This window comes from Desulfohalovibrio reitneri (genome assembly GCF_000711295.1).
GTDB classification, from domain to species: domain Bacteria; phylum Desulfobacterota; class Desulfovibrionia; order Desulfovibrionales; family Desulfovibrionaceae; genus Desulfohalovibrio; species Desulfohalovibrio reitneri.
Window position 1 is genome coordinate 394556 of record NZ_JOMJ01000004.1, and the last position, 56115, is coordinate 450670.

53 protein-coding genes and 1 tRNA gene (2 of these 54 only partly in view) are annotated in these 56115 nt (G+C 66.7%); 31 read left to right on the top strand and 23 right to left on the bottom strand.

Going from position 1 to position 56115, the window contains the following annotated elements:
- On the bottom strand, nucleotides 1-648 hold the 5' end (the start) of the coding sequence (locus tag N911_RS0114415) for a thioredoxin domain-containing protein (RefSeq protein ID WP_029898357.1). It extends 1443 nt beyond the left edge of the window; only the first 648 of its 2091 coding nucleotides appear in the window; the start codon lies at nucleotides 646-648; its stop codon lies beyond the left edge, outside the window.
- Between the two features lie 95 nt (nucleotides 649-743).
- The gene (gene tgt, locus N911_RS0114420; protein ID WP_029898359.1) at nucleotides 744-1859 is read right to left on the bottom strand and encodes a tRNA guanosine(34) transglycosylase Tgt; all 1116 of its coding nucleotides are present in this window, start codon (nucleotides 1857-1859) and stop codon (nucleotides 744-746) included.
- 97 nt (nucleotides 1860-1956) lie between these two features.
- Here tgt and N911_RS0114425 point away from each other — a divergent pair, with 97 nt between their 5' ends.
- Nucleotides 1957-3030, top strand: coding sequence for an EAL domain-containing protein (locus N911_RS0114425; protein WP_029898361.1), 1074 nt, complete (start codon nucleotides 1957-1959; stop codon nucleotides 3028-3030).
- Between the two features lie 81 nt (nucleotides 3031-3111).
- Here the strand turns inward: N911_RS0114425 and N911_RS0114430 are convergent, their stop codons facing one another.
- The 4 genes from N911_RS0114430 to gcvH are packed head-to-tail and all read right to left on the bottom strand — an operon-like array spanning nucleotide 3112 to nucleotide 7729.
- Nucleotides 3112-4494 (bottom strand): dihydrolipoyl dehydrogenase family protein, encoded by a 1383-nt coding sequence (locus tag N911_RS0114430; protein WP_029898363.1) that lies wholly within the window; start codon nucleotides 4492-4494, stop codon nucleotides 3112-3114.
- 1 nt (nucleotide 4495) lies between these two features.
- On the bottom strand, nucleotides 4496-5983 hold the full coding sequence (gcvPB, locus tag N911_RS0114435; RefSeq protein WP_029898365.1) for an aminomethyl-transferring glycine dehydrogenase subunit GcvPB: 1488 nt from the start codon (nucleotides 5981-5983) through the stop codon (nucleotides 4496-4498).
- A complete protein-coding gene (gcvPA, locus tag N911_RS0114440; protein WP_029898367.1) occupies nucleotides 5980-7314 on the bottom strand; it encodes an aminomethyl-transferring glycine dehydrogenase subunit GcvPA in 1335 nt (444 codons plus the stop codon). The genes gcvPB and gcvPA overlap by 4 nt, the downstream gene beginning before the upstream one ends.
- Nucleotides 7315-7348: 34 nt before the next feature.
- Nucleotides 7349-7729: a glycine cleavage system protein GcvH gene (gene gcvH / locus N911_RS0114445; RefSeq protein WP_029898368.1), complete on the bottom strand. Its 381-nt coding sequence runs from the start codon at nucleotides 7727-7729 to the stop codon at nucleotides 7349-7351.
- 150 nt (nucleotides 7730-7879) lie between these two features.
- On the opposite strand from gcvH, the gene N911_RS0114450 reads away from it, so the two are divergent.
- From N911_RS0114450 to N911_RS0114470, 5 genes are all read left to right on the top strand, one after another.
- Nucleotides 7880-8578, top strand: coding sequence for a class I SAM-dependent methyltransferase (locus N911_RS0114450; protein ID WP_029898370.1), 699 nt, complete (start codon nucleotides 7880-7882; stop codon nucleotides 8576-8578).
- A gap of 10 nt (nucleotides 8579-8588) precedes the next feature.
- Nucleotides 8589-9008: a nickel-responsive transcriptional regulator NikR gene (gene nikR / locus N911_RS0114455; protein WP_029898372.1), complete on the top strand. Its 420-nt coding sequence runs from the start codon at nucleotides 8589-8591 to the stop codon at nucleotides 9006-9008.
- A 4-nt stretch (nucleotides 9009-9012) separates the two neighbouring features.
- A complete protein-coding gene (folE2, locus tag N911_RS0114460; RefSeq protein ID WP_029898374.1) occupies nucleotides 9013-9810 on the top strand; it encodes a GTP cyclohydrolase FolE2 in 798 nt (265 codons plus the stop codon).
- Between the two features lie 56 nt (nucleotides 9811-9866).
- Nucleotides 9867-10223, top strand: coding sequence for a flagellar basal body rod C-terminal domain-containing protein (locus N911_RS0114465; protein WP_029898375.1), 357 nt, complete (start codon nucleotides 9867-9869; stop codon nucleotides 10221-10223).
- Nucleotides 10224-10343: 120 nt separating this feature from the next.
- The gene (locus N911_RS0114470) at nucleotides 10344-11273 is read left to right on the top strand and encodes a nodulation protein NodZ (RefSeq protein WP_029898376.1); all 930 of its coding nucleotides are present in this window, start codon (nucleotides 10344-10346) and stop codon (nucleotides 11271-11273) included.
- A 75-nt stretch (nucleotides 11274-11348) separates the two neighbouring features.
- On the opposite strand, the gene N911_RS0114475 is transcribed toward N911_RS0114470, so the two are convergent.
- Nucleotides 11349-12395 carry an OmpA family protein gene (locus N911_RS0114475; protein WP_029898378.1) on the bottom strand — a complete coding sequence of 349 codons (1047 nt, stop codon included), beginning with the start codon at nucleotides 12393-12395 and terminating at the stop codon, nucleotides 11349-11351.
- Between the two features lie 224 nt (nucleotides 12396-12619).
- Between N911_RS0114475 and N911_RS0114480 the strand changes: the two genes are divergently transcribed.
- Together N911_RS0114480 and N911_RS0114485 are read left to right on the top strand one after the other, a co-directional pair.
- Nucleotides 12620-13636 carry a sigma-54 interaction domain-containing protein gene (locus N911_RS0114480; RefSeq protein ID WP_029898380.1) on the top strand — a complete coding sequence of 339 codons (1017 nt, stop codon included), beginning with the start codon at nucleotides 12620-12622 and terminating at the stop codon, nucleotides 13634-13636.
- Nucleotides 13637-13706: 70 nt separating this feature from the next.
- Nucleotides 13707-16871 carry a tetratricopeptide repeat protein gene (locus N911_RS0114485; RefSeq protein ID WP_029898382.1) on the top strand — a complete coding sequence of 1055 codons (3165 nt, stop codon included), beginning with the start codon at nucleotides 13707-13709 and terminating at the stop codon, nucleotides 16869-16871.
- Nucleotides 16872-16917: 46 nt separating this feature from the next.
- Here the strand turns inward: N911_RS0114485 and rocF are convergent, their stop codons facing one another.
- Nucleotides 16918-17901 (bottom strand): arginase, encoded by a 984-nt coding sequence (gene rocF / locus N911_RS0114490; RefSeq protein ID WP_029898384.1) that lies wholly within the window; start codon nucleotides 17899-17901, stop codon nucleotides 16918-16920.
- A gap of 112 nt (nucleotides 17902-18013) precedes the next feature.
- Between rocF and amrB the strand changes: the two genes are divergently transcribed.
- The 6 genes from amrB to N911_RS0114525 all read left to right on the top strand — a co-directional run bounded on the left by amrB (nucleotide 18014) and on the right by N911_RS0114525 (nucleotide 24879).
- The gene (gene amrB, locus N911_RS0114495) at nucleotides 18014-18823 is read left to right on the top strand and encodes an AmmeMemoRadiSam system protein B (protein ID WP_029898386.1); all 810 of its coding nucleotides are present in this window, start codon (nucleotides 18014-18016) and stop codon (nucleotides 18821-18823) included.
- A 16-nt stretch (nucleotides 18824-18839) separates the two neighbouring features.
- Nucleotides 18840-19607 (top strand): LptM family lipoprotein, encoded by a 768-nt coding sequence (locus N911_RS0114500; protein WP_029898389.1) that lies wholly within the window; start codon nucleotides 18840-18842, stop codon nucleotides 19605-19607.
- A 126-nt stretch (nucleotides 19608-19733) separates the two neighbouring features.
- Entirely contained in the window at nucleotides 19734-20849 is a 1116-nt protein-coding gene (locus N911_RS0114505) for a PP2C family protein-serine/threonine phosphatase (protein WP_029898390.1), read from the top strand.
- 44 nt (nucleotides 20850-20893) lie between these two features.
- Nucleotides 20894-21595, top strand: coding sequence for an ATP-binding protein (locus N911_RS17730; RefSeq protein ID WP_237559985.1), 702 nt, complete (start codon nucleotides 20894-20896; stop codon nucleotides 21593-21595).
- A gap of 3 nt (nucleotides 21596-21598) precedes the next feature.
- A complete protein-coding gene (locus N911_RS0114520) occupies nucleotides 21599-22717 on the top strand; it encodes an STAS domain-containing protein (protein ID WP_051694456.1) in 1119 nt (372 codons plus the stop codon).
- On the top strand, nucleotides 22714-24879 hold the full coding sequence (locus N911_RS0114525; RefSeq protein WP_029898394.1) for a chemotaxis protein CheA: 2166 nt from the start codon (nucleotides 22714-22716) through the stop codon (nucleotides 24877-24879). The genes N911_RS0114520 and N911_RS0114525 overlap by 4 nt, the downstream gene beginning before the upstream one ends.
- A gap of 109 nt (nucleotides 24880-24988) precedes the next feature.
- Here N911_RS0114525 and pnp read toward each other — a convergent pair whose 3' ends face one another.
- The 11 genes from pnp to N911_RS0114575 all read right to left on the bottom strand — a co-directional run bounded on the left by pnp (nucleotide 24989) and on the right by N911_RS0114575 (nucleotide 35457).
- Entirely contained in the window at nucleotides 24989-27208 is a 2220-nt protein-coding gene (gene pnp / locus N911_RS0114530) for a polyribonucleotide nucleotidyltransferase (RefSeq protein WP_029898396.1), read from the bottom strand.
- 162 nt (nucleotides 27209-27370) lie between these two features.
- Nucleotides 27371-27640, bottom strand: coding sequence for a 30S ribosomal protein S15 (gene rpsO / locus N911_RS0114535; RefSeq protein ID WP_029898399.1), 270 nt, complete (start codon nucleotides 27638-27640; stop codon nucleotides 27371-27373).
- 55 nt (nucleotides 27641-27695) lie between these two features.
- Nucleotides 27696-28595: a tRNA pseudouridine(55) synthase TruB gene (truB, locus tag N911_RS0114540; RefSeq protein ID WP_029898401.1), complete on the bottom strand. Its 900-nt coding sequence runs from the start codon at nucleotides 28593-28595 to the stop codon at nucleotides 27696-27698.
- Entirely contained in the window at nucleotides 28592-29554 is a 963-nt protein-coding gene (locus tag N911_RS0114545; protein WP_029898402.1) for a DHH family phosphoesterase, read from the bottom strand. The genes truB and N911_RS0114545 overlap by 4 nt, the downstream gene beginning before the upstream one ends.
- On the bottom strand, nucleotides 29538-29870 hold the full coding sequence (gene rbfA / locus N911_RS0114550) for a 30S ribosome-binding factor RbfA (RefSeq protein WP_029898404.1): 333 nt from the start codon (nucleotides 29868-29870) through the stop codon (nucleotides 29538-29540). Before rbfA ends, N911_RS0114545 begins: the two co-directional genes overlap by 17 nt.
- Complete coding sequence (locus N911_RS0114555) at nucleotides 29870-30160, bottom strand: DUF503 domain-containing protein (RefSeq protein WP_029898406.1); 291 nt, start codon at nucleotides 30158-30160, stop codon at nucleotides 29870-29872. Before N911_RS0114555 ends, rbfA begins: the two co-directional genes overlap by 1 nt.
- A gap of 3 nt (nucleotides 30161-30163) precedes the next feature.
- Nucleotides 30164-33067 (bottom strand): translation initiation factor IF-2, encoded by a 2904-nt coding sequence (gene infB, locus N911_RS0114560; RefSeq protein WP_029898408.1) that lies wholly within the window; start codon nucleotides 33065-33067, stop codon nucleotides 30164-30166.
- Between the two features lie 3 nt (nucleotides 33068-33070).
- Nucleotides 33071-33331 (bottom strand): DUF448 domain-containing protein, encoded by a 261-nt coding sequence (locus N911_RS18135; RefSeq protein WP_081859269.1) that lies wholly within the window; start codon nucleotides 33329-33331, stop codon nucleotides 33071-33073.
- Nucleotides 33289-34713 carry a transcription termination factor NusA gene (gene nusA, locus N911_RS0114565; RefSeq protein ID WP_035105583.1) on the bottom strand — a complete coding sequence of 475 codons (1425 nt, stop codon included), beginning with the start codon at nucleotides 34711-34713 and terminating at the stop codon, nucleotides 33289-33291. Before nusA ends, N911_RS18135 begins: the two co-directional genes overlap by 43 nt.
- 40 nt (nucleotides 34714-34753) lie before the next feature.
- Nucleotides 34754-35260, bottom strand: a complete 507-nt coding sequence (locus tag N911_RS0114570) for a ribosome maturation factor RimP (protein WP_029898412.1) — start codon at nucleotides 35258-35260, stop codon at nucleotides 34754-34756.
- Nucleotides 35261-35381: 121 nt separating this feature from the next.
- A tRNA-Gly gene (locus N911_RS0114575) sits at nucleotides 35382-35457 on the bottom strand.
- 262 nt (nucleotides 35458-35719) lie between these two features.
- Here N911_RS0114575 and flgF point away from each other — a divergent pair.
- The 11 genes from flgF (at nucleotide 35720) to fliW (ending at nucleotide 45909) form a co-directional block, all read left to right on the top strand.
- Nucleotides 35720-36538 (top strand): flagellar basal-body rod protein FlgF, encoded by an 819-nt coding sequence (gene flgF, locus N911_RS0114580; RefSeq protein WP_029898414.1) that lies wholly within the window; start codon nucleotides 35720-35722, stop codon nucleotides 36536-36538.
- Between the two features lie 14 nt (nucleotides 36539-36552).
- Entirely contained in the window at nucleotides 36553-37335 is a 783-nt protein-coding gene (flgG, locus tag N911_RS0114585; protein ID WP_029898416.1) for a flagellar basal-body rod protein FlgG, read from the top strand.
- Nucleotides 37336-37345: 10 nt separating this feature from the next.
- The gene (gene flgA, locus N911_RS0114590) at nucleotides 37346-38332 is read left to right on the top strand and encodes a flagellar basal body P-ring formation chaperone FlgA (protein ID WP_035105585.1); all 987 of its coding nucleotides are present in this window, start codon (nucleotides 37346-37348) and stop codon (nucleotides 38330-38332) included.
- A gap of 11 nt (nucleotides 38333-38343) precedes the next feature.
- Complete coding sequence (locus N911_RS0114595; RefSeq protein WP_029898420.1) at nucleotides 38344-39081, top strand: flagellar basal body L-ring protein FlgH; 738 nt, start codon at nucleotides 38344-38346, stop codon at nucleotides 39079-39081.
- A gap of 19 nt (nucleotides 39082-39100) precedes the next feature.
- Complete coding sequence (locus N911_RS0114600; protein WP_029898422.1) at nucleotides 39101-40225, top strand: flagellar basal body P-ring protein FlgI; 1125 nt, start codon at nucleotides 39101-39103, stop codon at nucleotides 40223-40225.
- Nucleotides 40226-40945: a rod-binding protein gene (locus tag N911_RS18660; RefSeq protein WP_051694458.1), complete on the top strand. Its 720-nt coding sequence runs from the start codon at nucleotides 40226-40228 to the stop codon at nucleotides 40943-40945.
- A complete protein-coding gene (flgN, locus tag N911_RS0114610; RefSeq protein WP_029898426.1) occupies nucleotides 40942-41415 on the top strand; it encodes a flagellar export chaperone FlgN in 474 nt (157 codons plus the stop codon). Before N911_RS18660 ends, flgN begins: the two co-directional genes overlap by 4 nt.
- A complete protein-coding gene (gene flgK, locus N911_RS0114615) occupies nucleotides 41416-43527 on the top strand; it encodes a flagellar hook-associated protein FlgK (RefSeq protein WP_029898427.1) in 2112 nt (703 codons plus the stop codon). It begins immediately after the preceding gene.
- Between the two features lie 16 nt (nucleotides 43528-43543).
- The gene (gene flgL / locus N911_RS0114620; RefSeq protein ID WP_341860311.1) at nucleotides 43544-45112 is read left to right on the top strand and encodes a flagellar hook-associated protein FlgL; all 1569 of its coding nucleotides are present in this window, start codon (nucleotides 43544-43546) and stop codon (nucleotides 45110-45112) included.
- Nucleotides 45113-45211: 99 nt separating this feature from the next.
- Nucleotides 45212-45448: a carbon storage regulator CsrA gene (gene csrA / locus N911_RS0114625; protein ID WP_029898431.1), complete on the top strand. Its 237-nt coding sequence runs from the start codon at nucleotides 45212-45214 to the stop codon at nucleotides 45446-45448.
- Nucleotides 45427-45909 (top strand): flagellar assembly protein FliW, encoded by a 483-nt coding sequence (gene fliW, locus N911_RS0114630; protein ID WP_051694460.1) that lies wholly within the window; start codon nucleotides 45427-45429, stop codon nucleotides 45907-45909. The genes csrA and fliW overlap by 22 nt, the downstream gene beginning before the upstream one ends.
- Before the next feature lie 42 nt (nucleotides 45910-45951).
- Here fliW and N911_RS0114635 read toward each other — a convergent pair whose 3' ends face one another.
- From N911_RS0114635 to N911_RS0114650, 4 genes are all read right to left on the bottom strand, one after another.
- A complete protein-coding gene (locus tag N911_RS0114635; protein ID WP_029898434.1) occupies nucleotides 45952-46899 on the bottom strand; it encodes a GDP-L-fucose synthase family protein in 948 nt (315 codons plus the stop codon).
- Nucleotides 46900-46901: 2 nt separating this feature from the next.
- Nucleotides 46902-47987, bottom strand: coding sequence for a GDP-mannose 4,6-dehydratase (gene gmd / locus N911_RS0114640; RefSeq protein ID WP_029898437.1), 1086 nt, complete (start codon nucleotides 47985-47987; stop codon nucleotides 46902-46904).
- A gap of 169 nt (nucleotides 47988-48156) precedes the next feature.
- Complete coding sequence (flgM, locus tag N911_RS0114645) at nucleotides 48157-48462, bottom strand: flagellar biosynthesis anti-sigma factor FlgM (protein WP_029898439.1); 306 nt, start codon at nucleotides 48460-48462, stop codon at nucleotides 48157-48159.
- A gap of 107 nt (nucleotides 48463-48569) precedes the next feature.
- Nucleotides 48570-48986: a DVU0524 family FlgM-associated protein gene (locus tag N911_RS0114650; protein ID WP_029898441.1), complete on the bottom strand. Its 417-nt coding sequence runs from the start codon at nucleotides 48984-48986 to the stop codon at nucleotides 48570-48572.
- A gap of 144 nt (nucleotides 48987-49130) precedes the next feature.
- On the opposite strand from N911_RS0114650, the gene N911_RS0114655 reads away from it, so the two are divergent.
- The 6 genes in view from N911_RS0114655 to mtnA are tightly spaced (at most 54 nt apart) and all read left to right on the top strand, a layout consistent with a single transcriptional unit that may run on beyond the window.
- Nucleotides 49131-49982 carry an NAD(+)/NADH kinase gene (locus N911_RS0114655; protein WP_029898443.1) on the top strand — a complete coding sequence of 284 codons (852 nt, stop codon included), beginning with the start codon at nucleotides 49131-49133 and terminating at the stop codon, nucleotides 49980-49982.
- Nucleotides 49983-51731, top strand: a complete 1749-nt coding sequence (locus N911_RS0114660) for an ARMT1-like domain-containing protein (RefSeq protein WP_029898446.1) — start codon at nucleotides 49983-49985, stop codon at nucleotides 51729-51731.
- Nucleotides 51732-51733: 2 nt separating this feature from the next.
- Entirely contained in the window at nucleotides 51734-52957 is a 1224-nt protein-coding gene (locus N911_RS0114665; RefSeq protein WP_035105773.1) for an MltA domain-containing protein, read from the top strand.
- On the top strand, nucleotides 52954-53583 hold the full coding sequence (locus N911_RS0114670) for a DUF4254 domain-containing protein (RefSeq protein ID WP_029898450.1): 630 nt from the start codon (nucleotides 52954-52956) through the stop codon (nucleotides 53581-53583). The genes N911_RS0114665 and N911_RS0114670 overlap by 4 nt, the downstream gene beginning before the upstream one ends.
- A gap of 54 nt (nucleotides 53584-53637) precedes the next feature.
- Nucleotides 53638-55068, top strand: a complete 1431-nt coding sequence (gatB, locus tag N911_RS0114675; RefSeq protein ID WP_029898451.1) for an Asp-tRNA(Asn)/Glu-tRNA(Gln) amidotransferase subunit GatB — start codon at nucleotides 53638-53640, stop codon at nucleotides 55066-55068.
- A gap of 2 nt (nucleotides 55069-55070) precedes the next feature.
- Nucleotides 55071-56115, top strand: the 5' portion of a protein-coding gene (mtnA, locus tag N911_RS0114680; protein WP_029898453.1) for an S-methyl-5-thioribose-1-phosphate isomerase. The gene runs 17 nt beyond the window's last position; 1045 of the gene's 1062 nt are visible here — the first part of the coding sequence; the start codon lies at nucleotides 55071-55073; the stop codon falls past the right edge of the window.

The window sequence follows — 56115 nt, forward strand, 5'->3', positions numbered from 1 at the left end:
GTGGCGCAGCAGGAAGAGCAAGTTGTGCGGGGAGGGGAACTTGGGCGCGTGCCCGAAGCCGCCGCGCTCGGCGTCGAAGGCCTTTTCCAGCTCGGCGAAACAGGACCGCATTTCGGATTCGCCCAGGCCGTCCCCGGCGTTGCCGGACTCGATCTTGCGCAGGTGCTCGGTGATCTGGGAGGCCGAGGTCACTGCCCGCTCGCGTTCCTCGTGCCACAGCTGGCCCAGTCTGGGCACCAGCTCCAGCATGCCGATGCGGCCTTGCACGGACGCCTTGGGAAAGTAGGTTCCGGCGAAGAAGGCCTGCCCGTCCGGGGTCAGGACCACGTTCAGCGGCCAGCCGCCCGAGCCGGTGAGCATCTGGCAGACGGTCATGTACACCGAGTCCACGTCCGGCCGCTCCTCGCGGTCCACCTTGACGTTGACGAAGTGCTGGTTCATCAGCCCAGCCACCTCCTCGTCCTCGAAGCATTCGCGCTCCATGACGTGGCACCAGTGGCAGGTGGAGTAGCCGATGGAGACGAAGAGCGGCTTGTCCCGCCGCTTGGCCTCGGCGAAGGCCTCCTCGCCCCAGGGCATCCAGTCCACGGGGTTGTCCTTGTGCTGCAAAAGGTACGGGCTCTTTTCGTTCGCCAGCCGGTTGGCCATGGGTCCTCCAGGGATCGTGCGGGAAAACTGGTCACAGTACAGGGTACGTGCCCCGGGCGAACGAGTCCAGTGGGGAGAGCGGAAAAGGGCGGAGGTCAGCCGGAGTAGGGGGCCAGGGCGTCGCGGCGGTAGTCCGCGAAGCGGCCCTCTTCGATGGCGGCCCGCGCCCCGGCGGTGAGGTCCAGGAAGTAGCGCAGGTTGTGGATGGTGTTCAGCCGGTAGGAGAGCAGCTCCCCGGCCTTGTAGAGGTGGCGCAGGTAGGCCTTGGTGAAGGTGCGGCAGGTGTAGCAGGGGCAGGCCGGGTCCAGGGGGGAGTCGTCCTCGGCGAAGTCCGCCCGCTTGATGTTGACCTTGCCGCGCGAGGTGTAGAGCGTGCCGTTGCGCGCGTTGCGGGTGGGCAGCACGCAGTCGAAGAGGTCCACCCCGTTCGCGACGCCCTCCAAAATGTCCTCGGGCGTGCCCACGCCCATCAGGTAGCGGGGCTTCTCCTCGGGCAGCACGGGGGTGGAGGCGCGCAGAATGCGGTACATGTCCTCCTTGGCCTCGCCCACGGACAGCCCGCCCAGGGCGTAGCCCTCGAAGCCGATGTCCATGAGCTGCTCCGCGCTCTCCCGGCGCAAATCCTCGAACACGCCGCCCTGGACGATGCCGAAGAGCAGGTTGTCTCCCGCCCCGGCGGGATAGGCCTGGCGGCAGCGGCGCGCCCAGCGGGTGGTCAGCTCCAGGGAGTTGGCCACGTAGTCGCGCTCGGCCCCGGCCGGGGGGCACTCGTCCAGCACCATCATCACGTCGGAGTTCAGGTTGCGTTGGATTTCAACCACCTTCTCCGGGGTGAAGAGGTGGGGGGAGCCGTCCAGATGGGAGCGGAAGGTGACGCCCTCCTCCTCGATCTTGCGCAGCTCCGTGAGGGAGAAGACCTGGTAGCCGCCGGAGTCGGTGAGGATGGGGCCGTCCCAGCCCATGAAGGTGTGCAGGCCGCCCCGGCGGGCCACCAGCTCGTGCCCGGGGCGAAGGTAGAGGTGGTAGGTGTTGCCCAGAATCATCTGCGCGCCCACCTCGGCCAGGTCGCGCGGGTCCACGGCCTTGACCGTGCCCACCGTGCCCACGGGCATGAAGACCGGGGTCTGGACCGGGCCGTGGGCCGTCTGCAGGGTGGCGCGGCGGGCCTTGCCGTCACGGGCGTGCAGGGTGAATTCTCCGGGGGTGCGCATGGCCCTTGCGCGGTAGTGCATTTCCGCTGGCAAGTAAAGGGCGAGTTGCCCGCGAAGCGGGTTTTCCTGTAGACTGTCCGGTGGAGGTCGACCACGCATGCACAGTTGCTCCCGTTGCGAAACCCTGCCCGACCCGCTGCCCGGGAAAGGGACCCTCTACCTTGTGCCGCCCATATCCCCCACCGGCGCGGACATCCGCAGCTACGTCACCAGCCTGGGCCTGGACCTGTCCGAGCCGTACGACAACGTCTACGCCGTGCCGGTCACATCCAAAGACCTGAGCGAGCTCTGCTCCAGCTACCTCTGCCGCCTTTCCCTGGCCGAAACCCGGGACACCAAATCCCTGCTTCTGGCCGAGGGCGAGGAACTGACACCGGCCGGGCTGGCCTCCATGGAGCCGCTCAGCGTGCTGGTCAACCGGATTCAGGGGGAATGGCTGCTGGACATCCTCAAGGCGGAGCGGCTGACCACCTGGTTCCAGCCCATCGTGCACTGCTCAGAGCCCTCCCGGCCCTTCGCCCACGAATGCCTGCTGCGCGGGCTGAACGCCAAGGGGGAGCCGGTGCCGCCCGGCGAGATGTTCGACATCGCCCGCCACGCCGACCTGCTCTTCTACCTGGACCGGGCCGCCCGCATCTCCTCGGTGCGCAACGCGGCCACGGCGGGGCTGGAGGGCAAGGTCTTCATCAACTTCCTGCCCACCTCCATCTACAACCCGGAGTACTGCCTCAAGACCACCCTGGCGGCCATCGAGGAGGCCGGGCTGTCGCCGGAACAGATCGTCTTCGAGGTGGTGGAGAGCGAGGAGGTGGATGACACGGACCACCTGCTGGACGTGCTGCGCTACTACCGCGAGAACGGCTTCCAGGTGGCCCTGGACGACCTGGGCGCGGGCTACGGCTCGCTGAACCTGCTCTCCCGCCTCAAACCGGACTACATGAAGATGGACCTGCAGCTCATCCGCAACGTGGACCGCGACGAGTTCAAGGCGGCCATCTGCGCCAACATGCTCAAGCTGGCCGACCAGGTGGGCGTGACCAGCATCGCCGAGGGCGTGGAGACCGAGGGAGAATGGCGCTGGCTCTGCCAACACGGCGCCCACCTGGCCCAGGGCTTCCTTTTCGCCAGGCCGGGCAACCCGCCGCAAGCGCCGGTGGTTCCGGCCGGATAAGGGCGACGTGGAGAACGGTACGAAAAAAGCCCGGCGGATTTCCCCGCCGGGCTTTCGATTATTGGTATTTCGCTGTCGCGGCTAGACCGCTTCCGGCTTCTCCCGGCAAGCCTCCATGAGCGATTCGTCGATGGAGGGGTGGGGGTAGATGATGTCCAGGCACTGCTCGCGGGTCCACTCCTGGCGCACCATGACCTCGGCCAGGGTGGTCAGGCCGGTGACGCCGTGCCCCACGGCGGTGACGCCGCGCACGCGCGGGGTCTTGCCCGCGCTCCAGACCACCTTGACGAAGCCCTGGGTGGCTCCGTGGGCCTGGGCGATGGGGTTGGCCGCCAGGTTGTAGCGGGAGACCAGGGCCTCCTGGCCCTGTTCCTTGAGCTCTTGGGCCATGCGCCCCACCCGCATGGACTCGGGCGAACCGTAGATGCAGGAGGGCAGGCCCAGGTCGGAGTAGGGGCCCTCCGCCCTGCCGGTGATGTGCTTCACCGCCCATCGGGCCTGATGCTCCGCGGCGTGGGCCAGCATGGCCCGGCCGTTGGCGTCGCCCGCGCAGTAGACGCGCTCGGCCGCCTTGAGGTCGCCGTCCACCTTCACGAAACCGCGCTCGGTAATCTCGCCCCCGGCCGCGGAGACCTTCAGCCCCCGGGTGGCGGGCTGGCGGCCGATGCAGACCAGCGCCTTGTCCGCGGTGACCTCCTCGCCGGATTCCAGGGCGAGGTGCGCCTTGCCGTCGCGCGTGACCAGCGAGGCGACCTTCTGGCCGGTGAGGAGCTTCCACTTCTTGCGTTTGAGGATCTTGCCCATCTCCTGGGAAACCTCGGGGTCCTCCCAGGGGATGAGGCGGTCCATGGCCTCCACCACGGTGATGGCGGAGCCCAGCCGCTCGAAGACCTGGCCCATCTCCACGCCGATGACCCCGCCGCCCACGATGATGAGCGATTCGGGGACTTCCTCCAGGGAGAGGATCTGGTCGGAGTCCAGCACCGCCTCGCCGTCCGGCTGCATGGAGGAGGGCGCGAAGGTCTTGGAGCCGGTGGCCAGCAGGCAGTGCTCGAATTCCAGGATGTGGATGTCGCCCGAGGCGTCGTCCGCGCGGTGGACTTCCAGGCGGTCCGGGCCGTCCAGCCGGGCCTCGCCCCGGACGAGCTTCACCCCGGCCGCCTCCAGCCGTTTTTCCATGGCCTGGCGGGTGCCCTGGATGAGCCTGTCCTTGCGCTTGTGCATGGCGGGCAGGGAGAAGCTGACCTCCCCCTGCGCCGCCTTGAACTTGCGCTGCACCGCCAGCTCCTCCGAGGCGGCCGTGCCGCCCAGGAGGAACTTGGTGGGGATGCAGCCCCAGTTGAGGCAGGTGCCGCCCAGATCGCCCTTTTCCACCAGGCAGACGGACAGCCCGGCCCGGGCGCCGTCCAGCGCGGCGGCGAACCCGGCGGGGCCGCCGCCCACCACGATGAGGTCCCAGGTCATGCTACGCCTCCTCGCGGGGCTGGGTGATGACCATCTCCCGCGCCGCCTTGGTCTCGTCCAGGCGGGTCACGGGCAGGTTCTGGGGCGCGGCCTTGACCGCCTCGGGGTTTTCCCGCGCCACCCGCACGATGTCCCGCAGGTCCTCGACGAACTCGTCCAGGGTTTGCAGGCTCTCGGTCTCGGTGGGCTCGATCATCATGCATTCCTTGACGATGAGCGGGAAGTAGACCGTGGGGGCGTGGTGGCCGCGCTCCAGCAGGGCCTTGGCCATGTCCACGGCGCGCACCTCGTTCTCCTCGGCCAGCTTCTGGGCGGAGGCCACGAACTCGTGCATGCAGACCCGGTTGTAGGGAATCTCCAGCACGTCCTCCAGCTTCTTGCGCAGGTAGTTGGCCGCCAGCACGGCGTTCTCCGAGACGCGGAGCAGCCCCTCCCCGCCCAGGCGGAGGATGTAGGCGAAGGCCTTCAGGTAGACGCCGAAGTTGCCGTAGAAGGGGGCCACGTAGCCGATGGACTCGGGGTGGTCGTAGTCCAGGGTGAAGAGGCCGTCCTCCAGCTTCTTGACCCGGGAGATGGGAAGGTAGGGCATGAGCTTTTCGCTGACGCCCACCGGCCCGGAGCCGGGGCCGCCCCCGCCGTGGGGGGTGCCGAAGGTCTTGTGCAGGTTCAGGTGGACCACGTCAAACCCGGCGTCGCCCACGCGCAGCTTGCCCAGGATGGCGTTGAGGTTGGCCCCGTCGTAGTAGAGCAGGGCGTCCTTGGCGTGGATCATTTCCACGATCTCGGGCAGGTGCTTCTCGAACAGCCCCAGGGTGTTGGGGCAGGTCATCATAACCGCGGCGGTGTCGTCGTCCAGGGCCTCGGCCAGCTTTTCCGGATCGAGGATGCCGTCCACGCTCTCGATGTTGACCACGTCGAACCCGGCCAGGGCGGCCGAGGCGGGGTTGGTGCCGTGGGCGGAGTCCGGGCAGATGACCTTGGTCTTCTTGTTGCCCTTGGCCTTGTGGTAGGCGGCGATGAGCATGGCTCCGGTCAGCTCGCCGTGGGCCCCGGCCATGGGGTGCAGGGTGAAGCCCGCCATGCCGGTGATCTCGCACAAGAGGCTTTCCATCTCGTGCATGACTTCCAGCGCGCCCTGGCACATGCGCCCCGCGCCCTGCAGCTGCGGCATGGCCGGGTGCAGCCTGGCGAAGCCGGGCAGCGCGGCCACGGTCTCCAGGAAGCGCGGGTTGTACTTCATGGTGCAGGAGCCCAAGGGGTAGAAGTTGGTGTCCACCCCGAAGTTGCGGCGCGACAGCTCGGAGAAGTGGCGCACCACGTCCAGCTCGCTGAGGTGGGGCAGCCCGGAGTCCTCCTTGCGCAGCAGGTCGCCGGGCAGCAGGTCCCCGGCCGAGACTGTCGGCTTTTCGGGCCAGGTTCCCTCGCGCCCGTGCGCGGACTTGTCGAACACGGTGGGGACGCTTCCGGTCTTGGTGGGACAGTTCTTCATCGGACCAGCCCTCCGATCATTTCGGCCATGACCCCGACGTCCTCGGTGGTCTGCTTCTCGGTGCAGGCCACCAGCAGGCAGTCTTCCATGCCCTCGTAGTAGCGGCCCAGCGGGAAGCCGGGCACCACGCCGCGCATGGAGAGGCGGTCGATGGCCAGGGCGGCGTCCATGGGCAGCCGCACGGCGAACTCGTTGCCGAAGGGCTGGTCGCTGAGCAGCTCCACGCCGGGGATGGCGGTCAGCCGCTCGGCGGCGTAACGGGCCCGCTCCATGGAGAGCAGGGCGGTGCGGCGCAGTCCCTCCTGCCCCAGCAGGCAGACATGAATGATGGCCCGCATGGCGCACAGCGCCTGGTTGGAGCAGATATTGGAGGTGGCCTTGGCCCGGCGGATGTGCTGTTCCCTTGCTTGCAGGGTGAGCACGTAGCCGGTGCGCCCCTCGGTGTCCTGGGTGCGGCCGGCGATGCGGCCGGGAAGCTGGCGCACTAGCTTGCGGGTGCAGGCCATGATGCCCAGGTAAGGGCCGCCGAAGGACAGCGGCAGGCCCAGGGACTGGCCCTCGGCCACGGCGATGTCCGCGCCCATCTCGCCCGGGGTCTTGAGCACGCTCTGCAGCACGGGGTAGGCGGAGAGAACGGACAGGGCCTTCTTCTCCTTGGCCGCGGCGAAGACGCGCTCGAAGTCGGCGATGTTGCCGAAGAAGTTGGGGTTCTGCACCAAAACGGCGGCCGTCTTGTCGTCGATGGCCGCGATCAGCCCCTCCACGTCCGTCACCCCGTCCTTGTGGGGCACGGTGACGAGCTCCAAATCCAGGTTGGAGGTGTAGGAGGTGAGCATGATGCGGTAGATGGGATTGACCGCTTCCGAAATGACGAAGCGGCGGCGCTTGGTGGAGCGCACGGCCATCATCATGGCCTCGAAAATGGCCGTGCCGCCGTCGTAGACGCTGGCGTTGGCGCATTCCATGCCCATCAGGCGGGCCACGGCCGTCTGGTATTCGTAGATGGCCTGCAGGGTGCCCTGCGAGGCCTCGGGCTGGTAGGGGGTGTAGGCGGTGTAAAACTCGCCGCGCCCGGCCAGGGCATCGACGGCCTCGGGAATGTAGTGGTCGTAGAAGCCCGCGCCAAGGAAGCTGGTCACATGGGTGGCGTTCTTGGAGGCGAGGAATTCGAGGTGCTTGACCACCTCCATCTCGCTGCGGGCCTCGGGCAGGTCGAAGGAGCGCGGGCGGAGGTCTTCGCCTATTTCGGCGAAGACCTCCTCCACGCTTCCCGCGCCCACCGTGCCGAGCATGGCCTGGCGCTCGTCGTCGGTGTGCGGAATGTAGGGCATGATTCGTCCCTGTTGGAGGTGAGGGGAGGAGGTTCTAGTGGGCCTCCTCCTCGATGAGGCTCTTGTAGTCGTCGGGGGAGAGCAACCCTTCGGGCTCGCCGTCGAGGCGGATGCGGCAGATCCAGCCCTCGCCGTAGGGGTCCTCGTTGATGAGCCCGGGGTTCTCCTCGAGCTCCTCGTTGACCTCGCTGACCTCCCCGGCCACCGGGGCGTAGATTTCGCTGGCGGCCTTGACCGACTCCACGCTGCCGAGCTCTTCCCCGGCCTGGAACGTGGCGCCGACTTCCGGGACCTCCACGAAGGTCAGGTCGCCGAGCTGCTCCTGGGCGAAGTGGGAGACGCCCATGACGGCCTCCTCGTCCTCCACCCGGACCCACTCGTGGGTCTTGCTGAACAATACGTCGTCAGGAATCATTATGGGTTCCTCCTTGTCTTGGTTCTGGTCCCCTTCGGAAGGCGGATGCCCCCGAAGGAGGCTCTATTTCCTTAATGGCTATCGGCTTCGATCGCAAGGTGGGCTTTCCCGGGGTTGCCCGCGCGAGGGTTTCGGGATAGAGCCGGGGCCATGACGGAAGTGGACTCTGGCCGCGCGGAATCGGCCCTGGCGGATCGCCCGGAAGCGCCCCAGCGCCTGCGCGTGCGGATAGGCGGGCGGGAGTGGCTGGTGGAGCGCCGCGGCGACCTGGACACCCTCTGGGAAGCCATGGGCGACGACGCGGACGAGGACCGCATACCCTACTGGGCCGAAATCTGGCCCGGCGGCGTGGCCGTGGCCGAACAGATGCAGCGCGAGCCGGGACGGGTGCGCGGCAAGCGTTGCCTGGACGTGGGCTGCGGCCTGGGGCTGACGGCCATGGTGGCCGCCTCCCTGGGCGGGCGCGTGGCCGCCTTCGACCTGCTGCCCGAGGCGCTGGAGCAGGCGGCGCGCAACGCGGCCCTCAACGGCATCGCCCCGGAATCGGCCCCCTTGTGGATGGCCATGGACTGGCGCGCCCCGGCCGTGGCTCCCGGGTCCATCGACCTCGCCTGGGGCGGGGACGTGGTCTACGAGAAGCGGTTCTTCATGCCCCTGGAGGCCATGCTGCGGCGCGCGCTGGCACCAGGCGGCCGGGTCTGGCTGGGCGAGGCCCGGCGCGAGGTCTCGGCCCACGTCTGGGACAACTTCCGCTCCCTGGGCTGGCGGGTGGAGCGCCTCTCCAGCCGCCCCACCACCGGCCCCACCTCGATCATGACGGTCAATCTCTGGGAACTGCGACTGGACTAGGAGGACACAGATGGGCAAAACTATCCGATTCGGCGTTTCCCTCGACTCCGACCTGCTCGAGCGGTTCGACGCCCTGTGCGAGGAGAAGAGCTACCAGACCCGCAGCGAGGCCATCCGCGACCTCATCCGCAACACCCTTGTGCAGCGGGAGTGGGAGCAGTCCGGCGGCCTGCAGGCGGGCACCCTCTCCCTGGTCTACGACCACCACCAGTCCGATCTGGCCCAGAAGCTGACCGAAATCCAGCACGACGCCCACGACCTCATCCAATGCACCATGCACGTCCACCTGGACCACCACAACTGCCTTGAGGTCCTGGTGCTGCGCGGCGAGGGCGAGCGCATCCGCGAGCTGGCGCAGCGGCTCATCTCCACCAAGGGCGTCAAGCACGGCAAGCTGGGGCTGACCACCACGGGGCAAGGCATTGTCTGATTTCATCGAGGACGTGCAGAGCGGGCCCAGTGAAGTGGCCATGCCCATCGATCGGGTGGGTGTGAAGGGGCTCAAGCACCCCCTGACAATCCGCGACCGCAAGCGCGGCAGCCAGAACACCGTGGCCGAGGTGGATCTTTCTGCGGACCTGCCCGCCCGTTTCAAGGGCACCCACATGAGCCGCTTCGTGGAGGCCCTTGGCGAGTTCAAGGGCGACCTGGACAGGTCCACACTGGAGACCTTTCTGGCCGATCTGGCGGACAAGCTGGAGGCGGACTCGGCCCACGCCCGCTTTCGCTTCCCCTATTTCCTGCGGCAGAGCGCCCCGGCCACCGGCAGCCCGGGGCTGATGCACTACGAGTGCGTGCTGGACGGGGAATGGCGGCGCGGCGCGCTGACCTTCACCCTGGAGGTGGCCGTGCCGGTCATGACGGTCTGCCCCTGCTCCAAGGCCATCGCCGAGGAGGGGGCGCACTCCCAGCGGGCGGTGGTGCGCATCCGCTGCCGGTTCGAGGGATTCGTCTGGCTGGAGGAATTGATCAAACTGGCCGAGGCCTCGGCCTCCTGCCGGGTGTACTCCGTGCTCAAGCGCGAGGACGAGAAGATGGTCACAGAGACCGCCTTCGCCAACCCCCGCTTCGTGGAGGACGTGGTGCGCGGCTGCGCCCAGGGGCTGGCCGGCGACGGCCGTTTCACCTGGTTCCGGGTGGAGGTGGAGAGCTTCGAGTCCATCCACAACCATTCCGCCTTCGCCTCCATCGAGCGAACGCTGCGGCCCAAGGAGCGGGAAGGGACGATTTGACCGGTTCTCCCTCCGCGATGTATTGTTCGGCCAAACGGGGGAGGTAAGGAGCGCTCATGGTCAACGCCAGCGCGTTGGACGCCTTCGGGGTGCAGGCCTGGGTGGCGGCCAACAACATCGCCAATGTGAACACGCCGGGCTACCAGGCCCAGCGGGCTTCCCTGACCACTGGCCCGGACGGGCGCGGCGTGGAGGTGGAATCCATCCGCCGCGATGCCGCCGAGGCCCCGCTTCCCGCCAGCGTGGAGGCGAGCCTCTCCGGAGCGGCCAAGGATGCCGCCAGCGCCTCCAACGTGGACCTTGGCCGGGAAATGGTGGACCTCATGCGCACCGAGACCGCCTACCAGGCCAACGCCACCGTCATTTCCAATCAGGACGCCATCACCGGCTCGCTCATCGACGAACTGGTCTAGTCCCTATCCAGCAGGGCTATCCCAAGCGCGGCCCCGGACATTCCGGCGGCCGCGTTTTTTTATCCGGCTCTCCGCCCGGCGGCTGGACGAATCCCGGCCCCGGGGGTATCACGGCTGCCCATGGACGGGACCCTGGTCATCAAGGCCTCGGGAGGCATGAGCAACCGGCTGCAGGCCGTGCTGCTGGGCGCGGGATTCTGCCTGCACACCGGCCGCCGCCTGCACGTGGATTGGCGTGACGGCCTCTACGCCGACTCGCCGGGCAACGTTTTCCACGAGTTCTTCCGGCTGCGCGGGGTGGAGGAGGTGGAGACGCTGCCCAAGGCCGCTCCCGAAGACATCGCCCCGGAGTATTGGCGGGAGAACCTGGCCCGTCCCGAGGCCATCGAGTACCTTTTCGACAACACCCACTTCCGTCCGGAGGTGGTCGAGGCCACCTCCATCGACCTGGGCGGACCGGACGTGGACGCCCCCGTGGCCGTGGGCTGGGCCCCCAACCTGGACTGGTACATTGGCGGGCTGCTGCCCAGGCTGGCCGAGGTGCGGCCGGAGTTCGCCGGGCTGGACGCCGTGGCGGCCGCAGGCAGGCTCCTGCGGGAGCACGTGGTGCTGCGGGAGGACTTGGCCGAGCGGGTGGAGCGCACCCGGACGGAGCTTTTTCCGGCCGACGCCCCGGTCTGCGGGGTGCATGTGCGCCACACCGACCTGGAGAGCCCCCTGGAGGAGTTCATCAGGGTCATGGCCGCCAAGCGGGCCGAGAATCCCCGCACCCGCTTCCTCGTCTGCACGGACAACGTCATGGTGCAGCGCACACTGGGCCGCCTCTTTCCCGGTAGCTTCTGGACGGAGAAGATGATGCCCGAACCCGGCGAGGTGCTGCACGGCCACCTGCCGGGGGAGGACAACGTGGAGAAGGGCAGGCAGGCCCTGGTGGACATGTATCTGCTGGCCCATTGCAGCGAGATCATCCACTTCGCGCCCAGCTCCTTCGCCCGCATCCCCATCCTGCTGGCCGGGCTGCCGCCTTCTCGCAGCACGGCCATCGGCTGAATTTCCCCGGGCGCGAATGAGTGGACCCCGGAGCCTGGGGCCCCGGGGTCCGGTGCTGAGGGGTGTCGTCCGCGACTACTTGCCGAAGACGATGTACTCGGCGCGGCGGTTCAGGCGGCGTCCGGCCGCGGTGTCGTTGGTGGCAAGGGGGGCGTTTTCGCCGTACCACTTCACGGTGATGCGGTTGGAGGCGATGCCGTGCTTTTCCACCAGGTAGTCGCGAACGGCCATGGCCCGGGCCCTGGAAAGCTCGACGTTGTAGCCCTCGGATCCGGTGACGTCGGTGAATCCGGCCACGTAGAAGCGGGTGCCGGGCTTGGACTTGAGCACTCCGGCGGCCTCGTCCAGGTCCTCCATGGCGTAGGGCTTCAACTCGGACTTGTTCAGGCCGAAGTAGGCCACGTGGACCGGAGTGTACTCGCGCCCTTCGCGGATCATGGTCACGGACTCACCCACCACCGGGGCCACGGCGCAGAGCTGGCCGGTGCAGACCTCGGGATTGCGCACGGCGTAGTCGAAGTCCACCAGCTGCGAGCACTCGTTGGCGTCGGCGATGCCCTCCACGGTCTCGCGTCCCTGCCTGCTCTCGGCCAGGCTGACCACCAGGAAGCAGACATCGAACTCGTCGGCCATGCGGTGGGCCAGCTCGACCGGGTCGCGGTTGTCCGTGTTCACGCCGTCGGTGAAGATATAGACCACGGTGCGGCCCTGCATTTCATCGAGCATGCGGGCCACCTTGGCCATGGATTGCCCCAGCGGGGTGGGATGGCTGAAGGCTCCGCCCTCCACCTGGGACGGCAGGGAGTTGATGGCCCTGGCGAAGGGCTTCTTCTCGTAGGCTGTGTAGCCGTAGATGGGGTCCCAGGGGCTGATGTTGTACAGCGCCGCGTTGTAGGGGAAGGGGGGGATGTCGTTGTTGATGGTGTGCAGCAGTTCCTTGGCGACTTCCACCCTTGGTTTGCCGGAATCCTGGTGCTCCTTGGCCATGGTGCCGGAGGTGTCGAAAAGAATCAGGAAATTGTCAGCCTTCTGGATGTAGGCTTCCTGGCCGAAGGCGGGGGCCGCAAGGACCAGCGCCAGCAGCGCGGTGGTGAAAAGAAAGGTGATTCGGGACGCGTTCATGTGCCAACTCCTTGCTTGCCGGTAGAAAAGAGGGAATACCACTATCCTCCATGTTAGATGTGATGTGGCTTCATTTGTCAAGCACGCCCGGCTTTGCGGGGATGGGGCGTTGATTTTTTCCGTACTCAGGGGTTTTTCGGGTTGACTTCCCGTCAGAACGTTGACACCACGGGCCAAGGACCAGCGTTCGACTTTCTGTTCACCCAACCCGCGTCGGCCACGGAATGCAGCTCAACCGCGAAGGCATAATCGGCGAAAGCCCGGCTCTGAAGGAGGTCTTCGGAGTACTGGCCAAGGTCGCCCCCACGGACTCCACCGTCCTCGTCACCGGCGAGTCCGGCACGGGCAAGGAACTGCTGGTGCGCGCCCTGCACCGCAATTCCCACCGCCGGGAGAAGCCGTTCGTGCCCATAAACTGCGGGGCCATCCCCAAGGAACTGCTGGAATCCGAGCTTTTCGGCCATGAGAAGGGCGCCTTCACCCATGCCGTGCGCACCCGTCCCGGGCGCTTCGAACTGGCCCAGGGCGGCACGGTGTTTCTGGACGAGATCGGGGAGATGGACCTGTCTCTGCAGGTCAAGATTCTCCGCGTGCTGCAGGAAAAGGAATTCGAGAAGGTTGGCGGCTCCCGCACCCAGCAGGCGGACGTGCGGGTGGTAACGGCCACCAACCGCGACCTGGAAAAAGAGGTCGAGGCCGGACGGTTCCGCGAGGACCTGTTTTACCGCCTCAACGTTATCCCCCTGCATCTGCCGCCCCTGCGCGAGCGCGGGGACGACGTGCTCGCCCTGGCCGAGTTCTTCCTGCACCGCTTCTGCGACCAGCGCGGCCGCAAGCTCCTGGGCCTGGAGCCGGAGGCGCGGGACATGCTGGCCGCCTACTCCTGGCCCGGCAACGTGCGCGAGCTGGAAAACTTCATGGAGCGCATGACCATCCTGGTGGACGGGCCGGAGATAGTGCCCGGCGACCTGCCAGAAAAAATCTGGCGGGAAATGGGGCGCGAGCGGCCCAAACTCGTGACCAGGGAGGCGGATGTCCGGGCGGGGTTCGTCTGGCCCACCATCGAGCACCTGCGCGAACAGGACATGGGGTTGAAGGATTTCCTGGACGCCGTGGAGGAACGGCTGCTGCGGGAGGCCCTGACCATGGCCGACGGGGTCAAGAACCAGGCCGCCGAAATCCTGAGCATCAAACGCACCACCCTCATCGAGAAACTCAAGAAAAAGAAGATAGAGGGGTAGTGAATCGGGCCGAAAAGCCGATGAAGGGGCAACGAGGAGGAACAAGCACGATTTTTGCTTGGTTGAACACGTGAGACGTCTCCTTCGCGCCGGGCCCTTCCGGCTTCTTGCGGCCGTCCTGGCCGTTCTGCTCTTCCAGGCAGCCCCAGCGGCCGCCCTGGACGTTTCCCTGTCCGTCTCGGACTCCACGGAAACCCTCACCCTGGAATTCGACCGCGCCCCGCCCCGGGCCGAGGTCTCCCGCACCGCGGCCGACCGGGTTACGGTCAACTTCCCGCAATCGTTCTGGGACGGCGTTCAACCACCTGTCACCAGACGGTTCGGGGACTCCCGGCTGGTCAACGAGGTGCGTCCCGCCCCGGACGGCGTGCTGGTGGATCTGAAAACCGACGGCTTCGGCTTCATCCGGATGCCCCAGCAGGGCGAGCGCGTGGTGGTGCAGTTCTTCCGTGATCCCATCGGCTCCCGCTGGCAACCCCGAGAGGATGCCGCGCAAGCCGAACCCGCCCCGTCGCCGGAGCCGGAATCGGCTCCGGCACCGGAACCGGAGCAACGGTCTGAACCTCCCGCCCAGGCGGAGACCGCGCCTGCCCAGCCCGCGCCGCCGGAACCCGAAGAATCCGCCGAGCCGGAAGCGACCGCTGTCGAACCCGCCCCGGAGCCTTCCCCTGAACCTGCCATGGCACCGGCGCAACGGCCGGAAGCGCGCGTGGAATCCCCCTTCTCCCTGCGCGCGCCAGTGCGCCGCAAGGGACCGGAGGGCGCGCCGAGCTACTCCACTTCGCCCGCGAACGGCCAGGCCGTGAGCCCGGAAAGCGGGCTGGGCGTGTCCGAAAGCGTCCCCTCCCCCGGGGGCGAGCCTGTGGAGGAGGCGGCCCGGGTTCCGGGGGGAGGAGACCCCGCCCCGGAAGGGCGGGCCGCCACGACCGCAGGGGGATCCGGCATGGTCATGGCCAACGGTCGGCCCTGGCCCGGCGAAATGGGGCAGGGGAACGGCTCGGTGCGCATGCCCATCACCCGCCAAACCCTGCCGGAGATGCTGGCCGAGGCGGAATCCGGAGTGGAACGGGCCGCCGGTGAGGCGGGCCGGGCTGTGGAGGGAGCGGCCGAGGACGTCGGTCGGGCGGCGGAGGAAAGCTACCGCGACGCGCCCCTGGCCGAGGAAGCCACCGAGGAGACGGCAGCCCTTGAGGGCGAGCCCGCACCGAAGGAAGCCCCGGAGGAACCCGCGCCGGAGACCGCGGAACAGGAAAAGCCGGAGCCCGACCCTGAACTGGACCGGCGGGACGCCATGCAGCGCGCCCTGGCGGCCATGAACGGCGGCAAGTACCGGCTGGCGGTGACCGAACTGGAAACGCTGCTGCAGGACCCCGGCTTGACCGCCGACATGCGCGAAAACGCCCTGTTCAACCTCGCCAGGGCGCGCTTCCAGCTGTACCAGGACAATCTTTCGGCCCACTACGACGACGTAACGGGGGCTTTCGAGCGGGCCATGAACGCCGATCCGGATTCGCCCCGGGTGGCCGAGGCCCTGCTCAATCTGGGGCTGGTCAACCTCCGGGTGGGCAACCTGCCGGAGGCCAGGGGCTACTTCAACCTGCTCCGGAAGCGTTACCCCAACGACGAGAACATCCCTTACATCGACTACTACTGGGGCAACCACTACTACGCCGAGGGCGACTACCAACAGGCGGCCGACCATTTCCAGGCCCTGGTTCAAAACCATCCGGATTCCAGGGTGGTGCGGCCCGCCTCGGTCAAGCTGGCCCGGTCGCTCAACGAGCTGGGCTACTACGACCAAGCCTATCAGATGGTGGATTTCGTGGATAAGCGCTGGCCGCGCTACTACGTGGAGTCACCGGGCTTCCTCCGCCTTTCCGGCACCGTGGCCAACAATCTGGAGCGGTACCAGGAAGCCAAGGAGGACTACTGGACCTACTACAACCTCTCGCCCGGGGCGGAGGAAATGGATGTGGTCCTGGCCCGCATCGGCGACATCTATCTGCGCGAGGACAAAGTGGAGCCGGCCAAGGAGGTCTACACCCGGGTGGCCGACCGCTACCCCGACCAGCAGGGCGGGCTCATCGCCAAGATGCGGCTGGCCGAGGAGGGCGTGTACGACGACCCCACAACCGAGCAGATGTTCTCGGTGTTTGACCGGCCCTTCACCCTGCGTCCCTCGCGGATATACAGCCGCATCGTGGAGGACTACCCCAAGAGCGCCCTGGCCCCTCTGGCCCAGTTGAAACTGGCCATGTGGCACCTCTTCCGCAGCCAGCCGGACGAGGCGTTGGCGGCGGTGGAGGGATTCATCGAGAAATACCCCAAGAACTCCCTGCGTGCCCGGGCCGAGGAGGTGGGCTACGGGGCCTTCGAGAAGTCCGTGGCCGGGGCTTCGGACAACGGCAACTGGGCGCGCATTGTGGGCATGTGGGAGCGCTTCGGCTTCTTGCGGGAGAACCGGGATGAACTGCTGCCGGACACCCGCATGGCCGTGGCCATGGCCTACTGGAAGCGCGACGAGGGCCGCAAGGCCCTGGTTCTGGCCGAGCCGTTCCTTGAGGGGGAGAAACAGGGCAAACTGTCGGAAATGGCCCTGAATCTGGCCCTGGACATCTACCTCGGCCGCCACAACTGGTCCGAGGTGGTGGGGTTGGCCAAGACGGCCAAGGACTGGGAACTGCCCGGGAAGCTGCGCCAGGACGTGAGCTACGCCCATGCCCTCTCCCTGGTGAACCTGGGGCGGCTGGAGGAGAGCGAGGGGCTGTGGTCCAAGCTGGCCCAGGATTTCGAACTGCCGCCCGCCGAGCGGGCAACGGCGCTGTACTACATGGCCGTGCTGGCCGGGCGGGAGAATCAGCTGGAGAAACAGTTCCTCTACGCCCAGGAGGCGCTGGCCGGGTTCGTGGCCGAGAACGCGTCCCAGGGCAAGGTCAAGGACCTGCTGACCATGCTCATCAACGTCACGGAAAGGGCGGGACGGATGAACGACGCCCTGAACTGGGCCCTGGAGTACGACCGCCTGGTCACGCCCGAGGACGAGGACTGGGCGCCCTTCCGCATCCGCCTGGCCGGTATCTACCGCGACATGGGCGACCGCGAGGCCTGGCGCGAGGTGTTGCGGGACGTCATCGAGAAGAAGCCGGACAGCATCTACGCCCGCACCGCCCGCTCCGCCCTGGACACCTGGCGGCTGGAACAGGAAACGGAACAGTTCACCGCCACGGGCCCCTAGTCCGCGGCGAAGTGGGCCGTCTTTTCAGGCCGGGCAGGAAACCGGCCTAGTCGTCGTCCAGTTCTTCCGGGCTGACGGCGGGCTGGTTCTGGCGCAGGTAGGTCTTTTCGTAGTCCGTGTACTTCACGCCCAGAAGCCCCATGGCCAGCTCCACGCACAACTCGGCGGTCTGGTTGCGCTTGTCCATGAGGGGGTTGACCTCGATGACGTCGAAGCCCGCCAGCTCCACGTCGCGGCCGATGGCCCGCATGATGTAGCTTATTTCGCGGTAGGTCAGGCCGCCCTTGGTCATGATGCCCGTGCCCGGAGCCACCTTGGGGTCCATGACGTCGGCGTCGAAGCTGACGTAGACCGCGTCCGTGTCCCGGCTGACAGTCTCGATGGCCTCGGCCACCACCCGCGCCATGCCCAGGTTCTCTATGTCGAAGGTGGTGTAGAGCTTGACCCCCTCCCGGCGCAGAAACTCCAGTTCGCCGGGGTCCACGTCCTTGGCGCCCAGGATGACCACGTCCTGCGGCAGTAGTTTGGGCGAGAAGCCCAGGCAGTCGCGCAGGCCTGGGTAGCCGTGGCCCAGGGAGACGGCCAGGGGCATGCCGTGCACGTTGCCGGAGGGGCTGGTCTCCGGGGTGTTGGCGTCGGCGTGGGCGTCGATCCAGATGACGCCCAGACGTCCCTTGGCCTTGGCCAGCCCGGCGATGGAACCGATGGCAGTGGAGTGGTCACCGCCCAGGATGACCGGGATGGAGCCGCCCCGGGCCGCCTCGAACACCGCCCGGCCCAGTTCCTCGGAGACGCGCTCGATTTCCGCCAGCTTGGCCGAGGCGCGCTCGGCCGGGGGCAGCCGGTCCAGGGCGAAGTTGTTGGCCACGGCCAAATCGCCCTGGTCCTCGTAGCGGTACCCGGCCTGCTCGAAAGCCTCGAAGATGCCTGCGTAGCGGATGGCCGTGGGGCCCATGTCCGCGCCAAGCTTGCTCACCCCCAGGTCCAGGGGTACGCCGATGACGGTCAGGCTCGTGTGCGGGCTTATCATGGCATTGCCTCCGGTGGGAGGTTGTACGCCAGGCGGGCGGAAATGCAAGCCGCCCTTGTCTGGGCGGGCCGTTCTGGTATCCTGATGGGCAACGCGAGAGAAAGGAGGAGCCATGAACCGCCGACCCATCGTAGCCGGGCAATTCTACCCGGCGGACGTGCAGGGCCTTGAACGCTTGGTCCTGGAGTGCGCCCGGGGAGCTGGCGAGCCGGACGCCGAGCCCACCATGCTGGCCATGACACCCCACGCGGGCTACGTCTTTTCCGGCCCCGTGGCGGGCAAGACCATCGCCCAGGCCAATCTACCGGACACCATCGTCCTGCTCGGTCCCAACCACACTGGCATGGGCAGCCCCATGGCGGTCTGGCCCGAGGGAACCTGGGAGTTGCCCGGCGGCGGCGTGGAGGTGGACGCCGAGCTGGCGGCCTACCTCATCGACAAGGTGGACGGATTCGAGAGCGACAGCCGGGCGCACGAGCGGGAACATTCCCTGGAAGTGGTGCTGCCCTTCCTGCGCCACTTCAACAACAACGTCCGCGTGGTGCCCGTGGCAGTGGCCGAGCGTGACCCCCGCAGGCTGCTGCGGGCCGGGGAGCAACTGGCCGAGGCCCTGCGCGGAAGCGGACGCGACGCGGCCATGGTGGTCAGTTCGGACATGAGCCACCAATTGCCCCAGGAGGAGGCCAAGCGCCGCGACTCCCTGGCCATCGACAAGATTTTGGAGTTCGACCCCGAGGGGCTGTACCGCACCGTGGCCGAGAACGACATCACCATGTGCGGCGTGCTGCCCATGACCCTGGCCATGCGGGCCGCGCGGGAATTGGGCGCGGAGAACGCCAGGCTGGTGGAGTACCGCACCTCGGCCGAGGCGTCCGGCGACTACTCCCACGTGGTCGGCTACGCCGGGGTCATCCTCAACTAAGCGAACCGGAGGGTTCATGCGCCGCCTTTTCACCCTTGTCCTCATCCTTGTTTTCGCCTTTTCCCTGGCCGCCTGCGGCAAGAGCCGCCCCGCGCCCCAGGCCCGGCGGGTCGTCCAGCCCTCGGAGGTGCCGGGGTCATTCGCCGGTCCGGGGTACGACCTGGCCGCGGTGCGGTACCAGCACACCGGCGAGGGCCTGGACTACACCGAGGCCGGGGTGGAGCCGGTTTATCTGGTCTTCGAGAACCGCTCGGCCGACACGCCCACGGTGGACTACGACCAGGTGCGCGGGGTGTCGCCGGACGGCGAGTATCTGCCCTACTCCATTGACGAGGCCACCCAGGTCGTCACCGAGTCCGAGGCCTTTTCCGCCACGGCCGAGAACGCGGCCCGCTCCGGGACACTGGGGGCACTGCTGGGCGCGGGCCTCGGAGCCATCGCCGGTTCCATCGGCGGGGGCGACAACATCTGGCATGGTGCGGTCATCGGCGGCGCCATCGGCGGCATGGCGGGCGGCGTGTACGGCGGCGCCGGGTCGGAGCGCGCGGTGAAGGACACGGTGCAGAAGCAGCTCTCCCGCTACGCCTGGGACTCCCGCGTGGTGCCGGAAAACTACACCAAGGTGGGGTACGTCTACTTCCCCGCGGCCAAGGGCATCACCAAGCTCAAGGCCCCGGTCTCGGTGAACGGCACCATCACCACAGTGGCCGTGCTGCCCATGGCGTCCCCGGCTTCGGTTCGGGCGGAGGAGGCCTCAGCAAACGCAACCCTCAGGGGAAAATAGGGGAGTCGGGGTGTTTCTTCGTCTTTGGCGTTCTGCTATGAGGGAACCGGTCCCAGCCGCCGTCCGCGAGGGGGAACGGTGGAGGCCGGCCGTGAGGCCGGGTCGTGAGGGGACGCATGAAACGAAATGCGTGACGCGCCACTGGTTCTCATCGTCGACGACGAACATCTCAACAGGCTGACCCTGGAGCGCATGCTCCATCGGGAGGGCTTCCAGACCCTTCTGGCGGATGACGGCCAGACGGGCAGGGAGTTGGCCCGGACCAGCCTGCCGGACATCATCCTGCTGGACATCATGATGCCCGGCGAGTCCGGCTTCGAGACCATAAGCGGGCTGCGGGAGGATGCGGAGACCGCCGCCATCCCGGTCATTTTTATTTCCGCCCTGGGAGATGTGGAAAACAAGGTGCGGGGCTTCGATCTGGGCGCGGTGGATTACGTCACCAAGCCCTTCCAGTTCCGCGAGGTGCTGGCCCGCATCCGCACCAACCTCAAGGTTTCCGAGGCGCTGCGGGCCACTATCCGCGAACAGGCGCGGCGGCTGGAGCAGGTGCGCGACGCCCAGGAGGCCATTTTGGTCAAACCGGAGAGCCTTCCGGACGCCCGCTTCTCCATCCTCTTCGAACCCGTTCTCGAAGCCGGCGGCGACTTCTACGACGTCTTTCCGCGCGGCGCGGGGTACGGCTATTTCGTGGCAGACATCGCCGGGCACGACCTGGGGGCGTCCTTCGTCACCTCCTCCCTCAAGGCGCTTCTGCGGCAGAACGCCACTCCCCTGTACACGCCGGTGGAGACCATGACCAACATCAACGGCGTTCTGAACCAAGTGCTGGCTCCGGGCAAGTTTCTGACGGCGGCTTACCTGCAATTGGACCGCGCGCGCCGCAGGCTGACATTGGTCAACGCCGGTCATCCCCCGCCGGTGCTGGTGAGCGCGGACGGCTCGGTGGAGCTTTTGCGGGCGGATGGGGACATTCTGGGGGCCTTCGAGCGGGTGGCCTTCACCCCGCTGCAACGGGAAGTGAGACCGGGGGACCGCATCTACCTCTATACCGACGGGCTGGTGGAAACGCAGGGCGGCTCGTCGCCCCGCTGCCTGGGGAGCGGGGTGAGCCTGCTGCAGGATGCCTGCGGGGAGCTGCCCGGCTTGGAACTGGGAGAGAGCGTCGAGCGCCTCTGCCGGGCCATGGCGGGGCGGGGCGAACGCGGCGACGACGCGGTTGTAATGGCCGTCGAGGTTTGAATATGCTTGTTTCCTACACCAGAGGCGGGCTGCTCGGGTTCCACATGCCATCGAGGCTGCGCAGCGTGGACGCGGTCTGCGACGCGGTCTGGAACAGGCTGGAGCGGCTGGGCCTTGCGGAGCAGGCCTTCAAGCTGGTGCTGGGCCTGCGGGAAGCCCTGGTCAACGCCGTGCTGCACGGCAACGGACGGGGTGCGGAAGAGCGAGTGACCTGCGAGCTGCTTTTGGACGGCGACCGGCTGGAGGTGCTGGTGGCAGATTCGGGCGAGGGCTTCGACTGGCGGAGGGAGCGGGAGCGTCCCGAGCCGCTGAGCGAGTCCGGCCGGGGGCTGCACATCCTGCGCCACTGCTACGACGAGGTTGTGTTCAACGAGAAAGGCAACGAGGTGCGCTTTAGCAAGCGCGGCCTGCAACCGAGGGAAGAGGAGATGTCCGAGATCATGCGCGAGGAGAACGGCGTGGTCGTCCGGCCCGGACGGGACCTGGTGGCCTCCACAGTGGAAGACCTGCGGGCGGAGCTTGGCGACCTGGTGGACGAGGGAACCGACAGCCTGACCATCGATTTCGAAGGAGTGGACATGGTCGATTCCCTGGGCATGGGGCTGCTGGTGGCCACCCACAACTCTCTCAAGAAGAACGAGGGAAAGCTGGAACTGGTCAACGTTCCGGAGTCCATCCACGAGGTCCTGTCCATCATGCGGCTCACCCGCCATTTCGAGGTGCGGCGTACTGGCGAAGAAGGATAGGCGATGGACGACGAGCTGCTGCATTCCTTTCAGGAGGATTCCAGGGAAAACCTGGAGTCCATCGAGGGGGACCTCATGGATTTGGAGGCCGCCGGGGAGGCCTTCGAGGACGACTTGGTCAACCGGATTTTCCGCACCGCCCACTCCATCAAGGGGGCGGCCGGCTTTCTGGGGCTGGAACAAGCGGCCGGGCTGGCCCACGTGCTGGAGAACCTGCTCCACCTGGTGCGCGAGCGGCGGCTGATTCCGTCCAGGAAAACGGTGGACGCGTTCATGCGCGGGTTCGACGCCCTGGGGCGGCTGGTGGACAATCCCCTGGAGGAGGCCGAAGAGGGCCTGGAGGGGCTGGTGGCCGAACTGGAGGGCATGTACGACCCCGAGGCGCGGGACCTGGCCCACACGGATAGGGAAATCGGCGGCGGGGACGGGCCGGTCTTTACGGTGGATGACCTGACCCTGGAGGAGGCGCTCAAGGGCGGCAAGTTCCTCTATCTGGTGGAGTACGACCTCATCCATGACGTGCATCGCAAGGACAAGACGCCCTACGACGTCATCCGCGCCATGCTCGATTCCGGCTACATCCTGGACAGCAAGGTGGACCTGGAGGCCGCGGGCGATCTGAAGAGCGGTTTCGGCAACAGCATTCCATTCCACGTGCTGTACGCCACCATTATCGATCCAGAGATCGTCTCCATGCTTTTCGACGTGCCCGAAGGGCGCGTACGCCTTCTGGACAGGGAAAGCGTGCGGGCCGGCGAGCCGCCGCGCTGGGCGTCCGGAACGGAGCCGCACGCCGGAGTGCTCGCCGAGAGCATAGCCGGGTTGGAGGTGGCCGAAGAGGACGGCGCGGCGGTGGTGCGCGCCGGGGAGGAGCTGACCCTGGATACGGTGGAGAACTTGCGGCAGGCGCTGCTGCGGGCTTCAGAGTCGCGCTCCGCTGTGCGGCTGGATGTGAGCGATGCGAACCGCGCGGATTTTTCTTTCGCCCAGCTTGTTGTCTCCGCACTGCGCCACCAGGCGGAATGCGGCGGAGATTTCGGTTTCACGGGTGAACCGCCGGAACCGGTGGCGGCCTGCCTGCGCCGGGCCGGACTGGATAGGCTGCTTGGGGAGGCGACATGAGCGGGCATCGGCTGTTCGCGGAGGAAGGCCGGGAGTTGCTGGCCGAACTGGAGGCCGCCTTGCTGGAGATGGAGGCGGAGCCGGGGAATGAGGACAGCGTGCACCGCATCTTCCGCGTCCTGCACACCCTCAAGGGCTCGGCCGACATGCTGGGCCTGGACGACGTGGCCGCCCTGGCCAACGACATGGAGACGGCCTTCGACCGTGTTCGCCAGGGGGAGCTGGCCGTGGAGCGTCCCCTCATCGACCTGACTTTCGCCTTCAAGGATCGCCTGGAGGAATACATCGCCGAGCCCGCAGGGAGGCTGGACCTGGAGGCCTCGTCGCGCATTCGGCGGGGGCTGGAGCGCTTGGCTGAGGGCGGCGGAGTTTCTTCGGAGCCCCCCCGCGCAGAGCGGAATGCTTCTGCCGAGGGGGACGGCGGTGCGAAGGAATACGGCCTTGAACTGTTCCACGTACGGCTACGGCCTGTGGGCCGGGAGTTCGCGCTGGCCGACCCCGCAACACTGCTGGAGCAACTGGCCGAACTGGGCGAGGCGCGGGTGGCGGCCGGGGTGGAGGACGTGCCGGGGCTGGACGGGCTTCGCCCGGCGGTTTGTTTCATGGGCTGGGACGTGATTTTGCGCACCGGCCGGGGGGAGGATGCCCTGGCCGACATCCTGTTGTTCGCCGAGGACGCCGAGGCGGAGTACCGGCGTGTGGACGAGGCCGAGGCGGGCGAGATTCTGCGTCGGGCCTCCTGGACGCCCGCGCGGCTTTGCCAGGGGGCTCCTACCGTGGCGAGCGGTTTTTCTGCATCCACCACCGAAGGGGAGTCGCCGGAGGAATCCGGAGCGGCGGGTGAAACGTGCGCCGCCGGGTTTTTGGACCTTGAGGAAACCGGTCTCCCGGAGCCTTCCACTCCCGTCGCTGGATCCGTCCGTCCTGAGCCTCACGAGGCGGAGGCCCGGCGTCCGGCCGGGCGGCCCGCGGCCAAGAACCGGGGAAGCGAAGAGATCGCTTCCATCCGGGTAGCCGCGGACAAGCTGGACGGCATGGTGGACCTAGTGGGACAGCTTGTCATCGCCCAGGTGCGGCTGAGCCGGATTTCCGAGGACGTGCGGGACGTTAGGCTGAACGCGGTCACCGAGGAGGTGGAGCGGCTCTGCGACGACCTTCGCGAGCGCACCCTGTCCCTGCGCATGCTGCCCATCGGCACCACCTTCAACAAGTTCCGCCGCCTGGTGCGCGACCTGTCCTGCGAACTGGGCAAGGAGATCGAGCTCAAGACTTCCGGCGCGGAGACCGAACTGGACAAGACGGTCATCGAGAAGCTGGGCGACCCCCTGGTGCACCTGCTGCGCAACTCCATCGACCACGGAATAGAAACGCCCGGGGAGCGCCGGGCCGCGGGCAAGCCGGAAATGGGGACCATCCGCCTGCATGCCCAGCAGGCAGCCGGGCAGGTGCGCATCGAAATCAGCGACGACGGCCGGGGAATCGACCCGGACAAGGTGCTTGCCAAGGCGGTGGATCGCGGGCTGGTGCGGCCCGAGGCGGCCAACGGCCTGAGTGTCCCGGAAATCCTGAAGCTCATCTTCCAGCCCGGCTTCTCCACGGCCGAGAGCGTGACCAGCGTCTCCGGCCGAGGCGTGGGCATGGACGTGGTTCTGCGCTCCCTGGAGTCCCTCAAGGGCAAGGTGGACATCGACTCCGACCTTGGCGAGGGAACCACCATCACCATCGGCCTGCCCCTGACCCTGGCCATTATCGACGGGCTGGAGGTGAAGGTGGGGGAGGAACACTACGTCATCCCCCTGTCCGACGTGGAGGAGTGCGTGGAACTGCCCGGGGTCGTGGCAAACGGTGCCTGCGCCAAGGCGTACGACATCAAGGGGGCGCTGGTTCCCTGCGTGCATCTGCGCGGCTGGTTCGAACTGGATGACGAAGGCCCGCCCATTCAGCAGGTGGTGCTGGTGCGCCATGGCTCCGAGAGGGCCGGGCTGGTGGTGGACGACATCATCGGCCAGCGGCAGACGGTCATCAAGGGGCTGGGCCGGGTGCTGCGGCGCGTGCGGGGGCTCTCCGGGGCCACCATCATGGGCGACGGCTCCATGGCACTGATTCTGGACACCGCCTCTCTCATCAGCGTGGCCGAATCGGAATGCCGGACTGGCCGCTGAACTCCCGGCGATAGACAGGGTGGCAGCCCCCACAGGGGGCTAAAGCGGAAAAAGGGCGCTCCCCCGGTGGGGAAGCGCCCTTTGTTCATTTCGTTTCGCGGAGCGGAGCCTAGTTGCGGCGTCCGCCGCCTCCACCGCCGCGGCGATCCCCGCCGCGTCCGCCGCCGGGACGGCCGCCGCCCTTGGGCTGGCCGTAGTCGGCCAGGTCGATCTCCTGACCGGCCTGCTCCTGCAGCCAGGCCTTGCGGGAGAGGCGGACCCGGCCGTTGGGCTGGACCTCGACCACCTTCACGTTTACCTCCTGCCCCAGGGAGAGCAGGTCGGAGACGTTTTCGATGCGCTCAACGTCCAGTTGGGAGACGTGCAGCAGGCCCTCAACGCCGGGCAGGACCTCGACGATGGCGCCACAGTCGATGATCTTGATGACCTTGCCGGTGTAGTTGGCACCCAGTTCGGCGGACTGGTCGTAGTAAAGGATCATCTCCTCGGCCTTCTGCAGCGACTCCAGGGTGGGCGCGAAGACGTGGATCTGGCCGGAGTCCTCGATGTCGATGTCCGCCTCGGTGGCTGCGGTGATGGCCTTGATGTTCTTGCCGCCGGAACCGATGACGTCGCGGATCTTGTCCGGGTTGATTGAGATGGTCTTGAACTGGGGAGCCAGGTCGGAGACCTTCTCGCGGGACGCGGGCAGGACCTGCTTCATGTCATTGAGGATGGACAGGCGGGCGTCGCGGCCCTGGTTCAGGGCGCGGCGCAGGACCTCCTGCGGGATGCCGGAGATCTTGATGTCCATCTGCACGGCGGTGATGCCCTCTTCCGTGCCGGCCAGCTTGAAGTCCATGTCGCCCAGGGCGTCCTCGTCGCCGAGGATGTCGGTGAGCACGTAGTATTCGTCCTCGACTTTGGCCAGGCCCATGGCGATGCCCGCCACCGGAGAGGAGATGGGCACGCCCGCGTCCATGAGCGCCAGGCAGCCGCCGCAGACCGTGGCCATGGAGGAGGAGCCGTTGGACTCCATGACCTCGGAGACCAAGCGCACGGTGAAGGGGAAGTCCTCGTCCGTGGGCAGCACCGGGGTCAAAGAGCGCTCGGCCAGGTTGCCGTGGCCCACCTCGCGGCGGGAGGGGGCGCGCAGCATGCGCGCCTCGCCCACGCAGTAGGGCGGGAAGTTGTAGTGCAGCATGAAGTTCTTGGTCTTCTCGCCGGTCAGCGTCTCGATGCGCTGCTCGTCGCGGGAGGAGCCCAGGGTGCAGGAGGCCAGGGCGGAGGTCTCGCCGCGGCGGAAGAGGGCGGAGCCGTGCGTCTGCGGCAGCAGGCCCACATCCATGGACAGTGGGCGCACCGTGGTCAGGTCGCGGCCGTCGATGCGGGTGCCGGTCTCCTTGATGCGGGTGCGGACGATCTCCTTCTCCATGCCCTCCAGGGCCTTGCCCACGAGCTTGCCCAGGTATTCCTCTTTGGGGAAGCGCTCGGTAAGGGCCTCGACGGCCTTGTTCTTGACCGCCTTCTTGGCGTCCTTGCGCTCCATTTTCTGGGCCACCTGCAGGGCGGCGCGCAGGTCCTTTTCGGCCACCTCGCGCACGGCATCCTCGATGTCGGTGCGCTCCTCGGCGGGCACCACGGTCATCTTGGGCTGGCCGACCTTCTCGCGCAGCTCCTCCTGCAGGTCCAGCAGGGGCGTGATCTGCTCATGGCCCCAGGCGATGGCGTCGGCCACCACGTCCTCGGGCATGAACTTGGCCGCGCCCTCGACCATGACCACGGCGTCGCGGGAGGCGGCGAAAACGATGTTCAGTTCGTCGTTCTGAGCCATGCCCTGGTAGGAGGGGTAGAGGACGAACTCGCCGTCCACCCGGGCCACGCGGGCGCAGGCGATGGGGCCCTCGAAGGGGATCTTGGAGATGTGCAGGGCGGCGGAGGCGCCGGTCATGGCCAGCACGTCGGGGTTCACGTTGCGGTCGGCCGAGAGCACGGTCGCGATGACCTGCACTTCGTCCTTGAACCCGGCGGTGAACAGCGGCCGGATGGGACGGTCCATGAGGCGGGAGACCAGGGTCTCGCGCTCGGAGGGGCGGCCCACCTCGCGGCGGAAGTAGTTGCCGGGGATGCGGCCCGCGGCGTAGCCCATCTCCTGGTAGTTGCAGGTCAGGGGGAAGAAGCCCCGGTCGAACTCCAGGGTGTTGGTCACGGCGGTGACCAGGATGACGGTGCCTCCGGATTGCACCCACACGGCGCCGTCGGCCTGGTTGGCCAGGCGGCCGGTTTCCAGGGTGATGTCGATGTTGCCGACCTTGGTGGACAAGGCGGTCTTTTCAAAAGGTACCAGCATGAAGCCGCTCCTTGGGATTGGTTCCCCGAATGCTAGCTGGTCTGTGCCGAGGGTTTCGGCCCATGCGGCCGAAGCGCCCGCCACAGCCAACTAACCGGTTCCGGGAAACGGTTCGTGAAAAAGCGCCCGGACCGGGTAGTCCCGGTCCGGGCGCGGATGGTCCTACTTGCGCAGGCCCAGCCGGGCGATGAGGTCGCGGTAGCGCTGCACGTCTTTCTTCTTGAGGTAGTTGAGCAACTTGCGGCGCTGACCCACCAGCTTCAGCAGGCCGTTGCGGGAGTGGTAGTCCTGCTTGTGCACCTTGAAGTGCTCGGTCAGGTAGCTGATACGGTTTGTCAGCAGGGCCACCTGCACCTCGGGCGAACCGGTGTCGCCCTCGTGCTTGGCGAATTCCTCGATGATCTTCTGCTTGTCTTCGGCGTTCATGACCACAGCGAATCTCCTTGTCTGAATGGTTGCTGCCGGGTTCGCTTCCGCGTGGGCGTTCTCACCACAAGCCGCGTTCGATGTGCCAGCGGACGTCGTCGCCCTCGGCCCTGGCCTCGGCCAGCGCCAGCGGCGTCTCGTCCGGGCCGAGGAACAGCGCCCTCGCCCCGGCTCCGGCCTGGCCGCGCGTGGAAAGCCGCACCCCGTTTTTGACCTGTTTGGCCTCGTCCTCGCCCAAAACGGCGCGGGGCCAGTCGGGCAGGGCATCGGCCATGCTCACCACCCGCGAGGGCAGGGTGGAGGGATCCTCCAGCACCTCGTCCAAGGGGTGGGACCGCTCCAGGTCGAAGGGGCGGCTTTCCTCGCGCCGCAGCGCGGTCATGGCGGCTCCGCATCCTAATCGCGTCCCCAGGCTGTGGACCAGGGAGCGGATGTAGGTTCCGGCGGAGCACGTCACGCGGAAGCGGGCCCCGGGTGGATCCACTTCCACCGCGTCGGCCCGAAATATGGTTATCTCCTTGACCTTGCGGGGGACTTCCTCGCCCTTGCGCGCAAGTTCGTACAGGGGTTTCCCCTGGTGCTTGGCGGCGGAGTAGGCGGGCACCTCCTGCTCGGTCAACTCGGCCCAGGCCGCGATCTCCCGGCGGACATCGTCCGCCGTGGCGGCGCAGGGACGCTCGTCGAGCACGACACCTTGTATGTCATAGGTGTCGGTTGTCAATCCCAGGCGCAGCTCGCCCAGGTAGGTCTTGGACGCGCCGGTGAGGTAGGGGGCCAGCTTGGTGGCGCGGCCCAGAAGCACCACCAGCACGCCGGAGGCCAGCGGGTCCAGCGTTCCGGCGTGGCCGATCTTTTTCTGGCCGCACCGGCGCTTGATCTGGTTGAGGCAGTCGGTGGAGGTGGGGCCGGAGGGCTTGTCCACAACCAGCACCCCGTGCTGCTGCTCCGGCTTGCCGCTCACCCGGCGATGACCTCCCGGCAGGCCGAAATCAGAATCCCGGCCGCCTCCTCCATGGGGGCGAAGATGGTGCCGCCGGCGGCGTTCTTGTGCCCGCCCCCGTTGTGGGCGGCGGCCACCGGCTGCACGTTGGTGTCACCGTGGCTGCGCAGGGAGAACTTGATCTCCTCGGGGCCGTCCTCGCGCAGAGACACAGCGATGCGCACCCCGCGCACCTGCCGTAGCATGTTGATCAGCCCGTCGGCGTCGGTGGCGTCGGCGCCGCATTCCTCCAGCGCCCGGCGGGTGATGCGGATGAGGCCAAGTTGGCCGTCCATGCGCATCTCCGCCCGGCCCAGCACGTTGCCCATGAGGCAAAGCCGCGCCGGGGTCCACTGGTTCTGGATGCGGGCGTTGATGGGGCCGGGCTTGAGCCCCAGCTCCATGATGCGCTCGGCCACGCGCATGGTGCGGGTGGTGGTGTTGTCGTAGCTGAAGTAGCCGGTGTCCGTGACCAGGGCGGTGTACACGGCCTCGCCCAGGGGGCCGGACAGATCCACGCCGAAGTGGTCGCACAGCCGGGCCACCATCTCCCCGGTGGAGGAGTAGGTGGTCTTGACCCAGTTGAGGTCGGCGAACTCCGGGTTGCCCAGGTGATGGTCGATGTTGATGGTGCGGTAGTCGCCGAAGGAGCGTTGCAGCTCCGGGCCGGTGCGGGCCAGGTCGCCGCAGTCCAGGGCCACCACCCAGGAGTATCCCCGGGGCAGCTCGGTCAGCACCGGGCAGGGCGTCTCCATCCAGTCGAAGGTCCGGGGCATGCCGGTGGCGTTGTAGATGGCCACGTTCTTGCCCAACGCCCGGAGCAGGTAGGCCATGGCCACGGAGGAGCCGATGGCGTCGCCGTCCGGGTTGTAGTGGGAGGCGATGATGATGTCGTCGGCCTTGCGCAGGGCTTCGGCCACCTCCTCACGTTGGCGGCTCATAGACCATCCCCTCGAGGTATTCGTCGCGGAGGAAGCGCAGGTCCGGGGTGCGGCGCAGCTTCATGACGCGGCCCATGCGGGTGCGCAGGAATCCCTTGGCTTTGGTCAGTCCGGCCATGACCTCGGCTTCCCGCTCGCTCCCCCCCTGGAAGGTGACGTACACCTCGGCCAGGGAGAGGTCGGCATTGAGGCGGACGCCGGACACCGTGACCAGCTCCAGGCGCGGGTCGGCCGCCTCCTCCACGAGAAGGCGCCCCAACTCCTGCATCATGTTGTCGGCCAACCGCTGGCCCCGTTTGGAATCCGTGGGTCGCATCAATCCTCGCTGAATATGTCCACGGAGCTGTCGGTCAGCTCCTCGTCCGCGGCCGCCTCGACCATGTTCAGGGCCTTCTGCATCCTGCCCTCGAGCACGTTGTAGTCGCCGGCCACGCTGACGGCGGCGAGGTCGAGCCGCCCCGGATCGTCCAGGGGCCCGACCTCGGCCACGGAGACGTTGAATTTGCTCCGCAGCTTCATCTTGATGGAGTTGGCCACCTTGCGCTTGCCCTTGAGGGAGCGGTTGCCGTGCAGGGTGAACTCCAGTCGCAGCACGCCGAAGTACATGCGCTAGAGGGTGGCCGCCTCCTCGACCATTTCAAAGGCCTCGATGACGTCGCCTTCCTTGATGTCGTTGAAGTTCTTGATGGTCATGCCGCACTCGTAGCCCTTGGCCACTTCCTTGGCGTCGTCCTTGAAGCGTTTCAGGGAGGACAGCTCGCCGGTGTGGATGACCACGCCGTCGCGCAGCAGGCGGATCTTGGCGTCGCGCTTCATCTTGCCGTCGGTGACGTAGCTGCCCGCCACGGTGCCGATGCGGGAGATGTGGAAGGTCTCGCGCACCTCGGCCTGACCCAGGTAGGATTCGGAGACCACCGGGGCCAGCATGCCGGTCATGGCCGCCTTGATGTCGTCCACCAGCTTGTAGATGATGTCGTAGAAGCGGATGTCCACGTTTTCCTGCTCGGCCACTTCCTTGATCTTGGCCGTGGGCCGGACGTTGAAGCCGATGATGACGGCGTCCGAGGCCGAGGCCAGCAGGATGTCCGACTCGGTGATGGCCCCCGCGCCGGTGTGGATGATGTCCACCTTGACCTTGTCGGTGGAGAGCTTGACCAGGGCCTCGTTGATGGCCTCCAGGGAGCCCTGCACGTCGGCCTTGAGCACCAGGTTGAGGGTCTGCACTTCCTGGTCGGGGCGGGACTGGAGGAAGGACTCCAGGGTGACTTTGGACTCCTTGGCCAGTTCGCGCTCACGCTGCTTGGTCTGGCGGTCGTCGGCGATCTTCCGCGCCACCTTCTCGTCGGCCACGGCCACGAACTCGTCGCCCGCTTCGGGCACGCCGTCGAAGCCCTGCACCTCGACCGGCATGGCCGGACCGGCTTCCTTGATGCGCTTGCCGGTGTCGTCGAACATGGCGCGCACCTTGCCCCAGTGCAGGCCGCAGACGAAGGCGTCGCCGGCGCGGAGGGTGCCCTCCTGCACCAGCAGGGTGCCCACCGGTCCCCGGCCCCGGTCCAGCCGCGCCTCGACGATGTGGCCGCGGGCGGGCTTGTCCGGGTTGGCCTGCAGTTCCAGGACCTCGGACTGCAGGAGCAGAAGCTCCAGCAGCTCGTCCAGGCCCAGCCGCTGTTTGGCGGAGACGTTGGTGAAGATGGTCTCGCCGCCCCATTCCTCCGGCACAAGGCCCATGTCGGCCAGTTCGCGCCGGGGACGGTCCGGGTCGGCGTCCTCCTTGTCGATCTTGTTCACGGCCACCACGATGGGCACGCCCGCGGCCTTGGAATGGTTCACCGCTTCGCGGGTCTGGTCCATGACGCCGTCGTCGGCCGCCACCACCAGGATGACGATGTCCGTGACGTTGGCTCCCCGGGCGCGCATGGCCGTGAAGGCCTCGTGGCCTGGGGTGTCCAGGAACACCACGTCGCCCCGGCCGGTGGTCACGTGGTAGGCGCCGATGTGCTGGGTGATGCCGCCGGCCTCGCCGCCGGTGACGTCGGAGCTGCGGATGGCGTCCAGCAGGGACGTCTTGCCGTGGTCGACGTGGCCCATGATGGTCACGACCGGGGGGCGCGCCTTGAGGTCCTCGGGCTTGTCCGCCTCGGTGGGGATGATGAATTCCTCCTCGGAGAAGCCCACGCGCTCAACTTCGTAGCCGAACTCGGAAGCCACCACCGAAGCGGTGTCCAGGTCCAGGGACTGGTTGATGGTGGCCATGATGCCCATGCTCATGAGCACGCGCATCAGCTCGGGGGCCTTGACGCCCATCTGGTGGGCCATGTCGGAAACGCGGATGGCGTCCTCGATGCGCAGCTTGCGCTTCTGGGCCTTCATGGGCGCGGTGGTGGGCTGCGTCTTGGGCGGCGGCCCGAGCTTGGCCGCGGCCTCCAGCTCCTCGAAGCGGGAGGGGCGCTGGCCCTGCTGGGCTCCCTTGCGGCCCTTCTTGCCCTTGGGCCCCCGGGCGTCCTTGCGGCGGCCGGAAGGCTGCTGCTGTTGTCCGGGGGCGGGAGCGGCGCCCTTGCCGGGTTCCGCGGCCGGGGTGTCCTTGAACTCCACCACGCGGCGGTCCTTGCGGCGTCCGGCGCCTCCACCCGGAGCGGCGCCCTCGCGGGGCGGGCGGCCGCCGGCGGGGCGGGCGGGACGCGAGGGCTTGGCGGGCTTCTCGTTGGGGTCGGGCCGGGCGATGACCTTGACCTGCGACCCGCTGAACTTTTCGGTCTTCTTGTTCTTGGCGTCCTCGTCCTCGGCCTCTTCAGCCTTGGCGGCCTTCTCGGCCTTCTTTTCCTCGGCGGGGGCTTCGGCGGCTGGAGCCTCTTCCTCGGCGGGGGCTTCGGGCTCGGCGGGGGCTTCCTCGGGCTCGGCAGCCTCGGCGGCGGGGGCAACCTCCTCGGCGGGGGCTTCGGCCTCTGCCGGAGGAGCCTCGGGGGCCTCCTCGGGCTGAGCCTCTTCCACGGGGGCTTCGGGAGCTTCGGGGGCGGGGGGCTCCACACCCGCGGGCGTGATGATGCGGGCCGTCTGCTGCACGGGCTCGACCTTCTTCTTCCCGCGCGGCTTGGGCGCGGGCTCTTCCGCCTCGGCGGCCTTCTCGACCTCGGCCTGGGCCGGGGCTTCGGGCTCGACCGGAACCTCGGGCTTCTCCGGGGCGGCGGACGCTTCGGCCTCGGCCTCCACCGGAGGCTCCTCGACCGGAGCTTCGGGCTCGGGAGCCTTCACGGGGGCTTCGGGGGCTTCCCCGGCCTTTGCGCGCGACCGCTTGCGGCGGCGGCGCACCACGCCGGGCTGAATCTCCTTGGTGGTCACTTCCGCGGAACCGCCGCTCTGCGACAGGCGCTGACGCACCAAATCCACTTGCTGGTCTTCCAGGCTGCTCATGTGGCTTTTCACCGGGATGTCCAGGTCTCGCAGGACCTGCAAGACCTCCCGGTTGCCGACGCTCAGCTCGGCAGCCAGGTCCTTGACCCTCAATTTCGCCATCTGCTACCCCCTTTTCCGTTTCTTCAGCTTTCCGGCCATCCCCGCCAAGCGAGACCGGCAGCTTTCCGCGCGGCAACTGTAATATCCCCGCCCCGGCAACCGCTTCTCCGGGTCGGGCGTCAACGTCCCGTCTTCCGCGAGGACGTGGCGTTCAAGATCTCTTTTGTCGTTGGTTCCCCGGCAGGCCAGACAGGTCCTGCGGGGAACGTGTGTTCCCTTGCTCAGGACCGCTCCTCCCCGGAATCGGCTTCCGCTTCCGCGGATTCCGCCGTTTCCTCTTCACCGGAGCCGGGTTCGGCCGTCTCCGCCTCTTCCCCGGCGGCTTCTTCCCCGCCGGTCTCGACGTCCTCGCCCTCCAGAGAAACGTTCTCCAGCGGAGCGATCGCGCCCTCGGCGGCCATGGCGGCCTCCACGCGTGGCATCAGGAATTTGACCGCGCTGCGCAGGTTGCCCAGGTGCTCCTCGCTCAGGCCCTCGATGGACTCGAGCAAGGTCTCGTCGTCCGCCTCGTGAATCTGCTCCAGCGACTCGAAGCCGGCGGAGAGGAAGCGGTCCACATTCATTTCCACCACCGAGGCCAATTGCTCAAGCGCCTCGCGGGCGGCGTGCAGTTCGCCGTAGCGGGTCTCGGTGAAGATGTCGATCTTCCAGCCCAGCAGCTTGGAAGCCAGCTTGACGTTCTGCCCCTTGCGGCCGATGGCCAGGGTGAGCTGGTCGTCGGGCACCACCACGTCCAGCTGCTGCTCCTCGTCGTCCACCGCGATGCGGGTGATGACCGCGGGGGAGAGGGCGTTGCGGGCGTAGTCGGCGATGTCCGGCTTCCAGACCACGATGTCGATGCGCTCGCCACGGAACTCCTGCACCACCTGCTGGATGCGGGAGCCCCGGATGCCCACGCAGGCGCCCACGGGGTCCACGTCGCGGTCGCGGGAGAGAACCGCCACCTTGGCACGGATGCCCGGGTCGCGGGCAACGCCCATGAGCCGCACGGTGCCGTCGGCCACCTCGGGCACCTCGCGCTTGAACAGGGCGGCCATGTAGTCCGGGTGGGAGCGGGAAAGAATGACCTGCGGGCCGCGGCCCTCCTTGAGCACCTCGATGACGTAGCCCTGCACGCGGTCGCCGCGCTTGTAGCGCTCCTTGGGGATCTGTTCCTCGCGGGGAAGGAGGGCCTCGGTGCGGCCGAGGTTGATGATCCAGCCGGTGCGGTCGCGGCGCTGGATGATGCCGGAGATGATCTCGCCCACGCGGTCCTTGTATTCCTCGTAGATGATCTCCTGCTCGGCGTCGCGCATGCGCTGGATGATGACCTGTTTGGCCGACTGGGCGGCGATGCGGCCCAGGTCGTGCACGTCGAGCTTGAAGCCCAGGTCGTCGTCCAGCTCCACGGTGGGGTCGTGCTCTTTGGCCTCTTCCAGGGAAATCTCGGTGTTGGGGTCCTCGACCTCGTCGACCACGATCTTGAACTGGAAGACCTCGATGTCCCCGGTCTCGTCGTTGAAATTGACCTCGACGTCGATGGTGTCGCCGAATTTGCGCATGACCGAGGAGCGCACGGCCTCCTCCAGGGTGTCCACGAGGAGGTCGCGATCGATGCCGCGGTCCTTGCTGATCTGGTCGATGGCCTTCTTGAGTTCGCTGCTCATGGTGACCCCTCCGTCGGCCCGCCTGCCGGGCCGGCGGTTGTTAATGTTGCTTGCCCCTGGTCAGGGCGTCCCAATCCTGAATTTTCAGGCGGCAGGACTTCACCAACGACCAGGGAATAACCAGTTCGCGGCCGTCCGCCTCCAGGCGGATGGCCTCGTCTTCGACGGCCCGCACGGGGCCGGTGTATTTCTTGCGGTCGCCCTCGCCGGGCAGCGGCTCGGCGAGCTTCATCTCCACGGTCCCGCCCACGTGGTCGGCGAGCTGCCCGGGTGAGAAGAAGGGGCGTTCCAGTCCGGGCGAGGAAACCTCCAGGCTGAAGGAACCGGGCACGGGGTCCTCCACGTCGAGAATGGCGCTGAGGTGGCGCGAGGCTTCGGCGCACTCGTCGAGCTCCACGCCGCCTTCCTTCTCCACGTAGACGCGGACGACCTGTCCGCCGTGGGCGGTGCCCAGTTCCAGTCCCCACAGGCTGAGCCCCAGAGCCTTCAGGGCCGGGGCGAACAGTTCCTCCAGGGTGCTGGTCAGTTCCTGCCGGTTCAATTCCATCGCGATGCAATCCGTCAACCTGTAAAAAATAAAAAAGGCGGCCTGAGCCACCTCCGAAGATCCGCGCGCCGCACGCGCGACCGAAAGCGTTCCGAACCGGACAGGCGAACCGGATTCGGAGTGGAGCGGGCGACGGGGGTCGAACCCGCGACACCAAGCTTGGGAAGCTTGTACTCTACCAGCTGAGCTACGCCCGCTCTCCGGAAACGGGTTCTTCTAACACCTTTCCAATCGATGTCAAGCGTGGGAGGGCCCGCCCGTGCCGGGGCTAGAGGCTTCCTGGCCGCGCCGACGCCCCGGTGGCGCGGAGCATGCCTGGAAAGCCTGTGTGCGCCGTGTTTCCAGTAGCCACGGCTTGGTCGAGGCGGTGCGGACTCGCCGGGCGGATAGAAGGTCTTACTTTCCCGCGCGGCTTGGCAGAGCTTTTGCATCCAATTTGGCCGAGGAGGACCGCAGCTCATGCAGGACAGCATTTTCTCAGCTTTGTTCGGTGCGCTCTCCAACGAGCACAAGATGAACATGATCTCCAATAATCTGGCCAACGTGAATACCACGGGCTTCAAGAAGGACAGCGTCACCTTCGAGGATACCTTCCTCCGTTTCGCCCATGATTCCGTGGTGGACGCCAGGCCGCACATGGAGGCCGACAAGCTGTGGCCCGACGCGGAGCTCAAGACCCGGCCAAGGCTGTCGGAGCAAAGCACGGACTTCACCCAGGGGGGGCTGAAGCTCACCGGAAACCCTCTGGACCTGGCCATCCAGGGCGAGGGTTTTTTCCAAGTGCGGGACCAGAACACCGGCGACACCTTTTTGACGCGCAACGGGAACTTCACCCGCAACGCCCAGGGCCAGGTCATCGACAGTAACGGCAATCAACTGCTGGCGGGCGGCGGCCCCCTGGAGCTGCCCTCCAGCGAGACGGTGCGCATCGACGCCGCGGGCAATGTGCGCGTGGGGGACCGCACCCTGGGCCAGATCGACCTGGTGCGGCCGCAGGACCCCGGGGCGCTGGAGAAGGTGGGCAACAACCTCTTCCGCGCGCCGGAAGGCGCGGAACAGCTGCAGACCGCCCAGGCCGTGGTGCCCGAGGGGCAGGACACGCCGGTGGTCGAGGCCACCATCAACCAGGGATATCTTGAATCCTCCAACGTGGAGGTGGTCACGGAGATGGTGCGCATGATCGAGACCCAGCGCTCCTTCGAGGCCTACAGCAAGATCATGCAAAACACGGATCAGATCGACAAGCGGGTCATCCAGCTTGGCAGCAAGACAACCTAGGGAGGATTCGAGCCATGATGCGCTCACTGTGGACCGCGGCCACCGGCATGGTGGCCCAGCAGACCCACATCGACACCCTGTCCAACAACCTGGCCAACGTGAACACAACGGCCTTCAAGAAGAGCCGGGCCGAGTTCGAGGACCTCATGTACCAGACCCTGCAGATCGCGGGCACCCTCAACGAGGGAGGCAACCGCGTGCCCACGGGCATGCAGGTGGGCATGGGCGTGCGTCCGGTGACGGTGCACAAGTACTTCAGCCAAGGCGACTTCCAGAACACCGGCAACCCGCTGGACATGGCCATCGAGGGTGACGGTTTCTTCCTGGTGGATTACAACGGCCAGGACGCCTACACCCGCGCCGGCTCCTTCAAGCTGAACAACGAGGGCACCCTGGTCACGGCCAACGGCTACCCCCTGCAGCCGGAGTTCACCGTGCCCGAGGAGGCGGTCAACGTGGTGGTCACGCCCAACGGCCGCATCTCCGCCCTGGACGCCCAGGGACAGGAACTGGCCGGTGCCGACCTGGAGCTGTACACCTTCGTCAACCCCTCGGGCCTCAACTCCGTGGGCCGCAACCTCTACTTCGAGACCCAGGCCTCCGGCCCGGCCACGGCCGGCACGCCGGGCGAGGACCAGTACGGCACCCTGGCCCAGGGCTTCCTGGAAGGCTCCAACGTGGAGCTGGTGGACGAGATGGTCAGCCTCATCGTTGGCCAGCGCGCCTTCGAGATCAACTCCAAGGCCATCACCACCTCCGACTCCATGCTGCAAACCGCCATCCAGGTGAAGCGCTAGCGGAGGAGGCATGAAGCGGTTCCCGGCTTCCCTTTTCCTTCTTCCGTTAGCCCTGGCGCTGGCCGTCGCCGCCTGGGGGGGCATGGCTTCCGCCGCCACCAGCGGCCGCGAGTGGGCCGTGGTCACCATGCGGGCCGCCTGCGTTCAGGACGGCGTGGTGGAACTGGGGGAGATCGCCGCCCCCTTCGGACCGATTCCCGACAAGACCTGGGAACGGCTGGCGGACACGCGCGTGGCCAAGGCGCCCGAGCAGGGGCGGAAGGTGGTCATCAACCCGGACCAGCTCCGCTGGCTCATGCGCCGGGCGCTGGGGGACGAGGCCTCGGTGGTCTCGGTCAAGGGCGGGCTGACCCTGCAGCGGGGTGGTTACGTGGTGCGGGAGGAAGAGCTGCGCGACGTGGTCGTCGACTTTTTGACCAAGCGCCTCTCCGGGATGGAAGGGGAGATCGAGCTGCGCAATTTGCGCCTGCCGGACGCGGTGTTTCTGCCGGGTGATTTTTCCGAGTTGAAGGTCCAGGAGCCGGACGAACTGGAGCCCGGCCGGGTGAACCTGCGCATCAAGGCGTTGACGGCCGACGGCCGCGAGCTGCGCTCCATCGTGGCCGGGGCCTTCGTGGACCGATGGATCGACGTGCCAGTGGCCGGACAGCCCCTCAACTCCGGCGACGTGCTGACCATGGACATGGTTGGCCACGACCGCAAGAACGCCGCCTATTTCAACGGCGAACCCGCCTCGATGGAGGGCCTGCCCCTGCGCGTCACCCGCTCCATCGGCCGGGGCATGGTCATCTATGAGGATGATCTGGAGGGCGTGCCCCTCATCGCCCGCGGGGAGAAGGTGAGGCTGGAGTACCGCGGCGAGAACGTGACCCTGCGAACCCGGGCCGAGGCCGAGACCGAAGGGACCTTCGGCGACATGATCATGGTACGCAACCTGCAGTCAGGCAGGAAGGTGCGGGCCCAGGTCTGGGACGACGGCACCGTGGTCGTCAAATAGGGAGAAACCCCATGCATATCCTTCCCCGAACCATCCTTTCCCTGGTGCTGGCCGCCGTGGTGGCCGCCCCGGCGCTGCTGTCCGGCTGCGCCCCGGCCGACACCTCGCCGGAGCCTTCGCCGGTGCTCACCCCGCCCCCGGGCGAGCCCACCCGCCAGGATGAAAACCCCGGCTCCCTTTTCGGCACCGGCCAGGCGGAGAATCTCTTCGCCGACAACCGGGCCAGGCGGCTGGGGGACATCGTCACCGTGAAGGTGGTGGAGACCTCCGAGGGCACCCATGAGGCCGAGACCGACGCCGACAGGGCGAGCAACCTCAACCTCCAGGTGCAGAGCTTCTTCAACAAGGGCAACGTGCGGGCCACACCCTTCGGCATTCCCTCCTTCGGCCTCAACGGCGCTCCGGGCGACGATCCCCTGGCCGAGGTGCAGTCCAACTCCGAGTTCTCCGCCACTGGCGAGACAACCCGCGAGAGCGAGCTAACCGCCACCCTGGGCGCGCGCGTGGTGGACGTGCTGCCCTCGGGCATGCTGCAGATCGAGGGAGCGCGGGAGATGCGCATCAACGACGAGACCCAGGTTCTCATCGTGCGCGGATTGGTGCGGCCGCAGGACATCGCCTCGGACAACTCCATCACCTCGGACAAGATCGCCGACGCCAAGATCCAGTACTTCGGCCAGGGCGTGCTGGCGGACAAGCAGAAGCCGGGGTGGATGATCCGCGTGCTGGACAACATCTGGCCCTTCTAGGCAACGGGACGGTGCGAACATGACAAAGGCCTTTCCCCGCAACATCGCCGCCGCGTTGGCGGCCGGACTGCTCCTGGCCGCGCTGGCCGCCTGCTTCGCTTCCGAAGCCGGGGCCGTGCGGCTCAAGGACATCGCCTCCTTCAAGGGCGTCCGTTCCAACCAGCTTGTCGGCTACGGCCTGGTGGTCGGGCTGGGCGGCACCGGCGACCGCCGGGGCTCCGACTTCACCATCCAGTCCATGGTCAATATGCTGGACAAGATGGGCGTGCGCGTGGACCAGGACCAGCTGCGCTCCCGCAACGTAGCCGCGGTCATGGTCACGGCGGACATGCCCGTCTCCGTGCGGCCGGGCAGCAAGCTCGACGTCACCGTCTCCTCCCTGGGCGACGCCGAAAGCCTCTTCGGCGGCACCCTGCTCATGACCCCGCTCAAGGGCGTGGACGGCCAAGTATACGCCGTGGCCCAGGGCGCGCTGACGCTGGGCGGTTTTTTGGCCCAGGGCGAGGCGGCCCAGGCGCAGAAGAACTCCACCACCGTGGCCCGCATCCCCAACGGGGCCACCGTGGAGCGGGGCGTGCCTTTTGAATTCAACGACATGGACACCATGACGGTGAACCTCAACATGGCCGATTTTTCCACCACCATGCAGGTGGTGCGCTCCATCAACCGCAGCCTGGGCGGCGAGTTCGCCTCCGCGAGGGACATCTCCACCATCGACGTGGATGTTCCAGACCGCTTCAAGGGCAAGCTGGTGCCGCTCATGGCCTCCCTGGAGAACCTGCGGGTGCGTCCCGACGGCAAGGCCAAGGTGGTGGTGGACGAAAAAACCGGCACGGTTGTGCTGGGCCAGAACGTCCGCCTGGGCACCGTGGCAGTGGCCCACGGCAATCTGGAAGTGGTCATCGCCGAGAGCGCCGAGGTCTCCCAGCCGCGCGCCTTCGCCGAGGGCGAGACAGTGGCCGTGCCGGAGACCGAACTGGGCGTGGAGGAGGAGAACAACCGCCTTATCCTCATGGAGGGGGCCACCCTGCGCGAGCTGGTGGACGGCCTCAACGCCATCGGGGCCACCCCGCGCGACCTCATCTCCATCCTGCGCACCCTCAAGCAGGCCGGCGCGCTCATGGCGGAACTGGAGGTTATCTAGATGCCCAGCTTCATCGGTGCGGGCCTGTCCCCCAACCTTCCCGGCGGCGAGGGCACGGACACGGAATTCGCCGTGCGCCAGGCGCGCATGACCCAGCTCAAGGACAAACTGGAGCAGGGCAAGGCGAGCAAGGCGGAGTTGCAGGAGGCCTGCAAGGACTTCGAGGCCATCTTCATCAACAAGCTGTGGAACCAGATGCGTTCCACCATCCCCAAGGAGGGGTACCTCCACTCCAAGTACGAGGACAAGTACCTCTCCATGTTCGACAACGAACTGTCCAAGAAGTTCGCCAACTCGGGCGGCATCGGCCTGGCCGACATGCTCTACGAGCAGCTGGCCACCCGGCTCAAGCAGGAGGCCTCCCCGCAGGAGGCTGACGTGCGCTCCCTGGCCGGACCGGACCGGCTGGGCGGGCTGCCCTCCCTGGACGACGTGCCGGGCGTTCCCGGCGGCGGGGGGGAAAACCACGTCAACCCGGCGGACCTCAGCCGCGAGGAGGTGCGGCGGCGGGTGGATGAACTGGCCGGACGGATAGCCGCCGAGGCCGGTTCGGCGGACGGCTCTGGCAAGAGCCTTGCAGATTCTCCTGAAAACACCCCGCCCGGCGGCAGAAACGACCGCCCCGGGGCCCGGCCGGAAAACTGGGCCTCGGACGGACTGGCCAGGGCATCCCAGGCCACGGACGGTGCGGGGAACGCGGATGAGGAGAAGACCACATGATCGAGACGGTTCAGTCCAATCTGCATCGCCAGCGTGGCGCCCTCGGCACCCTGCGGCAGCTTCTCGAGGAAGAATTTTCCTATCTCAAGGCGGGCGAGCCCGGCCGGGTGACAGGCGTGGAGATGTCCATCCAGGAGCTCATGCGCCAGATCGCGGCCGAGCGCGTGGAACTGAAAATGACCCTGCAGAAGCAGGGCATGGAGCGCCTGCTCGGCTGGATCGACACCCTTCCGGCCGAATCGGCACAGCCCCTGCGCGACCTGACGCGGGACATCGACCTCGCGGAACAGGAGTGCGCCCGCCAGGCCGACCGCAACAACAAGCTGGCCCTGGCCCTGTACGACCAGTCCAAGGAACTCATCGAGTTCCTGCACGACCAGGTCAAGCCCAAGCGGCAGGACGTCTACGCGCGCAACGGCCGCTACGCCGGGGGCAAGTCCGGCCCCTCCCTGCTCCGCGGGAGGTACTAGATGCCCGGCATCAACTCCCTTCTGGATCTCGGCCGAGGTGGGCTGTTCGCCTCGCAAACGGCCATCGAGACGACGGGCAACAACATTGCCAACGTCAACACGGAAGGGTACCGCCGCCGCACGGTCCGCCTCGAAGAGGCCATATCCATTGATTACAAGCCGGGGCAGATAGGCACCGGCGTCAACGCGGCCGAAGTGGTCCGCCACTTCGACTCCTTCATCGAAAGCTCCTACAACGACAAGGCCAGCAAGCGGGAGCGGTGGCAGAACCTGCACGAGCAGTTGCGCGGCATCGACTCGCTTTTCAACGAGTCCGACGGCAACGGCCTCAACCAGGCCATGTCCGACTTCTTCACCTCCTGGGACAACCTCGCCGCCAACCCGGATTCCTACCCCTCCCGCGAGTCCCTGCTCTCGGAGACGCAGAACCTGTTGAGCATCATGGGATCGGCCGACCAGCAGATGGACCTGTTGCAGGAGCAGGCCGGTAAATACATCCAGCAGGACGTCACCGAAGCCAACGAGATCATCGCCAACATCGCTCAGATCAATAAGCAGATCAACGAGCGCGAGGTGCCCGGGCAAAACAATCCCAACGAGCTGTACGACCGCCGGGACAAGCTGGTGCGCCAACTGGCCGAGAAGATGGACATCAAGACCATCGACAACGGCGGCGGCGACTACACCGTGCTGACCCACGCCGGACATGCCCTGGTGGACGGGCAGGAAACCTACTCCCTGAAGTACGAGGCCTCCAAGAGCTTCGAGATGCTCTCCCCCGGCTCCGACTTCGACGGCGAGATCAATTTTTCCGGCTCGGACGAGTTCGAGTACACCTTCGAGGTGGTCAAGTCCGGCGACGTCTCCAGCGGTTCCTCGGCCGCCCAGATGCGCGTCTCCCTGGACGGCGGCCAAACCTTCCTCAAGGACGAAAGCGGCGACGACCTGCTCATCTCCGCGCGCCCCGAGAGCGACCGCGTGACCGTTCGCGGGCTGGACATCTGGTTCGGCCAGCAGGGCGACCCCCAGTCCGCTCCCACGACCACCATGCAGGCGGGGGACAAGTTCCAGGTGGTGCCCAAGGAAGGGCTGTACTGGTACCGCGACACCTCCTCTGCCGAGAACATCACCCCGCAGCTGCGCTTCAACGGCACCGAGAACGAGCGCCGCCTCACCGGCGGGTCGCTGACCGGCTACTTCAATTTCCGCGACGACTACATCGGCCGCTACCGCGACAAGCTGGACACCCTGGCCGAGACCCTGGTCTGGGAGACCAATCGTCTGCACTCCCAGGGCGCGGGCCTGGAGCACTTCGAGGCGGCCACCGGCACGTATTCGGTGAACTCAAACACCACCGCGCTGGGGTCCGACTCCTCGGGGCTGGACTACCGTTCCCGGCTGTCCTCCGGCTCGGCCATGATGCACGTCTACGACAAGACCACCGGCAACATCGCTTCCAGCGCTTCCCTGAACTTCAGCGGCAACGGCGCGTTCGATCCCTCCACGCACAGTCTGGAAGATGTGCGCGACGCCATCAACAACACCTTCAGCGGCTCGCTCTCCGCCTCCATCGTCAACCACGAGTTGAAGATCGAGGCCGAGGACGGCTACGAGTTCGAGTTCGGCCAGGACACCACCGGACTGTACGCCGCTCTTGGACTGAACAGCTTCTTCCAGGGCTCCTCCGCCCGCGACATGTCCATGAACCCCAACGCCGTGGAAAACATGGCCCACATCAACTCGGGCCACGTCAACGGCGCGGGCGAGGCCAACCCGGGCGACAACACCACGGCCCAGGGCATCGCCGGACTGTCAACCTCCAAAGTCACCATCTCCACCCTACACGCGGGCACGGTCAACGAGAGCATGGGCAGCTTTTACAACTCCCTGGTGGCCGAGGTGGGCGCGGATACGGACAACGCCGAGTTCAACTTCACCTACCAAAAGGCTCTGTCAGACGACCTTGACCAGCGACAGCAGGAGGTTTCCGGCGTCAACCTGGACCAGGAAATGAGCGAGTTGATCAAGTTTCAGCATTCCTACACCGCGGCGGCCAAGCTCATCACCACCGCCGACCAGATGCTGCAGACCCTGTTGGGCCTGAAGCAATAGTGGAGGGCCTTTCGCCATGATGCGCGTTACCCAGCAACAGCTCTTCACCAACTTCATAAACAACATGAATCGGTCCCTGACCGATCTCATGGAGTCCAACATGCAGGCCTCCAGCCAGAAGCGGATCAACCGCCCTTCGGACGACCCCGTGGGCACCGCGCGCGTGCTGGATCTGCGTTCCTCGCTGCAGGGCATCAAGAACTTCCAGAAGAACATCGACACGGCCAAGGGCTGGCTGGGGCTGGCCGACGAAACCCTGATCCAGACTTCGACCATCATCACCCGGGCCAAGGAATTGGCCGAGCAGGCCTCCACCGGCACCCTGACCAAGGAGAACCGCGAGGAGATTTCCTACGAGGTGCGGCAGATCTTCGAGCAGGTGGTGGGGCTGGCCAACACCTCCTACGACGACCGCTCCATTTTCGCCGGTCACAAGGTGGACCAGCCGGCCTACAGGGAGCGGCTGTGGCTCATGGCCAACGACTTCACCCTGGACAACACCGCCTTCAAGGTCACAGGCCAGGCGGACCGCACCATGCTGGTGCAGTTCACCGACACCGCCAATCCCGGCGGCGGCACCAATCTCCAGCTCGACGACCCCAACCTTGAAGTGCGCTATTCCACCGACGGAGGCGATACCTTCAAGACGGCTTCGGTATCCAGCTCCGGCGGGCAGGCCACCCTGGACCTGGGTACGGCCCAGGTGACTCTGGACCAGACCACCGAGGTCACAACCACCGACCAGGCGAACACCAACGACACCGACGGCACCTGGTTCTACGTGCGGCCCACGGCGGAATACATGGGCGACGACGGCGACGGCGTGGACATCAACGCCTTCGGCCCGGACGGCAACGCCCAGGCCAGCGCGGCCGGGGTCTTTTCCTCTTCGGTGGCCGTTCGCATCGACTCCGCGACCACCCTGTCCAACGTTTCCTACTCCTACAGCGTGGACGGCGGAAGCAGCTGGAAGAGCGGCAATACCTTCAACGGAACGGCCGCCTCCAACGCCACCCTGGACATCCCGGGCGGAGTGCTCCATCTGGGGTCCAACGGCGGCATCCCCTCGGCCGGGGCGCAGTTCGTCATCAATCCGCGCACCGCGGACATCGACCTGCAGATTTTCCAGAACCAGAAAGTGACCATCAACAACGTGGGCACTGACATTTTCGGCGGGGTCTACGCCGACCCCTCAACCATCAGCAACGCCAACCCGAACGGCAGCCCGGCCGTCGCATTCGCCGACGACGTGGGGCGCAACCTTTTCGAGGCCATGGGCAAGTTGGTGGCCTACACCGAGACCAATAACCAGGACGGCATCCAGCAAGTGCTGGAGGATTTGAAGAAGGCCCACAACCAGGTCATGAACCAGACCGCCTCGGTGGCCGGGCGCGAGAACCGTCTGAGCATCTCCGAGAGCATCCTCGACGGGCTGAAGGTGGACGAGGAGGAGCGCATAAGCGAGGTGGAGGACGCGGACGTGGGGGAACTCATGACCAGGCTGGCCCAGCAGCAAATCGCCTACGAGTCGGTGCTGAAGAGCTCCAGCATGATCATGAAGATGACCCTGGTGAATTTCGTGTAGTCCCCCGGGTGGAATTCGTTTCCGGCTTGACGCCTCGGGCTCGCCGGTCCATTATCCGCCCTTCCGGCCACAGCGGCCACAAGGACACAACGAGCGCGCATGCTGATTTTGACTAGGCGTCCGGGGGAATCCATCCATCTGGGCGACGACACAAAGATTACCGTCCTCAGCGTCAAGGGCAAGCAGATCAAGATCGGTCTGGAAGTGCCCGAGGACGTGCCGGTCTACCGGGAAGAGCTCTACGTCAAGGTCAAGGAGCAGAACCGGGAGGCCCTTGAGGCGCTGGACAACGACCTCTTGGCGGCGGCGGAGCTATGGCCGGGAAAAACGAAATAGTCGTGCGGACTCGCCTGGGCGAGCGGACGGTGGAGCGCGAGCGCGTCATCACCTTCCCCAAGGGCCTCATCGGATTCGAGCGCAAGCGCGATTTCGCGCTCCTGAAGATTCGCGATGACTCGCCCTTCATGCTGCTGCAATGTTTGGGCGACTCCAAGCTGGGGCTGGTGGTCACCGACCCCTACGCCTTCTTGGAAAACTACGAGATCCACATCGGCGACGCGGAGCAGCGCATCCTGCGCATCGACTCCCTGCGCCAACTGGCCGTTCTGGTGACGGTCTCCATTCCCCAGGGCAAGCCCGAGGAGACCACCCTCAACCTCACCGGCCCGGTCCTCATCAACTCCGCCTCGCGCATCGGCCTGCAGGTCCCGCAGACCGACCCCCGCTTCCCCAGCCACTACCGGCTGCCCAAGGAAGACCTGGAAAACGCGCCGGGCGGCGACCCGGACAACATCTAGGGCGGATACTCCCGCGCTTCCCCCGCCGCGGCTCGCGGCTCCTCAGCCCCGGATGTTTCCGGCGCCCAACTCGTTCAGATACCACTCGTAGGTGGAGCGAAGGCCTTCCTCGAGGCTGACGGACGGCCGCCAGCCCAGGCCGAAGAGGCTGGAGCAATCCAGCAGCTTGCGCGGGGTTCCGTCCGGCTTGGTGTCGTCGAAGACGATCTCGCCCGCGAATCCCGTCACGTCCTTGAGCAGTTCCGCCAGTTGGCGGATGCTGACTTCCTCGCCCGTGCCCACGTTGACGTGCTCGTCGCTCTCCCAGTTGTCCATGAGGAAGAGGGAGGCGTCGGCCAGGTCGTCCACGTGCAAAAACTCCCGCAGGGGCGAGCCCGTGCCCCAGACCACGACCTTGTCCGCCCCGGTTTCCTTGGCCTCGTGAAAGCGGCGCATGAGCCCGGGGATGACGTGGGAGCCCTCGGGATCGAAGTTGTCACCCGGCCCGTAGAGGTTGGTGGGCATGAGGGAGACCACGGGCAAACCGTACTGCACCTGCATGGCCTGGCCAAGCTTGAGTCCGGATATCTTGGCCAGGGCGTACCACTGGTTGGTGGGCTCCAGGGGGCCTGTGAGCAGGGCGTCCTCGGGAATGGGCTGGGGCGCGTGCTTGGGGTAGATGCACGACGACCCCAGGAAGAGCACCTTCTCGCAGCCCTCGCGCAGGGCGGCGTCGAGGATGTTGGTCTGGATGAGCAGGTTGTCGCGCAGGAATTCCACGGGGTAGGTGTCGTTGGCTTTGATGCCGCCGACTTTGGCAGCGGCAAGAAAGACGTAGCGCGGCCTGGTTTCCCGGTAAAATTCCCGTACCGCGGCCTGCTCCGTGAGGTCCAGCTTCGCGTGGGTGCGCAGGATGAGGTTTTCCGCGCCGCGGTCGCGCAGGGCGCGCACCATGGCGGAACCCACCAAGCCCTGGTGTCCGGCCACGTGGATGGGGGCGGAAAGGTCCATGCTCATCCCAGGTCGTTGTAAGGCTTGTAACCGCTGCGCAGGCACAGGTCCTCGCGCTCGGCCTCGCGCAGGTCGGCCCGCATCATCTCCGCCACCAGCTCGCCGAAGCGCACCTTGGGGCTCCAGCCCAGCTTCTCCTTGGCCTTGGTCGGGTCGCCCAGCAGGGTTTCCACCTCGGTGGGGCGGAAGTAGCGGGGATCGACTTCAACCATGAGCTTGCCGCTGCGGCGATCGTAGCCCTTCTCCTCCACGCCTTCGCCGCGCCACTCGATGTCGTAGCCCACCTCGGCCGCGGCCAGTTCCACGAATTCCCGCACCGAATGCTGCTCGCCGGTGGCGATGACGTAGTCCTCGGGCTCCTCCTGCTGCAGCATCAGCCACATCATCTGCACGTAGTCGCGGGCGTGGCCCCAGTCGCGCTTGGCGTCGAGGTTGCCCAGGTAGAGCCGCTCCTGCAGCCCCAGCTTGATGCGGGCCAGGGCGCGGGTGATCTTGCGGGTGACGAAGGTCTCGCCCCGGATGGGGGACTCGTGGTTGAAGAGGATGCCGTTGCAGCCGAAGATGTTGTACGCCTCGCGGTAGTTGGTGGTGATCCAGTAGGCGTACAGCTTGGCCGCGGCGTAGGGCGAGCGGGGATGGAACGGGGTGTTCTCGTTTTGCGGCGACTCCACAACTTTGCCGTACAACTCGGAGGTGGAGGCCTGGTAGAACCGGGTCTTGTCCGTGAGGCCGAGGATGCGGATGGTCTCCAGCAGGCGCAACGCGCCCATGGCCACGGTGTCGGCCGTGTACTCCGGCGTCTCGAAGGAGACCTTGACGTGGCTCTGGGCGGCCAGGTTGTAAATCTCGTCCGGCCGCACCTGCTGCACCACCCGGATGAGGTTGGTGGAGTCGGTCAGGTCCCCGTAATGGAGGATGAGCCGCCGCTCGGGGTCGTGCGGATCCCTGACCATGTGGTCGATGCGGTCGGTGTTGAAGAGGGAGGCGCGGCGCTTGATGCCGTGCACCTCGTACCCCTTCTCCAGCAGCAGCTGGGCCAGATAGGCGCCGTCCTGGCCGGTGACGCCGGTGATGAGTGCTTTCTTCATGTCTGACTCATGGTTGATGGTGGTCGCTCGGGCCGAAAAAAATGACATGAAAGCCAGAACCGGGCAAGCCGAGGGGGCCATGAAAAAGCCTCGCCCCCGTGGTCGCGGGGGCGAGGCTTCAGGCAAGGGGGAAGGCGGGAGGAACGGATACCCCCCGTTAGTGACGGAACTAGAAGAGGAGGTCCAGGTCTTCCTTGACCAGGTTTTCAGCTATCTTCTGGTTGTCTGGCTGGTAGGTGCCCTCGCTGATCTGCTTCTTGAGCATGGCCACTTTCTCGGCCCGTACATCTTCGGCGGACTGGGCCTCGCGCATGGCCTGGCTGCGCAGGGTGGCCTCCTCGGAAAGATTGATGCGGTCGCCCTTGCCGGAGGAATCGGCCTTGCGGGTTTTCTCCGCTCCTTCGGGCTTGTCCGGCTTGTCGACCTTCTTGGTCTCGTACGGGGTGTTCCCGATGAGAAGATTCTTGATGTGCATTGGTTCCGTCTCCCCGGAGCGGGTTCCTTCCGCTCCTTGCCAGTCTTATCGACCCGGCCGCTTCCACTCTTTATAGTACATTCGGACGCGGCTGTCAGGGGGGTGCCTCAGAGCATGGTCTCGTCCACCTTTTCGATGGTCAGTCCCCACAACTCCGAGAGCACGTCCTGCATCTCGCCGGGCCCGAGGCGGACGGGGCCATCCTCGGTTTCCTTGAATATTTGCAACTCCTGTTCCATAAACGGGTACTCGAACACGAGGCGATGCTCGAAGCGCCGCTCAAGTTCCTGGCGGATTTCGTCCACCACCGGATTTTCCGCGCCGGCCACCAGCAGGTTGTCGATGATTTCCCTGGCCACTTTCTCCACCAGGGCGCGGCGTTTGGCTTCGCGGGAAATGCTGATCTGGTCGTCCACAGGCGCACCCCGCATCTGCCGCTGGAAACGGGCCAGGCGACGGGCGTTCACGAGCTGCTTGCCGTAGGTGCGCAGCATGTGTTTGACCTGATACGGGTTGACCAGCATGTGTACGAACCCCTTTCGCAGGCTTTATCGGATCGGGCGGGTTGAATCTTTAGGCTGGGGCGAAAAAAAATCATGTTCGCAAAGGCCCGCCGCGCGGCGGGTTCGGCTTGAACCCGGGCAGGCAATCTACTACATCTTCAAGCCATGCCACAAACCGTGCGACGCGTCATGATGGTGGTCCGCGAAGGCCGCGAGGAGGCCCGGAGCCTGGCCGCCGAGGTAGGATATTGGCTTTCCGGCCGAGGGGTGGAGTCCTCCATCATGATCCACCGCCGGCGGGAGGCGCACGACCCGGAGATGAATGGGGAGCGGCCGGACCTGGTTCTGGTGCTTGGCGGCGATGGCACCTTCATTTCCGCCGCGCGCTCCATGCTCGGACTGGACCTGCCCATGCTGGGCGTGAACATGGGACGGGTGGGATTCCTCACCGAGGTCTGCCCCAGCCGCTGGCAAGACGAGCTCGACTGCCTGCTGTCGGGGGGGTACTTCGTGGAGGAGCGGCTGGCGCTGGGCTACTCGGTGACGCGCGGCGGCGAGACAGTCCACAGGGGCAGGGCGGTCAACGACCTGGTTCTCGGCCGGGGGCGGATGGCGCGGCTCATCCATGTCGGGGTTCGCTTCGGCGGGGAGAAGATCGCCTCGGTGCGAGCCGACGGCCTCATCGTTTCCACCCCCACCGGGTCCACGGCCTACGCGGTTTCAGCGGGCGGCCCGCTCATCCATCCAGAGGTGCAGTCCTTCTGCCTCACTCCGGTCTGCCCCTTCCGAAATTACTTCAAGTCCATGCTCCTGCCGCCGGACCGCGAGGTGGGGCTGTGCAGCGAGGAGCCCTCCTGCGACGTTTTTCTGACGGAGGACGGCCAGGACGCCCTGCCGGTTCGTCCCGGCGACGAGGTGCGCATCCGCCGGTCCAGCCATCCCCTGCGACTGGTGCGGCTGCACCGCAACACCTATTTCTCCACCCTGGTGGACAAAGGCTTTCTGAGGGAGTTCTAGGTGCGCGACTTCACCAATGTCACCAGCCCGGAGCGGCTGCATTTCGGCCATTCCCCCGGCCTGGACGCATGGCTTCTGCACTTCACCACGGAAAACGGGCTGGAGTACGGCGTTGATCCGCAGAAGAACGCTTCCCCGGAGCAGCTTCGCTTCATGGTGGTGCTGGGCGAGGAGGAATTCTACTCCCCGTGCTCGGACCGCATGTTGGGGCTTTTGCTCAACAACTGGCTCGATCCGGAGCTGACCTCGGAGTACGTTTCCAAGTGGAAGACGCTGGTGCTCCTTCTGCGCGAGAACGTGCCGGACCGGGAAACCCGCCGCCGCATCCTGGGCTTGTGCCGCCACAAGTACCGCATGGTGAAGGCCTCGCCCATCATCATCCCCTCGCGGCTCATGAAGCGGTTCGTGACCATGTTCCTGACCCTCAGCGGCCAAGTCGATCCCTACCGCGAACGGCGGCAGGAGGCCAACGAGCGAGCCTTCCGCGCCCTGAAGACCGAGCGCATGGAGCGGGTCCTGGGCGAGTGCCCGGAGACCCTGCCGGCCTGCGAGTCCATTTCCTCCATGCGCTTCGAGCTGGACATGCTGGAGCTTGCCCGGCTCATGTCCCTGTCCACCCGCCAGGCCATTTGGCGGGACGGCGAGGCCCCCTCCCCGGACGAGGTGCGGCGGGAAGTGACCCAGGAGCGTTCCTGTTTCAAGGAGCTGCGCGACCTCTTCGGCTCGGACCAGAACCGGGAGCTGCGCATCCTCTTCCTGCCGGACACATCCGGCGGGCTCATCCTGGACTTGCTGGTGATACGCGCCCTGGTGCGCCAGGGGCACAAGGTCATCATGGCGGTCAAGGAGGGCTTTCACTTCCTCTCGCCCGCCTTCTGGGACTGGGATCAGGACCCGGTGCTTGCCGGACAGCTTCGCCAAGCCCGCTTTCTTCCCGAGCCCAGGATGAGCAAGAACGAACTGCTGGCGGAACTGCGCGCGCACAGCTTCCTGGTCATCTCCGACGGCACACGCGAGGAATTGAACCTCTATCGCACCTCTGTGACCTTCGCCCGGGCCTGGAAGGAATGCGACCTGGTCATGGCCAAGGGCGACTCCCATCGCCGACGCCTGCTGGACACCCACACCAGCTTCACACGCGACATCCTCTGCTATCGTCGCGATGACGACGGCGTCTTCCGTCTGGACTACCGGCCCAAGCCGGAGCACGTGCACAAGTTCTCCGAGTCCTCCCTGGCGGCCATGGCCCGCTCCATCATCTCGGAAATGCGCGGGGCCAAGGAGCGGGGCAAGACGGTCATGTTCTACTCCGCGGTCATCGGCTCCATCCCCGGCCAGACCAAGATCGCTCTGGAAGTGCTGGACACCTTCGTGGACTATCTGCGCCGCCGCCTGGACAACGTCTACATCATCAATCCGGGCGAGCATTTCGTGGAAGGCATGGACGCCGACGACCTGATGTATATGTGGGAGATGGTGCAGCGTTCCGGGCTCATCGACGTCTGGCGGTTCCAGACCGTGGAGGACATCGAGAAGAGCTTCGAGCTCATGGGCCGCAAGGTGCCCCCCTTCTGGACCGGCAAGGACGCCACGTACTCCACGGGCTGCACCAAGGAAATGCAGATCGCCCTGGACATGCAGAAACGCCATCCCGAAATGCAGATCATCGGGCCCAGCCCGGACAAGTTCTTCCGGCGCCGCGAGTACGGCGTGGGCAAGTTCTGCGATTCGGCCATCGACTGCGAGTGATCATGACGCGACGATTCGTTCTTCCCCTGCTTCTTTGCCTGGCCCTGCTGGCCGGGTGCGCGCCCACTCCCAAGCCGCCCGAGGTGGAGCCGCCCGAGCGCGAGGGCTTCATCCGCATGTCCCAGCGCAAGGCCGCCAGCTTCGTGAAGCGCATGGACCCGGCCGATCAAAACATGGACTCCTGGGCCGAACTGCGCCAGCCGTTGCGTGCCTCTCTGAAGTACGTGCGCTCCAAACCGTCGGACGAGACGGCCGTGGACCGCGAGGGGCTGCGCCTGACCTGGAAGCAGATGGAGGCCACCCTGGCCCACCTGCTGACAGTGCTGCCGGTGCTCGAGCACGACCCGCAGGTGCTCTCGCGCGGATTCGTCTGGTACGAGCTTGCCCCGGAGCCGCTCATGACCGGCTACTATTCGCCGGAGGTGGAGGCCGCGCTCAAGCCGTCCGGCGAATACGAATACCCCATCTACGGCAAGCCGGACGACCTGCGCACCCTGAAGCTGGGCGATTTCCATCCCCGCTGGGAGGGACAGCGGCTGGCCTACCGCATGGAGGACGGCCGCCCGGTGCCGTACTACGACCGCGAGGCCATCGACCTGGGGGGCGCGCTCAAGGGCCGGGACCTGGAGTTGGCCTGGGCCAAGCATCCCTGGGACATCTATCACCTGCAGGTGCAGGGCTCCGGCTTCCTGCGCCTGCCGGACGGCTCCCGCAAGCCCATCCTCTACGCGGGCAAGAACGGCCGCCAGTTCGACTCCTCCACGCACAAGCTGCTGGAGCGGGGCCTCATCGACCGGGGCCAGGTGCACCGCGACGGCATCCGCGACGCGCTGGACGCCATGGGGGAGGAGGCCATGCGCGAAATCCTGGCCGAGAACCCCTCCTACGTCTTTTTCCACCTGGCCGAGAAAATGCCCACGGGCAGCTTCGGCGCGCCGGTCACCCCCATGGTCTCCCTGGCCACCGACCCGGAGCTGCTGCCCCTGGGCTCGGTGCTGCCCTTCACCGTGGACCTGCCAACCGGCCCGGACATGCCGCGCCGGCGCGTCTTTTCCCTGGGGCTGGCGCAGGACACCGGCGGAGTCATCAAGGGCCGCCGCCTGGACTACTACATCGGCTCGGGCGAGCTGGCCGGATACCGCGCCTTCCGCATCAAGAACCCGGCCCGGACCTACCTGCTGGTCAGCAGGACGGCCGAGCCGCCAACCATTACCGAGGAACGATGACTTCCAAGGAAATAGCCGACCTGCTGACCCAAGCGGCCGACGCCCAGCTTGAAAATACCGCCGTGTGGCACCACATGGAACCCTCCGACGGCGAATGGGAGACTGGCGGGGGCCCGGGGCCGGAATTCCTGGGGCTGGCCATGCGCCAGCACTGGACCAACTTCCAACTGTGGCACGTGGAGGACGAGGCCCGCCGCACCGATGTGGACGACACGGTCATCGCCGACTGCAAGCGGCGCATCGACCGCCTCAACCAACAGCGCAACGACCTCATCGAGGCCATGGACGAGCGGCTGGTGATCCTCATGAACGACATCCTGCCCCCGGACGCGGCCCACCGGCACAACACCGAGACGCTGGGCAGCGTCATGGACCGCCTGTCCATCATCTCCCTGAAAATTTTTCACATGCGGGAGCAGACCGAGCGGACAGGCGTGAGCGAGGAACACCTGCGCTCCTGTCGGGAAAAGCTGGCCGTGCTGCAGGAGCAGCGCGGCGACCTGCTGGCCGCGGGCCGCGACCTAGTGGGGGAGTACGAGGCGGGGCGCAAGCGGCCCAAGGTCTACTTCCAGTTCAAGATGTACAACGACCCGACCCTCAACCCCGCCCTGTACGGCAAAGGTTGAGAAAGGGGCGTCCGGCGGGTATGACTGCCGGCACCGATATTTCAAGGAGTCCGTATGCCCGATTTTGAAGCGGTCATAGGGCTTGAGGTCCACGCGCAACTGCTGACGCGGACCAAGCTCTTCTGCGCCTGCTCCACACGTTTCGGCGAGGAGCCCAACAGCAACGTCTGCCCCGTCTGCTCCGGCATGCCCGGCGTGCTGCCCGTCATGAACGCCGGGGCAGTGGAATACGCCTGCAAGATGGGACTGGCCACGGATTGCACCATCAATCCCGTGTCCACCTTCGAGCGCAAGCAGTACTTCTACCCGGACCTGCCCAAGGCCTACCAGATCTCCCAGTACGCCGAGCCGCTGTGCGAGCACGGCCGGGTGGAGATCGAGGTGGAGGGGGAGCGCAAGACCATCGGCCTGACGCGCATCCACATGGAGGAGGACGCGGGCAAGCTCATCCACTCCCCGGGCGAGGGGGCCTCCTACGTGGACCTCAACCGCTGCGGCACCCCGCTCATCGAGATCGTCTCCGAGCCGGACATCCGCTCCTCGGAGGAGGCGGTGGCCTACCTCAAGGCCCTGCGCTCCATCTTGGTCTACCTGGGCATCTGCGACGGCAACATGGAGGAGGGGTCCTTCCGCTGCGACGCCAACGTCTCCATCCGCCCGCGCGGGCAGAAGGAGTTCGGCACCCGCACCGAGCTGAAGAACATCAACTCCTTCCGCAACGTTGGCAGGGCCATCGAGGCGGAGATAGCCCGCCACCAGGACTGCCTGGAGGACGGCGAGGAGATCGTGCAGGAAACCCGCCTCTACGACGCGGACAAGGACATCACCGTGTCCATGCGCGGCAAGGAGGAGGCGCACGACTACCGCTACTTCCCCGACCCGGACCTGCTGCCGGTGACGGTGGAGGAGTCGTGGCTGGAGCGCTGGCGGGGCGAACTGCCGGAGCTGCCCATGGCCAAGCGCGACCGCTTCAAGGAGCGGTACGGCCTCTCCGAGGAGGACGCCTCCCTGCTCACGGCGGAGCGCGACGTGGCCGAGTACTACGAGGCGGCCGTGGGCGTGTACGACGCGCCCAAGAAGATCGCCAACTGGGTCATGGGCGAGCTGCTGCGCGAGCTCAAGGACTGCGAGACGAGCCTGGCCGGGTGCAAGATGGAGCCAGCCCATCTGGCCGAGCTGGTCCGCATGGTGGAGAGCGACGAGATTTCCGGCAAGATCGGCAAGAAAATCTTGCCGGAGCTGTTCAGGACCGGCAAGACCCCGACCCAGGTGGTGGAGGAGCAGGGCCTGTCCCAGATCTCCGACACCAGCGAACTGGAGTCGGTGGTGGACGAGGTGCTGGCCGCCCACCCGGGCGAGGTGGAGCGCTACCAGGGCGGCGAGAAGAAGCTGACCGGCTTCTTCGTGGGCCAGATCATGAAGCGCACCAAGGGCCAGGCCAACCCCAAGCTGGTCAACCAGCTCATCGCCAAAAAATTGGGATAATCATGCTCAACGACCACATCCGCTTCGACGACGACAAGGACACCCTCTACCTGCTGGACCAGCGCTACCTGCCCTGCCGGGAGGAGTGGTTCCCGGTGACAGACCTGCGCACCACCATCGAGGCCCTGCAGGAAATGGTCATCCGGGGCGCCCCGGCCATCGGGGTCACGGCCGCCTTCGGCTGCTATCTCTGCGCCCGCGAGGTGCAGCGGGAGCACGGCGAGAACGAGGGCTGGGAGGACAAGCTGCGCGCCAAGCTGGCCGAGCTCAAGGAGGCCCGCCCCACGGCGGTCAACCTGCGCTGGGGCGTGGAGGAGATGGAGAAGTTCTGGGCCGGGCGGCCCGGCATCGGCCTGCCCTCCCTGTGCACCGCCTGGCTGGACCGCGCCAAGAACATGCAGGTGGAGGACGAGGAGATAAACCGCCGCATGGGCGCCAACGGCGCGGCCTTGCTGGAGGACGGCGACAAGGTCATGACCCACTGCAACGCCGGGGCCCTGGCCACGGCCGGGTGGGGCACGGCCATCGGCGTCGTCTATTCCGCGGTGGAGCAGGGCAAGAAGATTTCCGTGGTGGCCAACGAGACCCGTCCCTTCCTCCAGGGCGCGCGGCTTTCCGCCTACGAGCTGGGCAAGTGCGGCGTGGACGTCACCGTGGCCTGCGACAACGCCTGCGCCCTGCTCATGAAGAAGGGGCTGGTGGACAAGGTGGTGGTCGGCGCGGACCGCATCGCGGCCAACGGCGACGTGGCCAACAAGATCGGCACCTACGGGGTGGCGCTGCTGGCCAAGGAGTTCGGCATCCCCTTCTACGTGGCCGCCCCGGCCTCCACCCTGGACGCCCGCACCCCCACCGGCGACGACATCCCCATCGAGGAACGCACCCCCCGCGAGGTGACGCACCCCACGAACGAGTCCTGCATCGTTCCGGACAACTGCAAGGTGTACAACTTCGCCTTCGACGTCACGCCCAACGAACTGGTGACGGCCATCATCACCGATCGGGGCGTACTCAAGCCGCCCTACACCGAGTCAATCGCCAGGGCGC

Coding starts and splice junctions, on each gene's coding strand:
- tgt (WP_029898359.1), bottom strand. CDS start 1,859: ATGCGCACCCCCGGAGAATTCACCCTGCACGCCCGTGACGGCAAGGCC.
- N911_RS0114425 (WP_029898361.1), top strand. CDS start 1,957: ATGCACAGTTGCTCCCGTTGCGAAACCCTGCCCGACCCGCTGCCCGGG.
- N911_RS0114430 (WP_029898363.1), bottom strand. CDS start 4,494: ATGACCTGGGACCTCATCGTGGTGGGCGGCGGCCCCGCCGGGTTCGCC.
- gcvPB (WP_029898365.1), bottom strand. CDS start 5,983: ATGAAGAACTGTCCCACCAAGACCGGAAGCGTCCCCACCGTGTTCGAC.
- gcvPA (WP_029898367.1), bottom strand. CDS start 7,314: ATGCCCTACATTCCGCACACCGACGACGAGCGCCAGGCCATGCTCGGC.
- gcvH (WP_029898368.1), bottom strand. CDS start 7,729: ATGATTCCTGACGACGTATTGTTCAGCAAGACCCACGAGTGGGTCCGG.
- N911_RS0114450 (WP_029898370.1), top strand. CDS start 7,880: ATGACGGAAGTGGACTCTGGCCGCGCGGAATCGGCCCTGGCGGATCGC.
- nikR (WP_029898372.1), top strand. CDS start 8,589: ATGGGCAAAACTATCCGATTCGGCGTTTCCCTCGACTCCGACCTGCTC.
- N911_RS0114465 (WP_029898375.1), top strand. CDS start 9,867: ATGGTCAACGCCAGCGCGTTGGACGCCTTCGGGGTGCAGGCCTGGGTG.
- N911_RS0114470 (WP_029898376.1), top strand. CDS start 10,344: ATGGACGGGACCCTGGTCATCAAGGCCTCGGGAGGCATGAGCAACCGG.
- N911_RS0114475 (WP_029898378.1), bottom strand. CDS start 12,395: ATGAACGCGTCCCGAATCACCTTTCTTTTCACCACCGCGCTGCTGGCG.
- N911_RS0114480 (WP_029898380.1), top strand. CDS start 12,620: ATGCAGCTCAACCGCGAAGGCATAATCGGCGAAAGCCCGGCTCTGAAG.
- rocF (WP_029898384.1), bottom strand. CDS start 17,901: ATGATAAGCCCGCACACGAGCCTGACCGTCATCGGCGTACCCCTGGAC.
- amrB (WP_029898386.1), top strand. CDS start 18,014: ATGAACCGCCGACCCATCGTAGCCGGGCAATTCTACCCGGCGGACGTG.
- N911_RS0114500 (WP_029898389.1), top strand. CDS start 18,840: ATGCGCCGCCTTTTCACCCTTGTCCTCATCCTTGTTTTCGCCTTTTCC.
- N911_RS0114505 (WP_029898390.1), top strand. CDS start 19,734: ATGCGTGACGCGCCACTGGTTCTCATCGTCGACGACGAACATCTCAAC.
- N911_RS17730 (WP_237559985.1), top strand. CDS start 20,894: ATGCCATCGAGGCTGCGCAGCGTGGACGCGGTCTGCGACGCGGTCTGG.
- N911_RS0114520 (WP_051694456.1), top strand. CDS start 21,599: ATGGACGACGAGCTGCTGCATTCCTTTCAGGAGGATTCCAGGGAAAAC.
- N911_RS0114525 (WP_029898394.1), top strand. CDS start 22,714: ATGAGCGGGCATCGGCTGTTCGCGGAGGAAGGCCGGGAGTTGCTGGCC.
- pnp (WP_029898396.1), bottom strand. CDS start 27,208: ATGCTGGTACCTTTTGAAAAGACCGCCTTGTCCACCAAGGTCGGCAAC.
- N911_RS0114545 (WP_029898402.1), bottom strand. CDS start 29,554: ATGAGCCGCCAACGTGAGGAGGTGGCCGAAGCCCTGCGCAAGGCCGAC.
- rbfA (WP_029898404.1), bottom strand. CDS start 29,870: ATGCGACCCACGGATTCCAAACGGGGCCAGCGGTTGGCCGACAACATG.
- N911_RS0114555 (WP_029898406.1), bottom strand. CDS start 30,160: ATGTACTTCGGCGTGCTGCGACTGGAGTTCACCCTGCACGGCAACCGC.
- infB (WP_029898408.1), bottom strand. CDS start 33,067: ATGGCGAAATTGAGGGTCAAGGACCTGGCTGCCGAGCTGAGCGTCGGC.
- nusA (WP_035105583.1), bottom strand. CDS start 34,713: ATGAGCAGCGAACTCAAGAAGGCCATCGACCAGATCAGCAAGGACCGC.
- N911_RS0114570 (WP_029898412.1), bottom strand. CDS start 35,260: ATGGAATTGAACCGGCAGGAACTGACCAGCACCCTGGAGGAACTGTTC.
- flgF (WP_029898414.1), top strand. CDS start 35,720: ATGCAGGACAGCATTTTCTCAGCTTTGTTCGGTGCGCTCTCCAACGAG.
- flgG (WP_029898416.1), top strand. CDS start 36,553: ATGATGCGCTCACTGTGGACCGCGGCCACCGGCATGGTGGCCCAGCAG.
- flgA (WP_035105585.1), top strand. CDS start 37,346: ATGAAGCGGTTCCCGGCTTCCCTTTTCCTTCTTCCGTTAGCCCTGGCG.
- N911_RS0114595 (WP_029898420.1), top strand. CDS start 38,344: ATGCATATCCTTCCCCGAACCATCCTTTCCCTGGTGCTGGCCGCCGTG.
- N911_RS0114600 (WP_029898422.1), top strand. CDS start 39,101: ATGACAAAGGCCTTTCCCCGCAACATCGCCGCCGCGTTGGCGGCCGGA.
- N911_RS18660 (WP_051694458.1), top strand. CDS start 40,226: ATGCCCAGCTTCATCGGTGCGGGCCTGTCCCCCAACCTTCCCGGCGGC.
- flgN (WP_029898426.1), top strand. CDS start 40,942: ATGATCGAGACGGTTCAGTCCAATCTGCATCGCCAGCGTGGCGCCCTC.
- flgK (WP_029898427.1), top strand. CDS start 41,416: ATGCCCGGCATCAACTCCCTTCTGGATCTCGGCCGAGGTGGGCTGTTC.
- flgL (WP_341860311.1), top strand. CDS start 43,544: ATGATGCGCGTTACCCAGCAACAGCTCTTCACCAACTTCATAAACAAC.
- csrA (WP_029898431.1), top strand. CDS start 45,212: ATGCTGATTTTGACTAGGCGTCCGGGGGAATCCATCCATCTGGGCGAC.
- fliW (WP_051694460.1), top strand. CDS start 45,427: ATGGCCGGGAAAAACGAAATAGTCGTGCGGACTCGCCTGGGCGAGCGG.
- N911_RS0114635 (WP_029898434.1), bottom strand. CDS start 46,899: ATGGACCTTTCCGCCCCCATCCACGTGGCCGGACACCAGGGCTTGGTG.
- gmd (WP_029898437.1), bottom strand. CDS start 47,987: ATGAAGAAAGCACTCATCACCGGCGTCACCGGCCAGGACGGCGCCTAT.
- flgM (WP_029898439.1), bottom strand. CDS start 48,462: ATGCACATCAAGAATCTTCTCATCGGGAACACCCCGTACGAGACCAAG.
- N911_RS0114650 (WP_029898441.1), bottom strand. CDS start 48,986: ATGCTGGTCAACCCGTATCAGGTCAAACACATGCTGCGCACCTACGGC.
- N911_RS0114655 (WP_029898443.1), top strand. CDS start 49,131: ATGCCACAAACCGTGCGACGCGTCATGATGGTGGTCCGCGAAGGCCGC.
- N911_RS0114665 (WP_035105773.1), top strand. CDS start 51,734: ATGACGCGACGATTCGTTCTTCCCCTGCTTCTTTGCCTGGCCCTGCTG.
- N911_RS0114670 (WP_029898450.1), top strand. CDS start 52,954: ATGACTTCCAAGGAAATAGCCGACCTGCTGACCCAAGCGGCCGACGCC.
- gatB (WP_029898451.1), top strand. CDS start 53,638: ATGCCCGATTTTGAAGCGGTCATAGGGCTTGAGGTCCACGCGCAACTG.